The 57671-nt window shown below is 46.6% G+C and carries 54 protein-coding genes, 1 tRNA gene, 1 other RNA gene and 1 pseudogene (2 of these 57 running past the window's edge); 21 read left to right on the plus strand and 36 right to left on the minus strand.

Annotated elements, in window-relative coordinates; genetic code table 11:
• The 3 genes from BUB52_RS07010 to BUB52_RS07020 all read right to left on the minus strand — a co-directional run.
• On the minus strand, nt 1–20 hold the beginning of the coding sequence (locus BUB52_RS07010) for a TIGR03915 family putative DNA repair protein (RefSeq protein ID WP_009121305.1). 754 nt of this gene lie to the left of the window's left edge; the window shows 20 of its 774 coding nt (coding positions 1–20); its start codon is at nt 18–20; its stop codon lies beyond the left edge, outside the window.
• On the minus strand, nt 17–1288 hold the full coding sequence (locus BUB52_RS07015) for a putative DNA modification/repair radical SAM protein (RefSeq protein ID WP_039950468.1): 1272 nt from the start codon (nt 1286–1288) through the stop codon (nt 17–19). Before BUB52_RS07015 ends, BUB52_RS07010 begins: the two co-directional genes overlap by 4 nt.
• A 182-nt stretch (nt 1289–1470) precedes the next feature.
• Nucleotides 1471–1647 carry a histone H1 gene (locus BUB52_RS07020; protein WP_009121302.1) on the minus strand — a complete coding sequence of 59 codons (177 nt, stop codon included), beginning with the start codon at nt 1645–1647 and terminating at the stop codon, nt 1471–1473.
• Between the two features lie 149 nt (nt 1648–1796).
• On the opposite strand from BUB52_RS07020, the gene BUB52_RS07025 reads away from it, so the two are divergent.
• The 4 genes from BUB52_RS07025 to BUB52_RS07040 all read left to right on the plus strand — a co-directional run bounded on the left by BUB52_RS07025 (nt 1797) and on the right by BUB52_RS07040 (nt 3913).
• On the plus strand, nt 1797–2438 hold the full coding sequence (locus BUB52_RS07025) for an AlbA family DNA-binding domain-containing protein (RefSeq protein ID WP_009121300.1): 642 nt from the start codon (nt 1797–1799) through the stop codon (nt 2436–2438).
• An 80-nt stretch (nt 2439–2518) separates the two neighbouring features.
• Nucleotides 2519–3151: a hypothetical protein gene (locus tag BUB52_RS07030; RefSeq protein ID WP_009121299.1), complete on the plus strand. Its 633-nt coding sequence runs from the start codon at nt 2519–2521 to the stop codon at nt 3149–3151.
• 38 nt (nt 3152–3189) lie between these two features.
• Entirely contained in the window at nt 3190–3765 is a 576-nt protein-coding gene (locus BUB52_RS07035) for a uracil-DNA glycosylase family protein (RefSeq protein WP_009121298.1), read from the plus strand.
• A 75-nt stretch (nt 3766–3840) separates the two neighbouring features.
• Nucleotides 3841–3913 (plus strand) — tRNA-Trp (locus BUB52_RS07040).
• Nucleotides 3914–3941: 28 nt separating this feature from the next.
• On the opposite strand, the gene BUB52_RS07045 is transcribed toward BUB52_RS07040, so the two are convergent.
• From BUB52_RS07045 to BUB52_RS07055, 3 genes are all read right to left on the minus strand, one after another.
• Nucleotides 3942–4487 (minus strand): 7-carboxy-7-deazaguanine synthase QueE, encoded by a 546-nt coding sequence (locus BUB52_RS07045; RefSeq protein ID WP_009121297.1) that lies wholly within the window; start codon nt 4485–4487, stop codon nt 3942–3944.
• Nucleotides 4488–4498: 11 nt separating this feature from the next.
• Nucleotides 4499–4831, minus strand: a complete 333-nt coding sequence (gene queD, locus BUB52_RS07050) for a 6-carboxytetrahydropterin synthase QueD (protein ID WP_009121296.1) — start codon at nt 4829–4831, stop codon at nt 4499–4501.
• Between the two features lie 109 nt (nt 4832–4940).
• Nucleotides 4941–5774, minus strand: coding sequence for a phosphodiester glycosidase family protein (locus BUB52_RS07055; protein ID WP_009121295.1), 834 nt, complete (start codon nt 5772–5774; stop codon nt 4941–4943).
• 20 nt (nt 5775–5794) lie between these two features.
• Between BUB52_RS07055 and BUB52_RS07060 the strand changes: the two genes are divergently transcribed.
• Complete coding sequence (locus tag BUB52_RS07060; RefSeq protein ID WP_009121294.1) at nt 5795–6154, plus strand: YbaN family protein; 360 nt, start codon at nt 5795–5797, stop codon at nt 6152–6154.
• A gap of 27 nt (nt 6155–6181) precedes the next feature.
• On the opposite strand, the gene BUB52_RS07065 is transcribed toward BUB52_RS07060, so the two are convergent.
• Complete coding sequence (locus BUB52_RS07065; protein WP_039950537.1) at nt 6182–6763, minus strand: 5'-methylthioadenosine/S-adenosylhomocysteine nucleosidase family protein; 582 nt, start codon at nt 6761–6763, stop codon at nt 6182–6184.
• A 380-nt stretch (nt 6764–7143) separates the two neighbouring features.
• Between BUB52_RS07065 and BUB52_RS07070 the strand changes: the two genes are divergently transcribed.
• From BUB52_RS07070 to BUB52_RS07085, 4 genes are all read left to right on the plus strand, one after another.
• The gene (locus BUB52_RS07070) at nt 7144–7437 is read left to right on the plus strand and encodes a hypothetical protein (RefSeq protein ID WP_009121292.1); all 294 of its coding nucleotides are present in this window, start codon (nt 7144–7146) and stop codon (nt 7435–7437) included.
• A 12-nt stretch (nt 7438–7449) separates the two neighbouring features.
• Complete coding sequence (locus BUB52_RS07075) at nt 7450–7740, plus strand: cell division protein ZapA (protein ID WP_009121291.1); 291 nt, start codon at nt 7450–7452, stop codon at nt 7738–7740.
• Between the two features lie 127 nt (nt 7741–7867).
• Nucleotides 7868–9406 carry a ribonuclease Y gene (gene rny / locus BUB52_RS07080; protein WP_009121290.1) on the plus strand — a complete coding sequence of 513 codons (1539 nt, stop codon included), beginning with the start codon at nt 7868–7870 and terminating at the stop codon, nt 9404–9406.
• A gap of 123 nt (nt 9407–9529) precedes the next feature.
• Nucleotides 9530–10285 (plus strand): copper homeostasis protein CutC, encoded by a 756-nt coding sequence (locus BUB52_RS07085; RefSeq protein ID WP_009121288.1) that lies wholly within the window; start codon nt 9530–9532, stop codon nt 10283–10285.
• A gap of 13 nt (nt 10286–10298) precedes the next feature.
• Here BUB52_RS07085 and BUB52_RS07090 read toward each other — a convergent pair whose 3' ends face one another.
• Complete coding sequence (locus BUB52_RS07090; protein ID WP_039950536.1) at nt 10299–12980, minus strand: transglutaminase family protein; 2682 nt, start codon at nt 12978–12980, stop codon at nt 10299–10301.
• Between the two features lie 445 nt (nt 12981–13425).
• Between BUB52_RS07090 and BUB52_RS15750 the strand changes: the two genes are divergently transcribed.
• The gene (locus BUB52_RS15750; protein ID WP_009121286.1) at nt 13426–13566 is read left to right on the plus strand and encodes a hypothetical protein; all 141 of its coding nucleotides are present in this window, start codon (nt 13426–13428) and stop codon (nt 13564–13566) included.
• A gap of 94 nt (nt 13567–13660) precedes the next feature.
• On the opposite strand, the gene BUB52_RS07095 is transcribed toward BUB52_RS15750, so the two are convergent.
• From BUB52_RS07095 to BUB52_RS07130, 8 genes are all read right to left on the minus strand, one after another.
• Nucleotides 13661–14035: a YccF domain-containing protein gene (locus BUB52_RS07095; RefSeq protein ID WP_009121285.1), complete on the minus strand. Its 375-nt coding sequence runs from the start codon at nt 14033–14035 to the stop codon at nt 13661–13663.
• 49 nt (nt 14036–14084) lie between these two features.
• On the minus strand, nt 14085–15182 hold the full coding sequence (gene dinB, locus BUB52_RS07100) for a DNA polymerase IV (protein WP_039950467.1): 1098 nt from the start codon (nt 15180–15182) through the stop codon (nt 14085–14087).
• Nucleotides 15183–15212: 30 nt separating this feature from the next.
• The gene (locus BUB52_RS07105) at nt 15213–16559 is read right to left on the minus strand and encodes an MATE family efflux transporter (protein ID WP_009121283.1); all 1347 of its coding nucleotides are present in this window, start codon (nt 16557–16559) and stop codon (nt 15213–15215) included.
• A 128-nt stretch (nt 16560–16687) separates the two neighbouring features.
• Nucleotides 16688–17398, minus strand: coding sequence for a murein L,D-transpeptidase catalytic domain family protein (locus BUB52_RS07110; protein ID WP_039950465.1), 711 nt, complete (start codon nt 17396–17398; stop codon nt 16688–16690).
• Nucleotides 17399–17484: 86 nt separating this feature from the next.
• Nucleotides 17485–18513 (minus strand): L,D-transpeptidase, encoded by a 1029-nt coding sequence (locus tag BUB52_RS07115; protein WP_022217738.1) that lies wholly within the window; start codon nt 18511–18513, stop codon nt 17485–17487.
• 343 nt (nt 18514–18856) lie between these two features.
• Nucleotides 18857–19945, minus strand: a complete 1089-nt coding sequence (locus tag BUB52_RS07120; protein WP_009121279.1) for a 2-aminoethylphosphonate--pyruvate transaminase — start codon at nt 19943–19945, stop codon at nt 18857–18859.
• Nucleotides 19942–20739: a phosphonoacetaldehyde hydrolase gene (gene phnX / locus BUB52_RS07125; RefSeq protein WP_009121278.1), complete on the minus strand. Its 798-nt coding sequence runs from the start codon at nt 20737–20739 to the stop codon at nt 19942–19944. The genes BUB52_RS07120 and phnX overlap by 4 nt, the downstream gene beginning before the upstream one ends.
• Nucleotides 20740–20772: 33 nt before the next feature.
• The gene (locus tag BUB52_RS07130; protein ID WP_009121277.1) at nt 20773–22248 is read right to left on the minus strand and encodes a DUF5690 family protein; all 1476 of its coding nucleotides are present in this window, start codon (nt 22246–22248) and stop codon (nt 20773–20775) included.
• A 113-nt stretch (nt 22249–22361) separates the two neighbouring features.
• On the opposite strand from BUB52_RS07130, the gene BUB52_RS07135 reads away from it, so the two are divergent.
• The 3 genes from BUB52_RS07135 (at nt 22362) to BUB52_RS07145 (ending at nt 25726) form a co-directional block, all read left to right on the plus strand.
• The gene (locus BUB52_RS07135; RefSeq protein WP_022217740.1) at nt 22362–23243 is read left to right on the plus strand and encodes a hypothetical protein; all 882 of its coding nucleotides are present in this window, start codon (nt 22362–22364) and stop codon (nt 23241–23243) included.
• A gap of 78 nt (nt 23244–23321) precedes the next feature.
• Nucleotides 23322–25277 carry a heavy metal translocating P-type ATPase gene (locus tag BUB52_RS07140; RefSeq protein ID WP_009121275.1) on the plus strand — a complete coding sequence of 652 codons (1956 nt, stop codon included), beginning with the start codon at nt 23322–23324 and terminating at the stop codon, nt 25275–25277.
• A 14-nt stretch (nt 25278–25291) separates the two neighbouring features.
• Nucleotides 25292–25726, plus strand: a complete 435-nt coding sequence (locus tag BUB52_RS07145; protein WP_009121274.1) for a Fur family transcriptional regulator — start codon at nt 25292–25294, stop codon at nt 25724–25726.
• 73 nt (nt 25727–25799) lie between these two features.
• Here BUB52_RS07145 and ssrA read toward each other — a convergent pair.
• Together ssrA and BUB52_RS07155 are read right to left on the minus strand one after the other, a co-directional pair.
• Nucleotides 25800–26196, minus strand: a transfer-messenger RNA (tmRNA) gene (gene ssrA, locus BUB52_RS07150).
• Nucleotides 26197–26294: 98 nt separating this feature from the next.
• On the minus strand, nt 26295–27143 hold the full coding sequence (locus tag BUB52_RS07155) for a patatin-like phospholipase family protein (RefSeq protein WP_009121273.1): 849 nt from the start codon (nt 27141–27143) through the stop codon (nt 26295–26297).
• A gap of 95 nt (nt 27144–27238) precedes the next feature.
• Between BUB52_RS07155 and BUB52_RS07160 the strand changes: the two genes are divergently transcribed.
• Nucleotides 27239–28438: a C1 family peptidase gene (locus BUB52_RS07160; protein ID WP_039950535.1), complete on the plus strand. Its 1200-nt coding sequence runs from the start codon at nt 27239–27241 to the stop codon at nt 28436–28438.
• 160 nt (nt 28439–28598) lie between these two features.
• Here BUB52_RS07160 and BUB52_RS07165 read toward each other — a convergent pair whose 3' ends face one another.
• Entirely contained in the window at nt 28599–30359 is a 1761-nt protein-coding gene (locus BUB52_RS07165; RefSeq protein ID WP_009121271.1) for a 1-deoxy-D-xylulose-5-phosphate synthase, read from the minus strand.
• Between the two features lie 325 nt (nt 30360–30684).
• On the opposite strand from BUB52_RS07165, the gene BUB52_RS07175 reads away from it, so the two are divergent.
• Genes BUB52_RS07175 through BUB52_RS07185 form a run of 3 tightly spaced genes read left to right on the plus strand, consistent with a single transcriptional unit; the run spans nt 30685 to nt 34316 of the window.
• Nucleotides 30685–31578 (plus strand): electron transfer flavoprotein subunit beta/FixA family protein, encoded by an 894-nt coding sequence (locus BUB52_RS07175; RefSeq protein ID WP_009121269.1) that lies wholly within the window; start codon nt 30685–30687, stop codon nt 31576–31578.
• 4 nt (nt 31579–31582) lie between these two features.
• A complete protein-coding gene (locus BUB52_RS07180) occupies nt 31583–32602 on the plus strand; it encodes an electron transfer flavoprotein subunit alpha/FixB family protein (RefSeq protein WP_009121268.1) in 1020 nt (339 codons plus the stop codon).
• Nucleotides 32603–32609: 7 nt separating this feature from the next.
• A complete protein-coding gene (locus tag BUB52_RS07185) occupies nt 32610–34316 on the plus strand; it encodes an acyl-CoA dehydrogenase family protein (RefSeq protein ID WP_009121267.1) in 1707 nt (568 codons plus the stop codon).
• Nucleotides 34317–34395: 79 nt separating this feature from the next.
• On the opposite strand, the gene BUB52_RS07190 is transcribed toward BUB52_RS07185, so the two are convergent.
• Nucleotides 34396–34692 carry a chaperone modulator CbpM gene (locus BUB52_RS07190; RefSeq protein WP_009121266.1) on the minus strand — a complete coding sequence of 99 codons (297 nt, stop codon included), beginning with the start codon at nt 34690–34692 and terminating at the stop codon, nt 34396–34398.
• A 15-nt stretch (nt 34693–34707) separates the two neighbouring features.
• Entirely contained in the window at nt 34708–35676 is a 969-nt protein-coding gene (locus BUB52_RS07195) for a DnaJ C-terminal domain-containing protein (protein WP_009121265.1), read from the minus strand.
• Nucleotides 35677–35987: 311 nt separating this feature from the next.
• On the opposite strand from BUB52_RS07195, the gene BUB52_RS07200 reads away from it, so the two are divergent.
• Nucleotides 35988–38516 (plus strand): bifunctional glycoside hydrolase family 9 protein/polysaccharide deacetylase, encoded by a 2529-nt coding sequence (locus tag BUB52_RS07200; protein WP_009121264.1) that lies wholly within the window; start codon nt 35988–35990, stop codon nt 38514–38516.
• Nucleotides 38517–38682: 166 nt separating this feature from the next.
• Here the strand turns inward: BUB52_RS07200 and BUB52_RS07205 are convergent.
• The 4 genes and pseudogenes from BUB52_RS07205 to BUB52_RS07220 form a co-directional block, all read right to left on the minus strand.
• Nucleotides 38683–39704, minus strand: a pseudogene (locus BUB52_RS07205) (threonine aldolase family protein).
• Nucleotides 39705–39858: 154 nt separating this feature from the next.
• Nucleotides 39859–40077 carry a winged helix-turn-helix domain-containing protein gene (locus BUB52_RS07210; protein ID WP_009121261.1) on the minus strand — a complete coding sequence of 73 codons (219 nt, stop codon included), beginning with the start codon at nt 40075–40077 and terminating at the stop codon, nt 39859–39861.
• A gap of 255 nt (nt 40078–40332) precedes the next feature.
• Nucleotides 40333–41970 (minus strand): chaperonin GroEL, encoded by a 1638-nt coding sequence (groL, locus tag BUB52_RS07215; RefSeq protein WP_009121260.1) that lies wholly within the window; start codon nt 41968–41970, stop codon nt 40333–40335.
• Nucleotides 41971–42011: 41 nt separating this feature from the next.
• Complete coding sequence (locus BUB52_RS07220) at nt 42012–42284, minus strand: co-chaperone GroES (protein WP_004290132.1); 273 nt, start codon at nt 42282–42284, stop codon at nt 42012–42014.
• A 185-nt stretch (nt 42285–42469) separates the two neighbouring features.
• Between BUB52_RS07220 and BUB52_RS07225 the strand changes: the two genes are divergently transcribed.
• Nucleotides 42470–43321 carry a bile acid:sodium symporter family protein gene (locus tag BUB52_RS07225; RefSeq protein WP_009121259.1) on the plus strand — a complete coding sequence of 284 codons (852 nt, stop codon included), beginning with the start codon at nt 42470–42472 and terminating at the stop codon, nt 43319–43321.
• Nucleotides 43322–43379: 58 nt separating this feature from the next.
• Here BUB52_RS07225 and BUB52_RS07230 read toward each other — a convergent pair whose 3' ends face one another.
• The 8 genes from BUB52_RS07230 to BUB52_RS07265 form a co-directional block, all read right to left on the minus strand.
• Nucleotides 43380–44882, minus strand: a complete 1503-nt coding sequence (locus tag BUB52_RS07230; protein ID WP_009121258.1) for a glutamine synthetase family protein — start codon at nt 44880–44882, stop codon at nt 43380–43382.
• A gap of 590 nt (nt 44883–45472) precedes the next feature.
• Complete coding sequence (gene hisS, locus BUB52_RS07235) at nt 45473–46834, minus strand: histidine--tRNA ligase (protein WP_022217752.1); 1362 nt, start codon at nt 46832–46834, stop codon at nt 45473–45475.
• Between the two features lie 124 nt (nt 46835–46958).
• On the minus strand, nt 46959–47654 hold the full coding sequence (locus BUB52_RS07240) for a zinc metallopeptidase (protein ID WP_009121255.1): 696 nt from the start codon (nt 47652–47654) through the stop codon (nt 46959–46961).
• A gap of 135 nt (nt 47655–47789) precedes the next feature.
• Entirely contained in the window at nt 47790–49058 is a 1269-nt protein-coding gene (locus BUB52_RS07245; RefSeq protein WP_009121254.1) for an adenylosuccinate synthase, read from the minus strand.
• Entirely contained in the window at nt 49055–49543 is a 489-nt protein-coding gene (locus BUB52_RS07250) for a Fur family transcriptional regulator (protein ID WP_009121253.1), read from the minus strand. Before BUB52_RS07250 ends, BUB52_RS07245 begins: the two co-directional genes overlap by 4 nt.
• A 132-nt stretch (nt 49544–49675) precedes the next feature.
• Nucleotides 49676–50338 carry a DNA alkylation repair protein gene (locus BUB52_RS07255; RefSeq protein WP_009121252.1) on the minus strand — a complete coding sequence of 221 codons (663 nt, stop codon included), beginning with the start codon at nt 50336–50338 and terminating at the stop codon, nt 49676–49678.
• A 295-nt stretch (nt 50339–50633) separates the two neighbouring features.
• Nucleotides 50634–52682 (minus strand): dipeptidyl-peptidase 3 family protein, encoded by a 2049-nt coding sequence (locus BUB52_RS07260; RefSeq protein ID WP_009121251.1) that lies wholly within the window; start codon nt 52680–52682, stop codon nt 50634–50636.
• Between the two features lie 99 nt (nt 52683–52781).
• Complete coding sequence (locus BUB52_RS07265; protein WP_009121250.1) at nt 52782–53246, minus strand: helix-turn-helix domain-containing protein; 465 nt, start codon at nt 53244–53246, stop codon at nt 52782–52784.
• Nucleotides 53247–53526: 280 nt separating this feature from the next.
• Between BUB52_RS07265 and recQ the strand changes: the two genes are divergently transcribed.
• A complete protein-coding gene (gene recQ, locus BUB52_RS07270) occupies nt 53527–55341 on the plus strand; it encodes a DNA helicase RecQ (RefSeq protein WP_009121248.1) in 1815 nt (604 codons plus the stop codon).
• Between the two features lie 104 nt (nt 55342–55445).
• Here recQ and BUB52_RS07275 read toward each other — a convergent pair whose 3' ends face one another.
• Complete coding sequence (locus BUB52_RS07275) at nt 55446–56297, minus strand: tetratricopeptide repeat protein (RefSeq protein WP_039950460.1); 852 nt, start codon at nt 56295–56297, stop codon at nt 55446–55448.
• Nucleotides 56298–56336: 39 nt separating this feature from the next.
• Here BUB52_RS07275 and BUB52_RS07280 point away from each other — a divergent pair, with 39 nt between their 5' ends.
• On the plus strand, nt 56337–56537 hold the full coding sequence (locus tag BUB52_RS07280) for a hypothetical protein (protein WP_254302460.1): 201 nt from the start codon (nt 56337–56339) through the stop codon (nt 56535–56537).
• Here the strand turns inward: BUB52_RS07280 and cysK are convergent.
• Both cysK and leuB read right to left on the minus strand, forming a co-directional pair.
• A complete protein-coding gene (gene cysK, locus BUB52_RS07285) occupies nt 56522–57472 on the minus strand; it encodes a cysteine synthase A (protein ID WP_039950533.1) in 951 nt (316 codons plus the stop codon). The two genes, BUB52_RS07280 and cysK, sit on opposite strands and share 16 nt — an antisense overlap.
• 132 nt (nt 57473–57604) lie before the next feature.
• Nucleotides 57605–57671, minus strand: partial view of a 3-isopropylmalate dehydrogenase gene (gene leuB, locus BUB52_RS07290; protein ID WP_009121244.1) — the final stretch only. The gene runs 992 nt beyond the window's last position; the window shows 67 of its 1059 coding nt (coding positions 993–1059); its start codon lies off the right edge, out of view; it ends in the stop codon at nt 57605–57607.

Below are 57671 nucleotides of genomic sequence, written 5' to 3' on the forward strand. Positions count from 1 at the left end.
TCGAATATAAACAGGTTCATTCTCTTTCTTCTCCAAAATCAAGTGTCAACTGCCTGTCATCGTATTTCTTTTTAGGCTTTCGCACCAACAGATTGCGCACCCCTTGCGGAGTCATTTCATTGACCGTACGCATAGGCAGTTCACTGCACATAATAAAATACTGCGCTTTCTTCATTACCACGCCGATTTTTTTCAGCTGATAAAATCCCAATTTGGAAAAACGGCGGGAAGCGATTATCAGGCGCGCCGATTTCACGCCGATACCCGGTATGCGGAGTATCATCTCATAATCCGCTTTATTGATATCAACGGGAAACAGCTCGGGATGACGCAAGGCCCACGACAGTTTCGGATCTATCTCCAAATCCAAATCCGGATAAGCGTCATCTACGATTTCATCTACCTTGAACTGATAGAAACGCAGCAGCCAGTCAGCCTGATAGAGGCGGTTCTCGCGTACCAAGGGCGGCTGTTTCAAAGCCGGCAGGCGCTTGTCGTACGTATTCACCGAGACATATCCGGAATAATAGACGCGCCGCATCGTAGGACGCTGATAAAGAGCCGATGAAAGGAAAAGAATATCCTTGTCCGTTTCAGCGGTAGCCCCCACAATCATCTGTGTACTCTGTCCCGCCGGAGCAAAACGGGGCGCATAACGATACTTCTTACGTTCTTCCGCACTCTCCAAAACACCTTGCTGGATATATCGCATCGGAGCAAACACACTCTTATGGTCTTTCTCCGGAGCAAGCAGCTTGAGGTTTTCTTCTTTGGGGATTTCCACATTTACACTGAGACGGTCGGCATATAACCCGGCTTCATTCACCAACTCCCGACTGGCTCCGGGAATACTCTTCAAATGGATATAGCCGTTGAAGCGATGGATGGTACGAAGGTCTTTGGCCACACGCACCAACCGTTCCATTGTATAATCGGGGTTGCGCACCACACCGCTACTCAGAAAAAGCCCTTCGATGTAGTTGCGGCGATAAAATTCCATTGTCAAATCCACCAGTTCGCCGACGGAAAGGGTGGCACGAGGCAAGTCGTTGCTACGACGGTTGATACAATAGGCGCAATCGTATATGCAGTAATTCGTCAGCATCACTTTCAACAACGAAATACAGCGTCCGTCCTCTGCAAAGCTATGACAGATACCCCACCCGCCCACAGTATTACCCACCATGCCCGCTTTATTGGAACGCACAGTACCGCTGGATGAGCAAGATACATCGTACTTTGCCGACTCCGCCAATATCTTCAACTTATTTAATACATTCTCGTCCATAACCCGTGCCAAAAGTAGCAATAAAACTTCGATTTCAAGGACGAAGGCCAAGCAATTAATATATTAAAAATCGTTGAGGGATAGGATAGAAAAACGACTTATCCGTACAAAGGAACTACTATATATAAAATAAAAAAGACCGCCGGACGGCAGTCTTTCACAGCATTAAATCTGCTTTTTTCTTACTTCTTAGAAGCTTCCAAAGATGCTTTGCGGAATTCTTTCATTGTCTTTTCGATTTCCAAAGAAGCCTTACGTGCACGAGTACCGGCTGCCTTGTTACCGTTTTCCAACTGAGCTTTTGCATCTTTTTCGAATGCTGCATACAATTCTGCAACTTTTTCAACTAATTCTTTCATAATCCTTTTTTAATTACTTCGTTAATAATGTCCGACAAAAATACATTCTTTCTTGAAATAAATGCAGAAAAACGATATTTTTTTTGAAATAATACGCAAAATCGGCATAAAAAAGGGCTCATACGTGTTTTTTATCTACTTTTGCAGGCATGAAAACGCTTACTGATGCCCAATATATACATGCTCTCATAGCCGAAGGAGAGCACCAGCAGCAAGATTTCAAGTTCGAAATATCCGATGCGCGAAAAATTGCCAAGACGCTTTCGGCCTTTTCAAATACGGACGGCGGACGTCTCCTTATCGGCGTAAAAGACAATGGAAAAATAGCCGGAGTACGCTCCGACGAGGAACAATATATGATAGAAGCGGCAGCCCGATTATACTGTCGCCCGGAAGTGAGTTACAGCACGCAGACTTATCAGGTGGAAGGCCGTAGCGTGCTACTCGTACAAATTGATGAAAGCGACCGGAAACCGGTATATGCCAAAGACGAAACCGGCAGGTATCTCGCCTACCTGCGCATTAAAGACGAAAACATTCTTGCCACCCCGGTACACCTGCGTATCTGGCAGCAAAGCGAAAGTCCCAAAGGAGAACTGATGGAATACACCGAACGGGAACAACTGCTTCTTGATTTGCTGGAACAAAACGACCGATTGTCACTGAACCGTTATTGCCGTCTGGCACATCTGTCACGCCGTTCCGCGGAACATTTGCTGGCTAAACTCATTCGCTATGACATTGTGGAACCCATATTCGAAGGACATAAGTTTCACTTCAAGCTGAAATGAAGTAGAAAAAGAGTTGGAGTGCTGGTAAAAAGCAAGTTATTTACTACCTTTGCACCCGTAAATTTAGAAAAACTATCATCATGGGTATATTTGCCAAACTATTCAACAAGAATTCGGAAGAGGTTTCTTCCAAAAATGTGGAAGACTTTGTCTCACTGACACGTGTCTACTTCCAATCTGTGATAGCCGCAAACCTGGGTATCACCAACATCCGTTTTGTACCGGATGTAGCCAACTTCAAACGTTTATTCAAAATTCCTACACAGGGCGGTCGTCTGGGACAAGCGGAAAAAGCGGTTTCCCGCAAGATGCTGATGCAGGACTACGGAATAAGCGAGAACTTCTTTAAAGAGATCGACGCTTCCGTAAAAAAACACTGCCGTACGCAGAATGACGTACAAGGTTATCTTTTCATGTATCAGGGCTTCTCTAACGATCTGATGATGTTGATGGGTAACCTGATGCAATGGAAATTCCGTATGCCGTCTATTTTTAAAGGCGCATTACGCAGCATGACCGAAAAAACGGTACATGAGGTTTGTACCAAGGCCGTTTGGAAAAAGGATGACGTACACAAAACAGCCATGACAGTCCGTCAGTACAAAGAACGTTTGGGATACTCGGAACAATGGATGACCGAGTATGTGTACAATATCGTTATGCTGGCAAAGAAAGAACCGAAAAAGAAAGCCGACGAACAAGAGAAAGCATAAGCCGAAGTCTCGGCCAATAAGCGCAAACGCTTTTTTCTATGGAAATAGAACAGCATCCCTTAGAACCTTTTCTCCCCGGCAATGCACGTTTACTGATGCTGGGGAGCTTCCCGCCGCAAAAGAAGCGGTGGTCAATGGAGTTTTATTATCCGAATTGGAATAACGACATGTGGCGCATAGCAGGTCTCTTATTCTTTAATGATAAAGACCATTTCGTAGATAAATCCCGAAAGGCCTTTTGTAAAGAGTGTATTATCAGTTTCCTGAACAAAAAGGGAATAGCCCTGTTCGATACGGCCACCGCCGTACGGCGATTACAGGATAATGCATCCGATAAGTTTCTTGAGGTAGTCCAACCTACCGATATAGCCGCATTGCTGCAACAACTGCCGCAATGCGAAGCGATTGTCACCACGGGGCAAAAGGCGACGGACACACTTTGCGCGCTGTTCTCATTGAAAGAGCCCAAGGTCGGGGATTTTACAGAGTTCATTTTCGAGGATCGCCCCATACGTCTCTATCGCATGCCTTCTTCATCAAGAGCTTATCCGCTGGCTTTAGAAAAAAAAGCGGCAGCCTATCGCGTTATGTATCAGGACTTACAAATGCTATAAGCGATTTTCCCTTTAAAATAAAGGGACAAAGGGCTTGCAGATTTGAAAGTTTCCATTACCTTTGCAGCCGCAAACACGGGAGTAGCTCAGTTGGTAGAGCACCGGTCTCCAAAACCGGGTGTCGGGAGTTCGAGCCTCTCCTCCCGTGCAACCGCCTTATCAGGCAAAGTCACCGTTCAAGAAATATTAATCAACTTATGCGTCTGTAAACTCAGTCTCCATTTCGGATGCTGCATCACGCGCACCACAGTTTCTACCGTATTACTACAAGAACAAGGTTGCAGAAAAAAATGCTTGGCAGGCAGTTGTTCATACACGGTAATGTCCTGACTTTCATACACCACTTTCACCTCATCCATGCGGGAAATGCTCAGTTTTGCCCCTCGTTTGGGCGAGCAAGTCACCCAATCTATATTATCCGGTAGCTCGTGTGTCCCGTTAGTCTCGATACACACATACTTTCCCAGCTGGTGCAGACGGTCTACAAATTCCCGATCAATCCAAAGCGAAGGTTCTCCACCCGTCAGTATCACCATCATTGCAGGATATTTCCCCACCTCCGCCATGATTTCTTCATCTGTCATCAAAACACCCTCTTCATGCTGCGTATCACAAAACGGGCACTTCAGGTTACAACCGGAAAGACGGATAAAAACAGCAGGAGTACCCGTATGAAATCCCTCTCCCTGCAGACTGTAAAATATTTCGTTAATCTTTCTCATAAGCGGTCGTGTCAATCTTCTTCATATACGGCTATATTCGACTCGGATTCCTGCACCTCTACTTTAAAACAAGTAGGTATTTGGTCGCATATCCAACGCGCAATATTCTCGGCTGTAGGATTAAAAGGAAGAACTTCATTGATATTCCGGTGGTCCAACTGCTCTTTCACCACCTGTTTGATATGGCTGAAATCAACTACCATACCATCGGCATTCAACTCTTTGGAACGGCAATAAACTGTGATTATCCAATTGTGACCATGCAGATTTTCACATTTACTCTGATAGGAAAGCTTCAGACTGTGGGCAGCCGAAACTTCCATTCGTTTAATGACTGTATACATACTGTTAATACGCTAATTAAAATATCATTTATAGTACTGTGCATCTAATGTCACCTCGATGCGACAGCAAAAGTACAAAAAACTTGGAATTTACACATCAGATTACCACTTATTCATACACACAGATAGAATTGGCAACCCGGCGTTCCACTCCACCCGAAGGCGTATTAATGATACCCGTATCGGAATATTCCCCGCTCCATAAAGTAGAAGAACCGCCGCCGTCAAGATTCAACGCGTCTTTTCCACCCAATACGCGGATCATGTGTGTCAGTTCAGGTATATTGACACCATCCGCCTTTCCTTTCATACGTCCGTCCACAACAACAAACAAAATCTTTTTATCTTTCGTAAGCACTATGGCGCTACGCGGATGTTTGGTATTCACAAAACTTTGGTTACAAGCGGAAATATCACACTCTTTTCCATTCATCAGCATCAAAGGACCGGAAACAAGCACCGTCCCATGCTTCAAGCGACAAGCCTTTTCTTCTTGTTTGCTCCAGGGCAACAATTTCATCCGTCCTTTCTTTATGAATACAGCTCCATTGGAAACCGTACCCAATGCGCCGTTGGCAGTTGTATCCACCACCACTCCGTTTTTCCGCAAATAACAAACCGAATTACCTGCTTTCATATTAAAATAAGAACCATTAACGGCAGCTATTGCTCCCGAACGGTGTGCAGCCACACTGGTTTCCTCTTTAGGCTGATGAATCAGTACATCCAGATTGTAATACTTCGGAGTTATTTCGAGTACGGAAACTTCCTGTGGAACACCATATAAAGAATTGAAAAAAGCCTTTCGGCAAAGTACGCCTTTCTTTAAAGACGTCACCTGCCAATGCGCGGCAACCAAAGCCAAAGAATCCGCAACCGTCTGGGCCGTAGCGGTCCATGCGCAACAAACAATAAACAATAGCAAAACGACTTTATTCTTCATATTTTTTCTATTTTTGCGGCATGAAAGCCCTTTATATCCTATTCGGTACACTTTCTTTAATACTCGGCATCATCGGAGTTTTTCTTCCATTGCTGCCTACAACTCCATTTCTGTTACTTACAGCAGCTCTTTACGTCCGCAGTTCTCCCCGCCTCTACCATTGGCTGTTGCACCAAAAATATTTGGGAAACTATATCCGTAATTTCCGTGAGAATAAAGCTATTCCGTTAAGAGCTAAAATCATTTCCATATCACTTATATGGATAACAATTCTCAACTGCATCTTTTTCATAGCCCCCTATTGGTGGCTGAAAATATTATTGTTACTGATTGCAATAGGAACAAGTTACCATATCCTCTCTTTCAAAACACTGAAATAAAGTAAAGCCTTGCTTCTCAATTACGAATTACCCTGCTCCTCCAAGCGCCTCAAAGAATTCTCCCAATCCCTTACGGGCATCCGCAAGTTTATCCTCCCAATGCTTCACCGAATTCTGCCCGATGATATCGGTTACATACTTCACCGCGATGAACGGTGTATTTTTGGTACGGCACACCCATGCCTGGGCATAAGCTTCCATATCCACAACATCTCCTTTTACATCCGACAGTTCCGTCAGAAAAGTATCCCCCGTATTACATATTCCTTCGCCCTGCCAATGCAGGCAATAGCCTTTCCGAGCCAACAGTTCCGCCGAGTTTATCTCACATTCCATATCAAAATCAGTCAACTTCTGCATATCGCGGTCTATGAAATGACGGCATACGAAAATATCCCCCACCTGATGACGGACAGTACCTGCCGTACCCATATTGACAACTAAATCGGGCTGTGCGCGATTGATAGCTTCCGTAAGATAAAAAGCCGATTTCACCTTTCCTATTCCGGTGCGAAGATAGCCCACCTGCACTTCTTCTTCCCCTGTCAAACCGGGAAACTTCAATTCCGTAAATTCACCCTGAACGGCGTAAGTAACTAAAATTCTCATATTCTTTGATTCTTGTTTTATAATATACAAATTCAACACCTCCACGTACTCCGTCTTACCCGGTTTATCCAACTGCACAGATATGGTACACAAAGGTATACAATTAGTTCAGTATATAAATTAAATTATCCCACAAATTATTTTATGAAGATTTCAATACACACACAGAAAACCAATCTAAAGTTATTAAGGCAGTAATCTCCGATATTGCTACGGATTAATATCGGCCATACTATCACTTAAATAGTCCAAAGTTCCCTTTATCCCACATGACATAACCTCTTTTTCCCCTTATTTCAGTACATACGGAACATTTTTCTTTGAAAAGCTTTTGTAATCTCCAAGTTAATTGTATTTTTGTGTACAATTTTGGTGTAGTAATGACAGACGAAGAAAAGAAGCTATTAAGTACTTTTGAAGCCAGACTGCGGCATTTAATCTATCTGCATGATGAATTAAAACGCGAAAATGCTGAACTTAAGCAACTTCTCGAAGCTAAAGAGGAAGAATGCGAGAAAGTACGTGCCGATTACAAAGAGCTGGAAACAAACTACACAAACCTAAAAACAGCTACGACAATCAGCCTTAACGGCAGTGACGTAAAAGAGACGAAACTGCGATTGTCCAAATTAGTGCGTGAAGTCGATAAATGCATCGCTTTATTGAATGAATAAAAAAGAGGATGTATGAACGATAAGATAAAGATAAACCTGCAAATGGCAGGGGCCACCTATCCTCTCACCATCAATCGTGAGGACGAGGAAATAGTAAGGGAAGCTGCCAAACAGGTCAATATCCGGATCAATGCGTATCGGGAACACTATCAGAACATCTCTTCAGAGAGGATTATAGCCATGGTGGCTTATCAATTTGCTTTGGAGACCCTTCAGTTGAAAGACCGTAATGATACTGAGCCCTATACAGCCAAGATAAAAGAACTGACAGAAGTATTGGAATCCTATTTCAAGGAAGGATAAGGAAACAATTTTCTGTTCCGTTTTTACGAGAGAGATAATATCGCGCACTGTACAAAAGCCCCGTCCGGTAACGGACAGGCTTTTATGCAGTGCTTTTTATTTATATACTTAAAAACAAATTAATAAAATGACAGTAGTTACAATAGTAGTATCCATTGCCTGTTTCATCGTCGGCGGATTTGCTTCGTATATGTTCTTCAAGCATGGATTGAAGTCCAAATACGACAGCATCCTTAAAGAAGCCGAGGCTGAAGCGGAAGTGATTAAAAAGAATAAGTTGCTGGAAGTAAAGGAAAAATTCCTGAACAAGAAAGCGGATTTGGAGAAAGAGGTATCACTCCGTAACCAAAAGATACAGCAGGCAGAGAATAAGTTGAAACAACGCGAACTGGTACTGAACCAGCGTCAGGAAGAAATTCAGCGTAAGAAGATGGAAGCCGAGGCGGTGAAAGAGAATCTGGAAGCCCAATTGGTAATCGTTGACAAAAAGAAAGAGGAACTGGAACATATGCAACGCCAGGAAATCGAAAAGCTGGAAGCAATTTCAGGCCTTTCCGCCGAAGAAGCCAAAGAGCGTATGGTAGAATCCTTGAAGGAAGAAGCCAAGACGCAGGCGCAATCCTATATCAATGATATCATGGACGATGCCAAACTGACAGCAAGCAAAGAAGCCAAACGTATCGTTATACAGTCCATCCAACGTGTAGCGACAGAGACCGCTATCGAAAACTCCGTTACTGTATTCCACATCGAATCGGATGAAATCAAAGGACGCATCATCGGTCGTGAAGGACGTAACATCCGTGCGTTGGAAGCTGCCACCGGTGTGGAAATCGTTGTGGACGATACTCCGGAAGCCATCGTATTATCAGCCTTCGACCCGGTTCGCCGCGAAATTGCCCGTCTGGCATTGCACCAGCTGGTAACAGACGGACGTATCCATCCTGCACGTATCGAGGAAGTAGTAGCCAAAGTACGCAAGCAGGTGGAAGAGGAAATTATAGAAACCGGTAAACGTACTACCATAGACTTAGGTATTCATGGTCTGCATCCCGAGCTTATCCGTATCATCGGTAAGATGAAATACCGTTCGTCTTACGGTCAGAACCTGTTGCAACATGCCCGTGAAACAGCCAATTTATGTGCTGTAATGGCATCTGAGCTCGGTTTGAACCCCAAAAAGGCAAAACGTGCCGGATTGCTGCATGATATCGGTAAAGTGCCCGATGAAGAGCCGGAATTGCCGCACGCACTCTACGGTATGAAACTGGCAGAGAAATTCAAGGAAAAGCCGGATATTTGCAACGCTATCGGCGCTCACCACGATGAAGTGGAAATGACCAGTCTGCTGGCTCCTATCGTACAGGTATGCGACGCCATCTCAGGAGCGCGTCCGGGAGCCCGCCGCGAAATTGTAGAGGCCTATATCAAGCGTCTCAACGACCTTGAGCAACTGGCGATGTCTTATCCGGGCGTAACAAAGACCTACGCTATCCAGGCAGGCCGTGAATTGCGCGTCATCGTCGGTGCAGACAAGATTGACGATAAGGCGACAGAAAACCTTTCCGGTGAAATAGCCAAGAAGATACAGGATGAGATGACTTATCCGGGACAGGTGAAAATTACCGTTATCCGTGAGACACGTGCGGTAAGCTACGCTAAGTAAACAAAAGAATTAAAACCATGAGAGGAGCGTTGGCAACAGGCCATTCGCTCCTTTTTTATTTTATCCGCTTCCGGAGTTCACGGAGTTTTCTTATTTTTGTGACTATAAAAAGAGATAAAAGTCATGAAGGAATATTTATTTGAGGTTTGCGCAAACTCGGTAGAGAGCTGCATTGCCGCCCAAGCGGGTGGAACCGATCGGGTAGAGCTGTGCGCCGGAATACCCGAAGGGGGAACTACCCCTTCGTACGGTGATATTGTCATTGCAAGAGAAGTCCTGCAAAAAAACAAACTACATGTTATTATCCGTCCGCGCGGCGGTGATTTTCTATACTCTCCTATCGAACAACGCATCATGCTAAAGGACATAGACAATGCCCGCCGCTTAGGAGCAGACGGTGTTGTTTTAGGCTGTCTGACGGATGACGGAGAAATCGATATTCCGCTAATGAAGCAATTCATGGAAGCCGCTCAAGATATATCGGTCACTTTTCACCGGGCTTTCGATGTTTGCCGCAATCCGCAAAAAGCGCTGGAAGACATTATCAGTCTCGGATGCGACCGTATCCTGACCTCGGGACAGCAAGCCACAGCCGAACTGGGCATTCCCCTGTTGAAAGAACTGCAACAGCAGGCGGCAGGACGTATCACCTTGCTTGCCGGTTGTGGAGTAAATGAAACAAATATCGCACGTATAGCCCAAGAGACAGGTATCAACGAGTTTCATTTCTCGGCCAGAGAAACAGTAGCAAGCCGTATGCAATACCGCAAAGAACGGGTGCCGATGGGCGCAACCGTACAAATCAATGAATTTGAACGCAACGTGACAACTAAAGAACGGGTGAAAAAAACAATTGGAAAATTGAGAGCCGGGAGTTAAATCCCTCACCTACTTACAACTTACCAATCGTTTTCGTCAACTGCTCGCCCAATCCTATTGTATAACCTTGCGAGATAAAGACTACCCTGTTAAATGTATCCGCAATGATAAATACAGGTAAGGTTTCTTTATGTCTTAACTTCATCGTCTCCGCAATCTGAGATTGAATACCGTCCGTATCTATACCATAGATAACGGTAGAAGGTAAATCGGGAAAAGATTCTTGAACGAATTTCCCGGGCTGCGCCTCATTCGGGAAAAGCAATACCATCTTCCGTCCCCACTTTTCCAAATCTGTTTTGCAAGCGGCTATATCACGCAACGCATGGTTGGTAGGTTCCTGGTTAACTCCCAAGATTCCGACAACAAAGTACCCCCGTCCGCAGGCTTCCAACAGGCTTTGCTTGGAACTGGCCGCTTGCAGCGGAGTAAAGAGAGACTCCGAATTGAAATTACCTATCACCTGCACTTCATCCTTACTTTCACGTACCGCCAACTCGAGATGAGTCGTCTGCCCGGGTTTGATACTGAATTCCGTGATACGGGAAAGCACGCCGCCTTTTGCCAAACGGGTTCCGGTCACTAAAAGGTAATCTCCGCTATCCAATGATGTCCCTTTCCTCAACAGGCTGCTCCAAGTAGTGCCGCCGCCCATATCAAGGTCACCTTCATCGTAAGCCAACAACCGCAATTTCCCCTGCGGAGTTACTTTGGAAAGGGTGAAATGAGAATAATATTTGGGATCGTCCAAAGACTTGATAGGCGGATATTCAGCGACAAGCTTACCCTTCAGAGGAATAGTTTCCTCCATAGATACAAGGTCTTGCGGATTGCAGTCCAAATCGACATCTGTTGCGCCTTCCGCCCTTATCAGCTGTACCTTGCCCGTCACCTCGTCTATACGTGCAGGTATACCCATGCTACGCGCCATGGATACAAAGAAAATATCCCGGCTATGCGCATCCGCCAACCGCGCTCTCCACACGCCTTCGGGAGAAACAGGGTCGCCGCCTAAATTACAATTCTTATCCACACGGATGTTTTCCGCCACCCACTTCACCAATTTCATCGGCTGTGCCGCATAGGCTTCCATATCTGCTTTTGAAACGACTTTCTTGAAGAAACCTTTGTAGGGAGTCAGCATTTCGTTACTTACACGCGGGTTACGTACATAGTTACGGAAAGTCTCCGCATCGGTACGCACGCTGGAGAGCATATGGTCTATCAGTACTTCCAGACCGACATCCCGAAGGTCTTTAGCCGAAATCCGTTGCAAGAGGTCGATGCCGCCTTTCTTTGACTTATCAGAGCGCAAACGGGTCATAAAGTCACAAATTACCTTATGATTGCCGCGGGAAGCAACCAATATCTTCGCGACGGCCTCCTCATCCAGCTTATATTTACGGGCAAAGGCGCGCGCCGAATCCTCGGTCATAAATGTCGCCGTATAGGCATTACGGATAGAATCTTCCTGCGCCAGCCGCCAATCATTCCCAGCGCGTTGCTCCGGTGTCACTTCGGGCAGATTGGCTGTTTCCGGTGGCGGTACGATATCTATATCCATGGCAAAAGCATCGCCCTTCTTTTTATCAAGTTTCACCGTCAGTTCCGATTGCCTGCCGAAAGAGAGTTTGGCAAAACCGAAGCATCCGTCCTTCGATGCCCACACCAACATATCTCCCTTTCCTGCGGTCAATCCACAAGTGCCGCCGGCAGAGGTATATTTGGTAGCCACCGTATAGAATTCCGCATAATTGTAAAGTTTGAATTCCACACAGGCGCTATCCACGGGCGTACCGTCCGCATTCACTACGGTTACGGAAGCTTTTGCAGCAGGTGCATAATTGTCAATCACATTGATTTCGGTGTAAGTGGGAGTAACGGACATTATCTCTTCCTCCCCCTCATAGCGTCCAAAAACTTTTGTATGCATCAGCATCCCCCGACTGGCAGGCGCATTGAACCACCCGAGATTAAGAACCGGTTCGGGCTCGCAAGCTCCCAAGAAATGCCATTTACCGTCTGCCCATGCCTCCACCCACGCATGATTATCATCGGTATGAGCCCAACGGGGCGTATATACCTGACGTGCCGGAATACCTACCGAACGGAGTGCGGCAACCAAAAATGTTGATTCCTCCCCGCAACGGCCGTAAGCCGTACGTACCGTTGCCAGAGGCGAACTCGTACGCGCATCGGAAGGCATATAAATGGCTTTCTCATGGCACCAGTGGTTCACTTCCAAAATGGCATCCCGCAAAGAAAGAGATTTCACCCGGTCTTTCAGCTCCTTATAGAATACGACGCGGGCGCTGTCCAAATGCTCATTATTCACCCTCACCGGAAGAACAAAATGCCTGAATACATCTTCAGGGATAATCTTTCCCCAAGGCATTTCATCGGCAGCCCGCCGAGAAGCACGTACATTCATCAAGTGAAACTCTCCGGAGTAATCCGCAATATCCGCCAAGGGCATATAAGCATAAAGAAACTCCAAAGCCTCACGCTCGTAAGCAGTGAGAGAAGCATCGAATACGGCAAACAAGTCTCCTTGCGGCATCAAAGTCTTTTTCTTTTGAAAATCTTGCTCCACACGCGAGCGATAAGCGGCATCCGTCATGAAATGAGAATCGCCGCAAGCAGCCAGCAAACACAGCAAGCCGATTATGCCGGAAAGAAGAGTGGTACGTTTCATAAGGTACATATCATTAAGGTTGAGCTGCAAAAGTAACATAAATCACGTGCAAAAGAAAATTTATTTATCCCGAATGTATTATCGAGGCGGCATCTTCCCTAAACCATCCTTCGTATTGCCGGAGAAACCGAACGCTCCGGGAAGATATCGTTTCCCTCCTAAGAAATCCCCTTATCCTCCGAAGATATGTTCCCGTAAAGGGAGGGACTCATCCCTGCCACCTCTTTCCGATCACGTACCAACCGCACGTTCCGCCATATATTTGTAATACCCGGATAGCAAAACGATGTGTTTTTTAAGAAAATGAAAGGGTAGACGCAAATTTTTATGTTATAAAACATACTTCTCGCGAACATTTTGTATCTTTGCAGCGTTAATAAGAGAGAAAACAATAAAAGATGTTTAATCGCTTTCCGAAACGCGGAAGGCAAAAAAGAAGACGATTATGAAAAAGAATGCAAATGAAATTTTTATGTTACAGTACCGTATCAAACGCTATCAAGCAATGGGTAACGGAGCTATGTGCCAAACCTTAAACGGCAAACTACAAAAACTGCTGGCAAAGCAAGCCACCATGACCATGTAAATCACACCTTTAAATAAAATGAACGAGGGCGGGAAATTTTTCAGTTTCCCGCCCTCTTCTTTTATCGGTCTTCTGCCTATGCAAGGCAGCATGCTTACGCCTCCACAATATCTTTTCCAAAAGGAGCCAATGCCAAAGCGGCAAGTTTGAAATGCTGCATACCGAAAGGAATGCCTATGACAGTGATGCACAGCAATATGCCAAACCCCAAATGTGAAAGGCAAATCCATATTCCACCCAGAAAAATCCACAGCACATTCATCAGTATATACAGACACCCGCCGGAGCGTACTCCGCTACGCACATCCTTGCCGAAAGGCCACAAAGCAAGGCCTGCCATTTTCATTGTCTGCATGCCGAAAGGAATACCGACGATTGTAATCATCATTAACAAACTGGCTATCATATACTCCACCGCGGTAAAAATACCGCCGAATACCAGCCACAAAATATTCATCAGACATCCCATTGTATTACGTTTTTATGTTCGACATTGCAAAGATAATATTCTTTCTTCCTTATTCATTGGATTCCCAGTCACTAAATTCAAAACTCAGCTGCTCCCAGACACCTTTTTCATCACTTTCTTCACGAGGATTGGAAACGGAAAGCCCTATCAGGCGGATGGGATGATGTTCGTAATCGACTTCCTTCAAAAGTTGCTTTGCCAAAGGCAGAATCACATCAAGGGCAATCAACTCTTTGGACTGCGTGATGCTGCGGGTGATTTGGCTGAAGTCATGAAACTTGATTTTCAGCGTCAATGTATTTCCCCGGAAGTTCTTATGTTCCAAACGGCCTGCCAGTTCCACCGCGGTATGATACAATTCGATAATCACCGACGCCTGCCGGTTGATATCTTTTTCCAAAGTATGTTCGCACCCGATGGACTTGCGAACGCGTACCGCCTCTACCGGACGAAGGTCTATCCCACGGGCAAAATCATAATAGATACTTCCTACTTTCCCGAACTCGCGCAGCAGCATTGCTTGCGAACAGGCGCGCAGCTGTTCTCCATTGTGTATCCCCAAAGCATGCATTTTCCTTGCCGTCACCGGTCCTACTCCCCAGAAACTTTCTATCGGCAAACGTGCTATAAACCCCAAAGCCTGGTCGGGATGAATGGTGCACAAGCCATCCGGCTTACGGTAATCGGATGCTATTTTGGCAAGGAATTTATTATAGGAAATTCCCGCAGACGCCACCAAGCTCAGCCTTTCACGTACTTTCCGTTTTATTTCTTTGGCTATATCCACAGCCAGGGGCATACCCGGCTTGTTTTCCGTCACATCCAGAAAAGCCTCATCCAAAGAGATAGGCTCTATGATATCCGTATACTCATGGAAAATCTCATGTATCCGGCGGGATACCGATTTATACATATCCATGCGTCCCGGAATGAAAATAAGCTGCGGACACAACCGCTTCGCTTTCTGTGACGACATGGCCGAACGCACCCCGAACCGGCGGGCTTCATAGCTGGCGGCAGCCACCACGCCCCGTTCCTCGGCATGCCCCACTGCCACAGGCTTGCCACGCAGTTCCGGATTATCGCGCTGTTCCACAGATGCGTAAAAAGCGTCCATATCGATATGTATAATCTTCCGTTCGGCCATCATCGTACCAACTACCGGTACAAAGATACACTATTTTTTGTTCATCCGAAGTATACGTCGGTAGACATAAATAAAAGCGGGAATGAGGAACAAATCCGCGAAAATCCAAGCGGTCGGGTCACCGAAGCAAACGGCGATGTAGCCGAATGCCGGCACCGCCAGCAAGCTGACCAGAATACGGGCTATCATTTCGGAAACGCCCGAAAGCATAGCCAGATTGGTGTAGCCCGCTCCTTGAATCGTGTAGCGCAGGATACAAAGCAACCCCAGTATCGGGAAGAAAGAGACAGATATATGCAGAAAAAGTTCCGCATCTCTCAGTATTTCCACTTCCGAAGCCTCTACAAACAGCAGAGCGAACGTTCTGGCTCCGAGCATCAGCACCGCGAAAGTGAACGCCCAGTAGACAATCATCATCAGAGCGCTTGCCTTGACACCCTGCCATATACGTTCGGGCTTGCCCGCACCGTAGTTCTGTCCGCTATAAGTGGCCATCGCCATACCCAGGCTTTCGAAGGGACACATAAAGAACATCTTGATACGCATGGCAGCCGTAAAAGCCGCTACACACGCCGTACCCAACGCGTTGTTGGCGCTCTGCAGCATGATACTGCCGATAGCGGTGATGGAAAACTGCAACCCCATAGGCACTCCGATATACATCAGCGTACGCGCCAGCGCGCCGTCGAATTTACGTTCGGCAGGAGTAGTTCTCAGAATTTCAAAACGCTTCATCATATAGATGTAACACAGCGCCGCCGAAACTCCCTGGGAAAAGACCGTAGCGATCGCCGCTCCCGCCACGCCCCAGTCCAAAACAAGGATACAAAACAAGTCGAGCAGAATATTCAGGACGGTGGAAAAAAGCAGAAACCAAAACGGCGTCTTGCTATCCCCCAAAGCACGTATAATGCTGGACAACAAATTATAGAAGAAAGTACAGGGAACACCTATAAAAGTGACAAGCAGATAATAATAAGCTCCGGTAAAGATATTCTCCGGTGTACGCATCATGCGCAGAATATCCGCGCAATAAACGCTTGTGACCACGGCAAGCACCACCGACATTACCACGGCCAATTGCAGACTGACCGCCACATAACGGCGCATCGTAACATAATCCCTCGCCCCGAACTTCTGCGCCACCGGAATGCCGAACCCGCCGCAACATCCGTTGCAAAAACCGAGTATCAGGAATATGACCGATGTACTCGCCCCGACAGAAGCCAGCGCATTTATCCCCAAAAACTTACCGACAATCGCAGCATCCACCAAAGAATAGGTCTGTTGCAGCAAATTACCCAGCAATAAAGGCAAAGTGAAATTGAATATCAGCGGAAGAGCCCGTCCTTCCGTCATTTCTCTTGATGTCGCCATACAATCTAATCCCCCGAAAGTCGGTGCAAAATTAGTAAAAGAAATGCTGGCGGAAATTGATGCATATCAAAAGATGCGGAAAATCCCGAGAGTGATTCGACATGTTTATTCAGACAGAAAACAGTCGCTTACAAGCCGGTCGTTTTCTTCAGTACGGAGCTATGAGCCAGATAGTCGGGAGCCCCGGCGTAGATATACATCACGCTCCCTCCTTTAATGGCGTCGATGATAGGACGGCTGAGTTTTTGCGGGACAGCCGGACAGCCGAAACTCCGTCCCAAACGTCCTCCCCTGCTTGCCACCGAAGGATCGGCATAGGCAGCTCCGTGCATCACAATGGCGCGCTCACGGGCACGGTCGTTGATACCCTTTTCCAACCCGTTCAGGATAAGGGAATATCCGTTCCTCCCCTGATAGGTCGTCTCCGTCAGGTAGAAGCCCAAGGAGCTTTTGTAAGAACCGTATTCGTTGGAAAATGAGGTGGCATACTTGTCACCGCTGTTTTTGCCATGCGCAACGACCGAGGAAAAAAGCAGCTTCCGCCGCCCCATATCGAATACAAACAGACGTTGCTCGGTAGAAGGACGGGAGAAATCAATCAGAGTGAGCACATCCCGTTTACGGCCTGCTATTTTATGATACCCCGTTACCGCCTGACGGAAAGCGTTCCAACTCACCACTCCTTCCAGTTGCATGGAACGGTACAGCTCTGCGCATGCCGCCGATTCCACCGCCGGCGCAACATCAGGCTTATCCGGCACACCGGTGGCAGGCTTGCTTCCCAAAAACAGGAAACAAGGAAAAAACAGGAATAAAAAAGACAAGCAAACTCGCAACATAAATATCCGACCTGAGAAAATATCGGCGGCAAAGTTAGCACTTTCCGTCCATACACCTATCACACAGATAGTTAAAAAGAGAGGTATTATTCGATAACAACCACTAAAGATCGTTCCGCCGGCGCCCAGTCGAACACAAACTTTGCATGCGAAGTAGCATTGCGCACGCACATATGCGAACGCGGCGTAGTGCCCAACGACCAGCTATACTCAATCATCGCCGTACGCGGCACATTCACCGGCACTCCATGAATATAGGCACCGTTGGTAAAGCGGCTGGCATAGGGTGCATACCCGCCCGTTGCCGTAGAGCCGTCTTTCAGAAAAACCATACGCGACTTTTTTTGCTGAAGCAAATACATCCCCAGCGGCGTTTCCTGCGCATAGGGCGGCGCATGCCGTCCCGTGGTGGCAGGATTCATGCTGCGGATTTTCCATTCGCCTTTATCCATGCGCTCCAGCGTGGCGATATTCTGGTCAAGCCGGTCTACGAAAATGACATGATGAAAGACGGTACTGTCCGCCAGCTCTCTCAGATAACGATGAGGTACCAGCCATTCATCTTCCAGCGTAATAGGAAGAATACGGTCGAAACCGCCTTCCGTACCCAGCAGATAAGCCAATGTCCCATCCCTGCCATAGCGTTCGGGGACCAACGTATCTCCCGGCAGATACAAGGGAACGGACTGATAACGTTCCACTCCGAGTGTGTCCGCCACGCGGCGATAGGCATTACGCACAAACTTGCGGACTAAAGGGGCTTCCCGATTCAGATTCTTATAATTCTGCAATACCGCCCACTTCACGCCGTCCCGTTGCATGTTCTCTATATAAGCCAGACAATTACGGATTACATCCCATTTGAACGAACGCACGGTATCCTTGTACGGATAGGTATCTTCCAGCGTATACGTATCGTAAAGCAAGTCTTTGGTCAGCGCTATATCGGCTGCCGTCAGCAACTTCTCCCTGAAAGGCGTTTCCACCACAGGCACAACGGTATCAACAGGTTCCGATACCCGCGCGACAGGAGATGAAGCGTGGTCTTGACGCCCGTTACATCCTGCAAGCACCATGTATGCAGCCACAGCGGCAAAGAGGAAGAATCGTTTCATAAAGATGAATTTAAGTTCGTAATCGGGTTCAGAATCTTCATGAATACCTGACTCTACGAACAAAGATATAATTTTTTCTTACGTCTACAACGATTTTCCCCCGATAATTGTTGTGCCCCGCAGCGCATTTCAGGCAGGGGGATACCTAAGTATATGACCGAGGTACCCTGAAGGTACGGCTGAGACACCCTGAAGGTACGACTGAGATACCCCTAAGGGTACGACTGAGGTACCCTGAAGGTACAGTCGAGATACCCTGTGAATACGACCGAGATACCCCGAGGATATGCCCCGGAGTATCTCGGTATGCGACCGGGAAACCGCAGTTTACCCGAAACGCTCATTAATACTTACATTCTTTGATTACCTCAATCAGCTTGCCGAAGTCTTCCGGATACACATCGCCGATATTACCGATACGGAACGTGTCCGCCTGGGAAATCTTGCCCGGATAAATCACAAAGCCCCTTTCCTTGAGCTGCGCATAAAACGATGTGAAATCGAAGTCCGCATTCGGATAGAGGAAAGAGGTAATAACCGGAGACTGTATTTCATCAGGAAGCAAAGTCTTGAAGCCGAGTGAGCGCATTCCTTTTACCAGTACGTCATGATTCGCACAATATCTTTCGTGGCGTGCCTCTACCCCGCCCTCTTCCAGCAATTCATCCATGGCCTGTTTAAAAGCTCTCACCACATGGGTAGGCGATGTAAAGCGCCACTTTCCATGCCCTTTTTCCATTGTTTCCCACTGATCGTAAATATCGAGCGACAGAGATTTGGAAACGCCTTTACAGTGCGCCAACTCCGACTTGCGGGCAATAATAAAGCCGAAGCCCGGTACTCCCTGAATACACTTATTGGAACTGCTGATAAGGAAATCGATACCCAGCTCCTGCACATCCAAAGGTACACCGCCAAAGCTGCTCATGGCATCTACAATCAGTTTCTTGCCGTGCATCTTTACAATATGGGCAATCTCCTTCAACGGATTCAGCACCCCGGTAGTGGTTTCACAATGCACTACCGACACATGCGTAATCTCCGCATTATGCGCCAAATAATCATCCACATAGTCGACAGATACCTGCTCCGTCTCATCAAAGGCCAGCATATCGTAGTCGATGCCGTGATATTCGGCTATATTTCCCATACGGTCACCGTAGGCTCCGTTACTTAAAATAAGAAGCTTGTCACCCGGCTTAACAGTACTTCCGATAACGGCTTCCACACAATAGGTTCCGCTGCCTTGCAAAAGAATGGAAGTATATTCATCAGTCCGCTTTGTGGCAAGCGCAACGAGGGATTTGCGGATTTCTTCCACGATATGCACGTTATAATCCGCATCCCATGTACACCAATCGGTGAGCATGGCTTCTTTTACGGTTTCGGAAGTAGTGAGAGGCCCGGGGGTCAATAAAATGTAAGGTTTCATATTCTTGGTATTTTAAAGTTATTAATATCATCTATCACGGCGGGAAGTTCTTCAACGGAGTCTATTACATAATGGGCTCCGGCAGCCAGCATACGGCGGCGGACATCCTGCTTGCGGATTGTCAATTCGGCGGCGGGCAAAGCATTCACTTCTTCCAGGGTCAGCCCCAGTTCGTTGCTGCCAAGTATGACGCCTACCGTCCAGACTTTGGCATTCACTCCCTCTTTGATGTCGGCAATCGTATCGCCTACTTTCACTACACAGTCTGCCGAAGGCACGGCAAGCTCCGTCATGTTCTTATAAATCATATAAGGAGCGGGACGGCCGGCAGGCAGTCCGTCGGGAGTGACACAATTGTCAACCACATATCCGCGGGCTGCGGCGGCAGGCAATACGACATCCATCATTGCACGGTTATAACCGGTAGTAGAGCCTATCTTAATCCCTTGCGCACGCAATCCCGATATTGTTTCGACCACACCGGGAACGGGTGTCGTATAGTCTTCCAGGGATGCAAACAACACACGCTGAAAATCCGCATAGCGCGCCAATATATCTTCCTCGGTATACGGACGGCCGTATTTCTTTTCAAACTCGTTTCTTACACGGTCGATATGGAACAAAGCGCGTATTTCCTCTACTTTGGTCAGCCCCATGTGGGCACGTGTCTCAGCAGCCGTTACCGGAGTGCCTATCACATTAAAACTCTCAATGAAAGCGGCGACCGGAGCGAAACAGCCGTAATCGACTGCCGTGCCTGCCCAATCCATGATAATACATTCAATTTTCTTCATAATTTATATCTTACTGTTATTTTTCCTGTCTGCTTATTTTGCCATATCCGGAAGAAGTTCCAATGAAACACGCTTACCGGATAAACCACCCGCCGGATGAGGTGTATCGAATTCCTCGCCGGAAGTTTCCGCATATTTCTCACGGCGATAACGCTGTACCAGATAAATTGCCGAACCGATAAACGCAACGCCGCACGCTATACCTACATAACCGGACATCAGATTGTAAAAGTCCAGCCAATTGACGGCAGGATTAAAGAATTCCTTGAATACCAGTACCACCACCGTACCCGTATAACCAATGAAATCCAGTGTAATAATGAAAAAGCCCACATTCCCTTTTATCTTGAAGCAAGCGATGAAGCGCTCGAAAAAGAGTGTCTGGAAACTAAGGTAGACTGTGTAGAGCGACAAGCTTTGGAGAAACAGCCACATCATAGGCGGCAACCGCAAAGCCGAATAATTGAAAGCCATGAAACTTAACGCGGCCGTGCCGCAAGTAACCAGTCCCAATAGCAGGCACAGTACCTTTATGTTGCTCCTTACCATTGACATCAACCCGAACATGCACAGAATGATTAATGTAACCGTCGCGTCTACCCGGGCAAACGCCCACGAAGAAAGTCCCGCAGCATTGATATCGAGTATCTTCACCAGAAAATCCTCTTTGATGTCCTGCAATACCGTAATGAACAGGTTGGCGAAGAACAGCATTATCAGTACAGGCATAAAGCTCTTGAACAGATTCAGGCGGGCTTTGCTGTCCAACGTAACCCTTTCCGTGCGCAGTTCCTTGTCAGCCTGCGTAGGCTGGGGCATCCGCGTCATCAGCCACCCCAAAAAGGATAAAAGCGGAAAAGCGAACGCTCCGATAAAAGCAGGCATCCAGAATTCACTGATATGCAAGTTATCCATCACAAAAAGTCCGGTCGACTTTGCGGTGCCCGAGCTGATAGCGATGCTCAGTCCCATAAGGCTGGCCAGCAAATCCGTTACCCGCCTCCCTTCCAGAAAACTGAAAATCACTCCCCACATGCATCCCAAAGAAAGCCCGTTGAAGAACAGGGCGAATACATTGAAAGGCTGCGGAAGCGCTCCGAAAAGAACGAGGGACAGTTCGGCGACCGCGACCGAAAGGATAATAAACTTCAGCCGGTTTTCTTTCTTCAGCTCAGAAATCACTTTGATGCCTATCAGTTTGGAAATAAAATAACCGGATATCTGTATAATACTGGTCGCAGTCTTATAGTCCATCCCGAAAAAGTCGAGTCCGTCGAAAGTTGCGGCGGTAAACGGCTTGCGCAATGCATATACCAAAGAATAAGAAAGCAGTGCCGCCCCGCCCGCCCAAAGAATAAACAGGGCATCAGACAATTTCTTGTTGGAAGCAACGGCTTCTTTTTTACCGGTTATCGTATTCATAATATCTATCTTGTTTTTGATTCCGGCAGCAAAAGTAAGGCAGCTTTTCAACAGCAAAAATGAATTTCCATTATTAATAATATTCATGAAACCAGCATTTTATAATGTAACATTAATGCAATATTAATGTAATGAAAGCATAACACCACGTGATTTTCTTTGCAGACATTTTAAGTAAACAGCCAGTAACCCGCAACGATATGAACGAACTGCCGGAAATATACAAACGCATTGAGTACCTGCGCAACAAAGGTGTAAAGATGAAAGAGATAGCCGACCATACCAATATGGCGGCAAGCGTATTGTCCTCGCTCTACTCAAGCGTATTGCCCACCTATATCGGGTGCATTAAAAAAGGTAATAATGAAGAAGAAGCACTGGACTATGCGCTGTCGCAAGTGAACAATGTGTCGAAAAAACGCCTTCTCGGTAATCTGAAAGAATTAAAAGAGCGACTGTACGAACTGGAACCCGCCGCTGCCACCGGACAGAAAGAGAATCCCTTTCTGGACATGATATCGGAAGAAATGCTCCGCTCAGTGCAAGACGCGTACAATTATAGCGGCATATACATCAGTTACAGCCTTTCTTCCTCAACCAACGCCCTGAAAGTGGAGCCTTACCTTATCACGACATCCGAAAACAACGATTATGTCAAGGTCATACACATGAGCGCCTACAACACTACCCACTTCGGCACAGGTATCTTCAGCAATCATCAGAATTCCTACATTATGTTCAACGAACGGGAATCTCCGCAAATGGCCTTATTCACAATCTATCTGCAACTGCCCATGTACGATTTCCCGCACATGCTCAAAGGCCTCTACCTCTGTCTGGATTATAACCGCAACCCGATAGCCCGAAGAATCATCTTCATCAAATACTCGGACAGCACCAACATGGATGACTTTCTGGAGCTGAAGGGCGCTATCATCCCTAAAGAAGAACTGACGGAAGAGCAAATACCTTATTATAATTATACCTGCCAACCGGGCGATTATATCAAAACCTGCTCTGTCCCCTCTCCCCTTCTCAATGAAAAGGATTTGGAAAGAGAAAAGAAAATGCTTGAAATCTGAATATTATCCAGAGTAACGTAACTTTGCAACTTGGTTGCATTTCCCATTGCCTATCTTTGCATCAAAAATAAAGATAATATGGGACATCATAGTTGTACATGTTGCTGTGCGCATGACAATGCACAGCCAAAGAATACACCGGGAAATACCGGTTTCTTAAAGGAGTACCGGAGAATCCTGCTTTCAGCCCTTCTGCTCTTTGGCGGAATAGCCATGAAAGCGATGAATATAAGCTTCTTCTCGGACGATACCGTCGTACTTGTCTGGTATCTGCTGGCATATCTGCCCGTAGGGTTACCCGTACTGAAAGAGGCATGGGAAAGTATTCTGCGGAAAGATGTTTTCAGTGAATTTACACTGATGTCTATCGCTACGTTAGGGGCTTTCTATATTAAGGAATACCCGGAAGGCGTGGCAGTAATGCTGTTCTATTCATTGGGGGAATTATTTCAGGACAAAGCGGTAAGCAGAGCCAAGCGGAATATCAGCGCATTGCTTGATGTACGCCCGGAAAAGGCAACGGTTATCAGGGATAATGAGGCCGTTACCGAATCTCCCCGCAATGTACAGGTGGGTGACATTATCGAAGTGAAACCCGGGGAACGTGTTCCGCTGGACGGAACAATGCTGGGCGAATCGGCCGCATTCAACACCTCCGCCCTTACGGGCGAAAGCGTGCCCCGCACGATACGAAAAGGCGAAGAAGTACTCGCCGGAATGATTGCCACAGATAAGGTTATCAGGGTGGAAGTGACGAAGCCCTTTGAGAAGAGCGCTTTGTCGCGCATACTGGAGCTGGTGCAGAACGCGTCCGAACGCAAAGCGCCCGCCGAGCTGTTCATACGCAAGTTCGCCCGCATCTATACGCCGATTGTAACCGGGCTGGCGGTGTTGATAGTGCTGCTGCCTTTCCTCTATTCATTGGCAAACATGCAGTTCATATTCACCTTTGACGACTGGCTGTACCGGGCACTTGTATTTCTGGTCATTTCATGTCCTTGCGCTCTGGTAGTCAGCATTCCTTTGGGATACTTCGGCGGTATCGGCGCCACATCCCGCTTGGGTGTATTGTTCAAAGGCGGTAATTACCTGGATGCCATTACCAAAGTCAATACGGTAGTCTTCGACAAGACGGGCACGCTGACCAAAGGAACGTTTGAAGTACAGTCCTGCCGCACACAACACGGCGTATCCGAAGAAAAGCTGATACAAATCATCGCTTCCGCGGAGCGCAACAGCACACACCCCATAGCCAAGGCTATTACCGGCTACACGGAGCAAAGGCGGATATCCTTTGTTCCCACTGCGGAAGTCACGGAAATTGCAGGTCACGGTCTTGAAACAAAGATAGACGGACAGCGCATACTGGTAGGTAACGCCCGCCTATTATCCAAATATAACGTGGAATATCCGCAGGAATTATCCAAGATTGCCGATACGGTGGTAGTCTGCGCCATCGATTCTGCCTATGCGGGTTACCTGCTGTTATCCGATACGCTGAAAGAAGACGCCCGCAAAGCCATAGAGGATTTGAAAGCTTTAAATATCAATAATATTCAGATATTATCGGGAGATAAACAAGCGATTGTCACTAACTTTGCAGAAAAGCTGGGAGTAACACAGGCTTATGGCGACTTACTGCCCGACGGCAAAGTGGAGCACATAGAGGAACTTCGGCAGAATGACGGTAATCGGATAGCTTTTGTAGGCGACGGCATCAATGACGCTCCCGTCCTCGCCTTCAGCCATGTGGGAATCGCAATGGGCGGATTGGGCAGCGACGCCGCCATTGAAACGGCCGATGTCGTAATCCAGACCGACCAGCCCTCCAAAGTAGCTACTGCGATTCGTGCCGGTAAGCAGACGCGCCGGATTGTCTGGCAGAACATTTCGCTGGCTTTCGGGGTTAAACTGTTAGTACTGATTTTAGGTGCCGGCGGATTGGCTACACTGTGGGAAGCCGTTTTTGCAGATGTCGGCGTGGCTCTTATCGCCATAGTAAACGCTATCCGCATACAGAAACTGATAAAATAGAAAGGCAGAATCTTATGAAAGAAAAGGATTATTTAGACCTGTTGGAAAAGAGAGAGATACAACCTACCGCCATACGCATATTAGTGTTGCAGGCCATGCTAAAGGCAGGCCGCTCCGTCTCTTTACTCGATTTGGAAAATATGCTGGATACGGTTGATAAATCTTCTATCTTCCGCACCATCACTCTTTTCCTTTCTCATCACCTGATACACAGCATTGACGACGGGTCGGGGTCGTTTAAATATGCGGTATGCAGCGCCGGCTGTTCTTGCGAAGTCAATGATTTGCACACTCATTTTCATTGCGAAGAATGCAACAAAACATTCTGCTTCCAGAATATCCCTACGCCGGTAGTACAGGTGCCGAAAGGATTTACGCTGAGCAGTATCAACTATGTATTGAAAGGGCTTTGCCCGGAATGCGCGGCAAAGGCAACTCCCAAAGAATAAAGAACTCCCCCAATTAGTTTTATGAAACTAATTGGGGGAGTCGTTTTTCCAATCTCCTGTCTTTCAACATCAAGAGTGGAGCTGGAGGGAATCGAACCCTCGTCCAAACGAGGAAATCATAAGCTTTCTACATGCTTATCTTTGCCTAAGTTTTCGTGCAACGGCAGAACCAAAGCCATCAACCGTTGCCTTATCCTCTAAAGTTTCATCCATGCCGCGAGGCCGACACGAACTATCCCCGATTTGACTGCACCACTTGACCGGAATGCTTCGGAGCAACAGCTTCCGAGTGATGTCCCGTCCCGACACCTTGTATCGGGATTAAGCTAATCTACTATACTTCGATTAAGCAGCAAGAGCAAATTGTCTTTCGCCAGATAAAATTTTGAAGACTGAGATTTAAGTGCAAATCAACGACGCACTGCATGCTTACTTACCATTTCTGCCCGCTGTCAAATCCAGTCAACCCCGGATATTTATAACTTGCAGAAGTTATGTGGGCGCAAAGATACAAATTATTTTCCTTATTATGATTCTTATCCGGCAAATTTATACCTTAGTTAACAGCTTACTCAAACCGGAAAGCTGCCGCACACGCATATCCCTCTTCATAAAGAGCAGTCAGTTTGTTTATATCTCTTTCGATGCGGTCTACCACTATCGGCTTTTGCGGGCGTATAACGGTAATCTCCCCCGCATCTTCCAGCCGTTCCACCAATTCCAGCTGCTCATTGTAGACACTGCTGCGCCGATTGATTGCCTCACGCAAATGAGGATATTTCTTATAAATAAAAGGCGGAACTTTAGTCCCTTGAATATCCTTACGGTAGCCCCGGTTACGTGTCAGCACCACTACATTGCGGTCGTAACCGTCCCGGCGGGCGCGCATCAAAGGAATACTGTCCACAATGCCGCCATCCAGCATCGGGATATCATCCACATAGGTAATGGGGCAAACAAAAGGCAGACTGCTCGAAGCGCGGACAATATCAATGACCCGTTCCTTATTCCGTTTTTCCTCAAAGTAATTGGCTTCCCCCGTCAGGCAGTTGGTCGTTACCATGACAAAACGTTCCGGGCGACGGAAATACGCATCATAATCGTACGGCAGGATATGTTCGGGAAACTCCCTGAACAGCAAGTCGAAATCCATGATATTGCGCTTTTTCAGCAGATACTTCAGTCCGATATAATTATATTTCTCCAACAGGTCTATATTGCTATACTTGGCACGTCCCCGCTGCCCCGACATATACGACAGTCCATTACATGCGCCTGCACTGACGCCAATCGTATAAGGAAAGCGGATACCCCGGTCCATAAAATTATCCAACACGCCGCAAGTAAAGACGCCGCGCATGCCGCCACCCTCAAGAACCAGGCCGCTTTGATTGTCCATACGTACTATTTTCTCCATAAGTGTCAGAATTAACGTGCCAAAGATAGCTTTTGTTTACGATATTCTACCTATATTTGCGGCTACAACTATAAATTAATAACAATTTAATCATGATGAAAAAGTCTATACTGATCGCTGCCTTAGGACTGTTCAGTCTGAATACAATGGCACAGGACACCCCGAAAGAAGAGGGATTCGTCTTTACTACCGTAAAAGAAAACCCGATTACATCCATCAAGAACCAGAACCGTGCCGGCACATGCTGGTGCTATTCCGGACTGGCGTTCATCGAATCCGAGTTGCTCCGTATGGGCAAGGGCGAGTACGACCTGTCAGAAATGTTTATCGTGCACAACACTTACTTAGACCGTGCCGACAAAGCAGTACGCACACACGGCGATATATCTTTCTCGCAAGGCGGTTCGTTCTACGATGTGATATACGGTATGAAAACATTCGGCCTGGTGCCCGAAGAAGAAATGCGTCCGGGAGTGATGTACGGCGATACGCTGAGCAATCATAACGAGCTGACAGCCGTATCCGATGCCGTAGTGGCAGCCATCGCCAAAGGAAATCACCGCAAATTGCAGGCCGACAAAGACAACAACCTGCTTTGGAAGAAAGCCATCGCTTCCATACACGACATCTATTTGGGCGAACGTCCCGAAAAGTTCACCTACAAAGGCAAGGAGTATACCCCGAAGTCCTTTTACGAATCCACGGGCTTGAATGCTGATGATTACATCTCACTCACTTCCTATACTCACCACCCGTTCTACCAGCCGTTCGTTCTGGAAATCCAAGACAACTGGCGCTGGGCTTCTTCCTACAACTTGCCTATCGACGAGCTGATGCAAGTATTCGACAATGCCATCAACAAGGGTTACACCATCGCTTGGGGCAGCGACGTAAGCGAACAGGGTTTCACACGCGACGGTGTGGCCGTTATGCCTGATGCTGAAAAAGTTCAAGAGTTAAGCGGTTCCGACATGGCGCACTGGCTGAAGATGAAACCCGAGGAAAAGAAACTGAACAGCAAGCCGCAACCGCAAAAATGGTGCACGCAGGAAGAACGTCAGTTGGCATACGACAACTGGGAAACGACCGATGACCACGGTATGCTGATTTACGGTATCGCCAAAGACCAAGAGGGCAACGAATATTATATGGTAAAGAATTCTTGGGGACAAGCCGGCACATACAAAGGTTTGTGGTATGCTTCCAAAGCGTTCGTGCGCTACAAAACGATGAACATCATCGTTCATAAGGATGCACTGCCCAAAGACATTGCCAAGAAGCTGGGTATCAAGTAACCTGAAGACCGACAATCGAGACACGTATAGTTTACTATCGTTTACCCAAAACAAATTAAGAGTTTAATAGCAATAAACAGGCAGTTTATTGCTATTAAACTCTTAATTTATCCCCATTAAACCGGGAGTTTATTTCGCCAAAGCTTATCTCCGCTTTTTCTCATCTTACCCTCTTTATATCATCCGCTATCTGCGACGCTGTCAAACGGTTATCCCGCAACAACTCGCTTATGTCATAGCGGTCTGCAAACTCTTTCTTGATACCATAATTCAAGACTTTCATATCCGACGAAGCATAGTAACGGGCAATCTTCTCTCCAAAGCCGCCATCGAGCACACCGTCTTCCAGAGTAACCACCAATGTATGATCGCACTTCAAGTCCTCGAGCAGTTCTTCGTCCACACCCGTAATGAAACGAGGGTTGACAAGCGTTGCATCGATTCCGGTGTCCTCTTTCAGCTTCCTGACTACTTCCTCACCCAATTGATAGAAAGAACCAAGTCCGAGAACGGCAACCTTTTCGCCACGGCGCGACACTTCATAGCGGTTCAGCAGCTTGCCATAATCCTTTTCCGGCTCGATGCCGCGTGAAATAACCCCGTTGGCGGGAACACGGACGGCCACCGGATGCTTCGTCTGGTGAATGCCCCACTCCAACATAGCCAGATACTCCTCACGGCAGGTTGGAGCCAGATAGACCATATTCGGAATATTGCCGATGACCGGAATATCAAAAAGACAAAGGTGAGTGACATCGTTCATGCTCGACGCGCCGCCCCAAAAGACGAGAATCAATGCCGGATTGTTATTAATACACAGGTCTTGCGACAGCTGGTCGTAGGCACGCTGGATGAAAGTACTGTATACACCGAAGACAGGTTTTCCACCACCGGCAGCAATGGCGGAAGCCATGGCAACGGCATGTTCCTCGGCAATGCCCACATCAACAAACTGACGTCCCGCCTCTTCGCGACGCTCCGCCGTAAAGCCGAAAACAGTGGGTGTACCCGCTGTGATACCGACAATGGTACGGTCTCGCTTCATCTCTTGCAGCAGGTAACGTGCCGTAAGGTCGCCATAATCTTCTTCATTACCGAAGTCAACCGACGGGTTACCCGTTTCCAAACTAAACGGAATACTGTAATGGAAACGTTCTTGCTGCTGCTCGGCAAGACGGTAGCCTTTACCTTTAAGGGTATTGATGTGCACCACAACCGGATGGTCGATATCTTTCACTTTTTGGAAAGCGCTTATCAATGCCTGCACATCATTACCGTCTTTTACGTACAGATAGTCCAATCCCATAGCGGTAAAGAAATTGCAAGGCGCCTGCCCGTCGGTATCACGCAACAGTTGCAGGTTACGATACAGTCCGCCATGGTTTTCGGCAATGGACATTTGGTTATCGTTCACAATCACGATGAAGTTCGTACCTAATTCGGCGGCATTGTTCAATCCTTCGAAAGCCTCGCCGCCGCTTAAAGAGCCGTCACCGATTACGGCTATCACATTGCCCGTATCACCTTTCAAATCACGCGCTTTGGCCAGTCCGGTGGCAAGGCTGACGGAAGTCGACGTATGTCCGATGACGAAGAAGTCGTGTTCGCTTTCCGACGGTTCGGTGTAGCCCGACACTTCATCATACTCGGCAGCGTTCATAAATGCCGCCTTACGCCCCGTCAATATCTTGTGCGTATAGCTTTGGTGGGAAACGTCGTAAACAATCTTGTCTATCGGTGAATTGAATACGTAATGCAAGGCAATGGTAGCCTCTACCATACCCAGGTTCGGCCCTACATGACCGCCATGTTCGCTCAGCTTTTTCAGCAATACGCTGCGCACTTCTTCACTCAATGTTTCCAGTTCGCCCGCCGAAAGCCGTTTCACGTCGGCAGGCCCGTTAATCTTTTCTATATACATAGCTTTTATTAAAATATATTGATTTAAAATTATTCTTGATTATCAGGTATCAGAAATATTTCCTGATATATTCAACGCTGCAAAAATACAACGGAAGAAACATTCGGGAAGTAGACGAATTACGGTTTGAATTACCATTTTTACGTTTTGCGTTTTTGCTCAAAATCTTCTCGGATGTGCATTTTTTACTTTGTTTTCTTGTCAAACCCAACTCTTTGCGTAAATTTGCACGCTGATAGTTAACCGGATAATTTCAGTAGCAGGACTCTACTACTCCTATTCCCGGCACTGACATGTAGAAATACTAATACTAATTATTAATAGCATGAGTTTGAAAATTGTTGTATTGGCAAAACAAGTTCCCGACACGCGTAACGTTGGGAAAGATGCCATGAAAGCCGACGGAACCATTAACCGCGCGGCACTCCCTGCCATCTTCAACCCCGAAGACCTGAATGCCCTTGAGCAAGCTCTCCGTTTGAAAGATGAACATCCGGGCTCCACCGTAACCATCCTGACTATGGGACCGGGACGCGCAGCCGAAGTTATTCGTGAAGGACTTTACCGTGGCGCTGACAACGGTTATCTGCTGACCGACCGCGCTTTTGCCGGAGCTGATACACTGGCTACTTCCTATGCCCTTGCCACCGCCATCAAGAAGATTGGCGATTGCGACATCATCATCGGCGGCCGCCAAGCCATCGACGGTGATACGGCTCAAGTAGGTCCGCAGGTAGCGGAAAAATTGGGATTGACGCAGGTGACTTATGCAGAAGAGATTCTGAATGTAGACAAGGCCGCCAAGAAGATTACCGTAAAACGTCATATCGACGGTGGTGTGGAGACGGTAGAAGGTCCGTTGCCCATCGTTATCACCGTCAACGGAAGTGCCGCTCCCTGCCGTCCGCACAATGCCAAACTGGTACAGAAATACAAACGCGCTCTCGGCGCACAGGAGAAAGCCGCCATTGAAAAAGAAGGCGCAGAACTGCCGTACGCAGCCCTTTATGAGAAATATCCTTATCTGAACATCACCGAGTGGAGTGTAGCCGACGTAAACGGCGACCTCGTACAATGCGGTCTGAGCGGTTCTCCTACAAAGGTGAAAACCATTCAGAACATTTCATTCCAAGCCAAAGAAAGCAAGACACTGACAGGCAGCGACCAGGATGTAGAAGATTTGATTGTTGAACTGTTAGCTAACCACACGATAGGATAAGATTATGAATAATGTATTTGTATATTTAGAGATAGAAGGCACTACGGTTGCCGATGTCAGTCTCGAACTCCTGACCAAAGGTCGTAAACTGGCTAATCAGTTGGGCTGCCAGCTGGAAGCTGTTGCCGCCGGAAACAATTTGGCAGGCATTGAAAAGCAAGTATTGCCCTTCGGCGTTGACAAACTACACGTATTCGACGCTCCGGGCTTGTTCCCATACACTTCCCTTCCCCACTCTTCCGTCCTCATCAACCTGTTCAAAGAAGAACAACCGCAAATCTGCCTGATGGGAGCAACCGTTATCGGCCGTGACCTCGGTCCCCGCGTGTCTTCCGCACTGACCAGCGGACTGACCGCCGACTGTACTTCACTCGAAATCGGCAACCATGAAGACAAGAAAGAGGGTAAGACCTACGAAAATCTGTTGTACCAAATCCGTCCCGCATTCGGCGGTAACATCGTAGCAACGATTGTGAACCCCGAACACCGCCCGCAAATGGCGACCGTACGCGAGGGCGTGATGAAGAAAGAGATTCTGGATGCCAACTACAAGGGTGAAATTATCCGTCACGACGTTGCCAAGTATGTCCCCGAAACGGACTATGTAGTGAAGGTTATCGACCGCCACGTAGAAAAAGCCAAACACAATCTGAAAGGCGCCCCCATCGTTATAGCCGGCGGTTACGGCATGGGCAGCCGCGAGAACTTCGATATGCTGTTTGAACTGGCTAAGGAACTTCACGCCGAAGTAGGCGCCAGCCGCGCCGCCGTCGATGCAGGCTATGCCGACCATGACCGTCAGATTGGTCAGACCGGTGTTACCGTCCGTCCGAAACTCTACATCGCTTGCGGCATCAGCGGACAAATCCAGCACATCGCCGGAATGCAAGAGAGCGGTATCATCATCTCCGTCAACAACGACGAAAACGCTCCTATCAACACCATTGCCGATTATGTAATCAACGGTACGGTAGAAGAGGTTATCCCGAAGATGATTAAGTATTACAAACAGAATAGTAAGTAAGAAAACCATGGCTAATTTTTATACAGATATTCCGGAACTCAAGTATCACTTGAACAATCCGATGATGCAGCGTATCTGCGAACTGAAAGAACGCGGCTACGAAGATAAAGACAAGTTCGATTATGCCCCGCAGGACTATGCGGACGCCATCGACTCATACGACAAGGTACTCGAAATCACCGGTGAGATTACGGGTGAGATTATCGCTCCCAATGCCGAAGGCGTGGACGAAGAAGGTCCTCATTGCGCCAACGGCCGTGTGGAGTATGCCAGCGGTACCAAACAGAACCTCGACGCTATGGTGAAAGCCGGCCTCAACGGCATGACCATGCCGCGTCGTTTCGGCGGGCTGAACTTCCCGATTACCCCGTACACCATGTGCGCGGAAATCGTAGCTGCCGCCGATGCCGGTTTCGGCAACATCTGGTCTTTGCAAGACTGTATCGAAACTCTTTACGAGTTCGGTAACGAAGACCAGCACAGCCGTTTCATCCCCCGCATCTGCGCCGGCGAAACCATGTCAATGGACCTGACCGAACCGGATGCCGGTTCCGACCTCCAAAGCGTAATGCTGAAAGCTACTTATGACGAGGCAAACAACTGCTGGCGTCTGAACGGCGTGAAGCGTTTCATCACTAACGGTGATGCCGACCTGCACCTCGTGCTGGCACGTTCGGAAGAGGGAACAAAAGACGGCCGCGGCCTGTCCATGTTCATCTACGACAAGCGCGACGGCGGCGTAAACGTTCGCCGCATCGAAAACAAGTTGGGTATTCACGGTTCTCCTACCTGCGAACTGGTCTATAAGAATGCGAAGTGCGAACTCTGCGGCGACCGCAAACTCGGTTTGATTAAATACGTAATGGCATTGATGAACGGCGCCCGCCTGGGTATCGCCGCCCAGTCCGTAGGTTTGTCACAAGCCGCCTACAACGAAGGTCTGGCTTATGCCAAAGACCGTAAACAATTCGGTAAAGCTATCATCGAGTTCCCCGCCGTATACGATATGCTGGCTATCATGAAAGCCAAATTGGATGCAGGCCGCGCTTTGTTGTACCAAACTTCACGCTACGTAGACATCTACAAGGCATTGGACGATATCGCCCGCGAACGCAAACTGACCCCGGAAGAACGTCAGGAACAAAAGAAATATGCCAAATTGGCCGATTCTTTCACTCCGCTGGCCAAAGGTATGAACTCCGAATATGCCAACCAGAACGCTTACGACAGCATCCAAATTCACGGCGGTTCCGGTTTCATGCTGGAATATGCTTGTCAGCGCATTTATCGTGACGCACGTATCACCAGCATCTACGAAGGTACTACGCAGTTGCAGACGGTAGCCGCTATCCGCTACGTCACCAACGGTTCCTATGCCGCCACCCTGCGCGACTATGAACTGATTCCGTGTAGCGAAGACATGCAACCGCTGTTGGATCGCGTTAAAGAAATGACGAACAAACTCGAGGCTTGTACCAATGCCGTTAAGGAAAGCGGTGACCAGGAATTGCTTGATTTCGTGGCCCGTCGTCTTTACGAAATGGCTGCCGTATGCGTAATGTCCCACTTGCTGATTCAGGATGCTACAAAAGCTCCCGAATTGTTCGCCAAGTCGGCACTGGTATACGTAAACTATGCTGAGTCTGAAATAGAGAAGCATTTCAACTTTATCCGCAAGTTTAAGGCTGAAGAGTTGGAAAGCTATCGCAAGTAAGCGTTTTAACCCTTATATAAAGAACGTTCCACCCCGTTGATACAGGATGGAACGTTTTTTTGTACCGCTGCCGCAGGCGTCAGTCCAAACCTCCCAACAGCCTCAGCTTATTGTGCAATGAATAAATCTCCTGCTGCATACTTTCCATACGTTCCAATAAATGATGAATGGCATCAATACCTTCGATGTTGATAGACAAGTCGTAATACATACGGCTGTAACGCTCTACATCAGGCAGTTGGGAAAACTGCAGACAACGTTCCCCGCCTTCCGTCAAAATATCTATCAAACCGCCTTCCTGCAACATCTCAATGAACGAGGGTTCTATGTGACACTTGTCGCAATACTCACTGATTATAATTAATTCGTTCTGCATAACTCGTTCTCCTTTTTAGTTCATACTTTGAATTTTACGGAACATTTCTTTCTGCTGCTCCGTCAGATTCGTCGGTAACTTTACGGAATAAGTCACAATCAAGTCACCGAACTGACCTTCTTTCTTGTATACCGGAAAGCCCTTTCCTTTCAGACGGACTTTCGTTCCGTTCTGCGTTTCGGGCTTGACTTTCAGTTTCACCTGACCTTCCAATGTATCTACCAACTTTTCACCACCCAGGAGCGCCGTATAGAGGTCGATATCCACATCTACATACAAGTCATCACCCAAGCGTTTGAATGCAGAGTCGTCCGCTATCACGAAAGTAATGTACAGGTCGCCCGCCGGTCCACCGTTGATGCCCTCACCGCCATAGCCTTTCAGTTTAATGACTTGCCCGTTCGCCACACCGGCAGGAATGGTGATACGGACATTCTTGCCGTTCACCGTCAATATCTGCTTATGGGTTTGGGCGGCATCCCGAAGCGACAGATTTAAATCGGCATGGAAGTCCTGCCCGCGAAAGCCGGCATTTGCTCCGCCTCCACCACGTGTACGGTGTCCGAACATCTGTTCAAAGAAGTCTGAAAAGCCGTCTGCACTACTCCCGGAAAACTCCTGTCCATCGGAAGAGTACCAGTATGTACCGCCCCCGTCCGTACCGAAACCGGCACCGCCTTGACCACCGAAGCCCGTACCGCCGAAACCTCCTGCACCGGCCTGCTGCCGTGCCCGCTTCTGAGCTTCAAATTCATCGGCGTGCTTCCAATGTTCACCATATTCATCATATTTCTTTCTTTTCTCAGGATCACTAAGCACTTCATTGGCCTCGTTGATAGCCTGGAACTTGTCTTTGGCAGTAGCGTCATTCGGATTCAAGTCGGGATGATACTTGCGCGCCAACTTACGGAACGCTTTCTTGATGTCATCCTGAGATGCCGTTTTGTCTACTCCAAGGACTTGATAATAATCAATATAAGCCATAGTTTATAAGTTTTGTATTCTAAAATGGATAGAACAAATAACACACCAACATTGTTTTTTAGAAACTAAAATGCGTAAACGAAAATTAAAAATCATTTCATATACATATAAGTAAATGATAAACAATAATTTATTATTACTTACCTACTCCCTTCACACTTTATTTATTCTGAAATTTTGTAAATGACACATAATATCACCTAATTATTTATTCTAAATCTTCCTAAAATTGATAGAAACTGCTTTATTTGTATTGGGATAAAATCTGTTTTTACACAATTCCCCCAACCTTAAATAAAATAAAACCCCTTATGAAAACTTATTATTGGCTCTTAACACTAATTTTTGCAATTGCCGCACTTCCGTGCAAGGCAGACGAGTGGATCAGGATTAACCAACTTGGCTATCTGCCGCAATCTATTAAAGTAGCGGTATTTATGAGTGAAGCGGATACCGACGTAAAAGAATACGCATTGGTTGACGCTTTTACCGGAAAGACAGTACGTACTTTTACTTCACCCAAAGCTACCGGAAAATTAGGTGGCATGAACAGTACCTACCGATTGGATTTCAGCAATTTTCAAGAACCGGGTACCTACTATCTGAAAGCGGGAAAAGCCGTTTCTCCACGCTTTCCTATCAATGCGCAAGTATATAACGGTACGGCCGACTTCCTGCTGAACTACATGCGCCAACAACGCTGCGGTTACAATCCGTTCCTAAAAGACAGTTGCCACGTGCACGACGGTTATATAGTGTACCATCCCACAAAAACCGGACAACACATTGATGTCCGCGGCGGCTGGCATGACGCAACCGATTATCTGCAATATACTACAACCTCTGCCAACGCCATATATCAAATGATGTTTGCCTATCAGGAAAACCCCGAAGCATTTGGCGACGCTTACAATGCAGACGGACTGCCGGGTACAAATGGTATTCCCGATATAGTGGATGAGATAAAATGGGGGCTGGACTGGCTGAATCGCATGAATCCTGCTCCGGGTGAACTGTACAACCAAATAGCCGACGATCGCGACCATGCCGGTATGCGCCTACCCAATAAAGACGAGGTAGACTATGGATACGGACCGGGCAAAGGCCGTCCTGTTTATTTCTGCAGCGGCGAGCCTCAAGTGCGCGGACAATTTATAAATGCCACCACAGGCGTAGCCAGCACAGCCGGTAAATTTGCTTCTTGCTTTGCCCTGGGAGCCAAGATACTGAAAGACTTCTATCCTGAATTTGCCGCCGAAATCGGTGGAAAAGCCGACGCTGCTTATCAAGAAGGCGTAAAGAAGCCCGGAGCATGTCAGACCGCTTCCGTAAAATCACCCTACATCTACGAAGAAGACAACTGGGTAGACGACATGGAGCTCGGAGCCATGGAGCTATACAAAGCTACCGGTAATCCCAAATATCTGTCGCAAGCCCTCGAATACGGACGCCGCGAGCCTGTCACTCCGTGGATGGGCGCCGACAGCGCCCGCCATTATCAATGGTATCCGTTTATGAATATGGGACACTACCATCTGGCTACCGTGGATAATCAGCGTATCAGCAAAGAATTCACCCGCAATATACGTACCGGCATTGAGCGTACATACGAAAAAGCTGTTGAGAACCCTTTCCTGCACGGCATTCCCTACATTTGGTGTTCCAACAACCTGACTACCGCCATGTTGACACAATGCCGTCTGTATCGTGAGACAACCGGTGACGAGACTTATGCCGAAATGGAAGCCGCTCTCCGCGACTGGCTTTTCGGGTGTAATCCGTGGGGAACAAGTATGATTGTAGAATTACCGCTTTACGGTGATTATCCTTCACAGCCCCACTCTTCCCTGCTCAATGCAGGCGTAGGCAATACGACAGGCGGACTGGTAGACGGCCCTGTATACCGCAGTATATTCGAGAGCCTGCGTGGAGTTAACATGACCGGCATTCCCGGTACGCCCGGTCAAGATTACGAACGCTTTCAACCGGACTTGATGGTATATCACGATGCAATCCATGATTATTCCACCAACGAACCTACCATGGACGGAACCGCCTGCCTCACCTATTATCTCTCCGCCATGCAGAAAGAAGGAATGAAGCAAGCCAATATATCGGCAGACAAGAATGTATACGTCAATGGCGGTATCGTGCGTACCGACCCCTCTAAAAAACAAATCAGCCTCGTATTCACAGCAGCCGACAAGGCAGACGGCGCCGACGCCATTATCAGCACTTTGAAAAGACACGGCATCAAAGGCGGTTTCTTCTTTACCGGTGAATTTTACGAGCTTTACCCCGAAGTTGTAAAACGCCTGCTCAACGAAGGGCATCTGGTGGGCAGCCACAGTTACGGACATTTGCTCTATATGCCCTGGGAAAAGCGAGATTCCCTATTGGTGACCCGTGAGGAATTTGAAAAAGATATGATGCAAAGCTATGAAACCATGCGTAAGGCAGGTATCGAATATAAAGATGCCCCTATATATATCCCGCCTTATGAATATTATAACAAGGAAATAGCCGCTTGGGCAAAAAGCATGGGAATACAGGTTATTAACTATACTACCGGTACTATGAGTAATGCAGATTATACTACCCCGGACATGGGGCAGAAGTACCGGAGCAGCAAATTCATCTACAACAAAATAATGGAAGTAGAAAAGAAAGAAGGGCTGAACGGACATTTAATGCTGATACATTTCGGAACAGACGACCGTCGTACCGATAAATTCTACAATGGTTATTTGGATAAACTGATAAAAACGCTGAAACATAAAGGTTATACTTTTGCGCCTGTACTCGAGGCAATTGGCACTAAAACAGATTCAACATTATAAAAAAAGGTTAGTTAAAAGGTTATCAAACAAAGGTATTTAAGGTAAAGTCTAATCGCATTGTTTTCAGCAAACTTTCTCCTCGCCCCCAAGAGAGAGAAAGTTTCAAGTTAAGCCCCTTGCCTGAGAAGGCTCAGGGGCTTTTTACATGACAAAAGATGAATACCGGTTAATGGCAATAACTTCTAATGGCTCGCAACAATTCTTCTATATCCTGTTCCGTAGTATCAAAAGAAGTGACAAAACGTATCTCATTCTCTTCTTCATTCCAGAAATAAAAAAAGTAGTCCTTCAACAAGCTATCAATTACCGGACGAGGCATTGTCAAGAACAATTGGTTACTTTCCATTTTCTGCGTAAAACGCACTTCAGGCAACTCTTTCAATCCGGTATATAAAAGCTCCGCCATTCGATTGGCATGTGAAGCATTCTTCAGCCAAAGGTCATCGGTCAGGTAAGCAGTAAACTGGCAAGACAAATAACGGAGTTTCGATGCAAGCTGCGCCGACTGCTTACGTACAAAATAAGCTTCTTTCTTCAAAGCTGGATTAAAGATAATTACGCTTTCTCCAAGCATCAGCCCGTTCTTCGTTCCACCAAAGCTCAGAATATCGATACCACAATCCGCCGTCAGTTCCTTAAAGCTAAGATTAAGAGCCGCACACGCATTTGCCAGGCGGGCGCCATCCATATGAACGTACATACCGTACCGATGCGCCAACTCCGTTAACGCACGGATTTCATCGGGTTGATAGATAGTACCCAGTTCCGTACATTGTGAGATATAGAAAGCTCCCGGCTGCGAATGATGCTGCTCGCCAAAATGACAAAGATAAGGACGTACCAACTCCGGAGTCAGCTTTCCGTCGGGAGTGGCAACCGGACGTATCTGACAGCCTGTCATGCGGGCCGGAGAACCACACTCGTCTACATAAATATGCGCAGTTTCCGCACATATATCGAATTATAGGAACGTGTACACAACTGCAGGGCAACAGCATTACTACCGGTTCCATTGAATACAAACAGCGGTTCGCAATCGGGAGTAAAGGCCTCTCTGATTTTCCGAACAGCTTCTTCTGTCCAGGCATCATCACCATAACCTACTGCGTGGTCTTGATTAGCCTGGTTCAAGGCTTCCATCACCAAAGGATGCACACCCGAATTATTATCTGAAGCAAAACTTCTCATAGTCGTTTCTATTATCAGTATTAAAAGAATATGCAAAGGAAACAATATTTCCCCAACATGAAAAAACAAAGAGGTGCAGATTTCACAATCCACGGTAATCTTTCCGTTTTGCGAAACCGCACCTCAAAAAAGCTTGATTCAATCGGCTTTCTATTTATCCGATATACACGTTTACTCCCAATGAAATGTAGAGCTCATCTTCTTCTTGGGAAAGTACAATCTTGTCTTCACGGGCAAGCCAACCGATAGCCGCCCCCAATTCCTTGTCTTTCAATCCGGACTTTCTTTTCAGCGCGCCATAACTCCATTTAGCGTAATCACTTAACAACTGCCAAACTTTACCGGCATTCAGTCCAATTTCACTTTTGTTCATTTTACTTTTTCAATTAAAGAGGTTAATAGTTTGTTGTTGGGTTATCTTTATCGGGTATAAAGATATTATTTTCAATTAAAACAACACAGAAAACAAACAAAAGATATGGAAATTAATCACTTTTGTAACAGTTTCGTAATTTTACACGTTTTTGTCGATATAAGTAAAAACAAACGGGTAAAAAAAAGACCGCAATGTCTATCAAAAAGACATCACGGTCAATCTATATGATTAAGAAATCAAGGGAAAACGATATTACATCATTCCGCCCATACCGCCCATTCCGGGAGCGCCCATCGGCATTTCAGGCTTATCTTCTTTCTTTTCAACGATTACACATTCGGTAGTCAGGAACATACCTGCGATAGAAGCTGCGTTTTCAAGAGCTACACGAGTTACCTTAGCAGGGTCTACCACACCGGCAGCATGCAGATTTTCGTAAACATCTGTACGTGCATTGTAACCGAAGTCAGCTTTACCCTCACGAACTTTCTGTACCACAACGGCGCCTTCCTTACCAGCATTGGCAACAATCTGACGCAAAGGCTCTTCGATAGCACGCTTGATGATGTCGATACCTGTTGTTTCGTCAGCATTATCTCCTTGCAGACCTTCCAAAGCGTCCAAAGCACGGATATAAGCTACACCGCCACCGGCAACGATACCTTCTTCGATAGCGGCACGAGTAGCACGAAGAGCATCATCTACACGGTCTTTCTTCTCTTTCATTTCCACTTCGGAAGCAGCGCCTACGTAAAGAACAGCTACACCACCAGACAACTTAGCCAGACGTTCCTGCAACTTTTCTTTGTCATAGTCTGACTTAGTAGAGGCAATCTGAGCTTTGATCTGCTCACAACGTTCTTGGATGTTTTCTTTTGCACCGGCACCGTTTACGATAGTCGTATTATCTTTAGAAACAGTCACCTTGTCGGCAGTACCCAACATTTCGATAGTAGCCTGTTCCAGCTTCAAACCTTTTTCTTCACTGATTACAACACCACCCGTCAATACGGCAATGTCTTCCAACATTTCCTTGCGACGGTCACCGAAGCCCGGAGCCTTCACGGCGCATATCTTCAACTGAGAACGCAGACGGTTAACAACCAGTGTAGTCAACGCTTCGCTATCTACATCTTCTGCAATTACCAACAGCGGACGGCCAGTTTGTACAGCAGGTTCAAGGATAGGTAAGAAATCTTTCAGGTTAGAAATCTTCTTATCATAAATCAGGATGTACGGTTTTTCCATTTCGCATTCCATCTTTTCAGTATTGGTAACGAAATAAGCAGAAAGATAACCGCGATCGAACTGCATACCTTCTACTACACCGATAGTAGTATCCGTACCCTTAGCCTCTTCGATAGTGATAACACCATCTTTAGAAACCTTGCGCATAGCATCTGCGATCAATTTACCGATAACCGGGTCATTGTTGGCAGATACAGAAGCGACTTGTTCGATTTTATCATAGTTGTCACCGACTTTCTCTGACTGACTCTTGATAGATTCTACCACTTTGGCAACAGCCTTGTCAATACCGCGTTTAATATCCATCGGGCTTGCACCGGCAGTTACGTTCTTCAAGCCTTCGGCTACAATGGCCTGAGCCAACACAGTAGCAGTAGTCGTACCGTCACCTGCGTCATCACCTGTCTTAGAAGCGACTTCCTTAACCAATTGCGCACCGGTATTCTGATAAGCATCAGCCAATTCCACTTCTTTGGCAACCGTTACACCGTCTTTTGTGATGTGGGGAGCACCGAATTTCTTTTCGATGATTACATTACGACCTTTGGGGCCGAGAGTTACTTTTACTGCATTTGCCAGTGTATCGATACCTTTCTTTAATTGGTCACGGGCATCGATATTGAATAATATTTCTTTTGCCATAATGTCTTTACTTTTTTCAGGTTTACTATTTTATAAATTTATTATCCCAATACAGCGAGTACGTCACTTTGACGCATGATGAGGTATTTGGTTCCTTCAACTTCCAGTTCCGTACCGGCATACTTGCCATACAGCACTGTATCACCAACCTTCAACACCATTTCTTCGTCCTTTGTTCCGTTGCCTACTGCTATAACTTCACCTTTCAAAGGTTTTTCTTTTGCCGTATCAGGAATAATGATACCGCCAATTGTCTTTTCTTCTGCAGGTGCAGGGAGTATCAGCACTCTGTCTGCTAATGGTTTAATGTTCATAGTTCTTTTGTTTTATATGTTATACATTTATTATAATAGTAATATTGCTTTATATAAGCGATAAAGGACTTACGAAAACCGTGCCAAAAGGCAAAGCTGTTCGTTTGGCAGATTAAGGCTGACAAAATGGCAAAGAATAAAGCAGGAATTGCTATATTTGCAGCCTCAAAAAGAAATAATTCCTTATGAACGCAATATGGATTGTCCTGCCCATTCTGACACTATTAATGTTCGAACTGGGGCTTACATTACGCATAGAAGACTTTAAGCTGTTCCGCCAACGTCCCCGCCCCATCATCGCCGGACTGATAGGGCAAATACTGTTCTTGCCGGTACTGGCATTCATGTTAGGGTACGCATTCCGGTTGGAACCTTTATTCTTCATAGGAATTATGCTGATTGCCTGTTCTCCCGGCGGAAGCTCATCCAATATATTTTCAATGATAGCTAAAGGAGATGTAGCCTTATCCGTATCGCTGACTGCGCTCAGCAGCATTATTACGCTGTTTACAATTCCCGTCGTCATGGAATTTTCCACTCACCTCATCGGAAACCATCTGAATATCGATATAAACTTACCGGTCGGAAGCCTCATCGTGCAAAACCTTCTGTTGATGCTTCTCCCTATTATTACAGGTGTTTTGGTAAAAAGATATTGTCCGCAAAAAGCCGAAAGCATTCATAAAGTTCTTTCTAGAACCGCCTTTCCCGCATTAATCCTGCTGGCTACGATTTTCTTCATACAACATCACGCCACTATCATGACCCAATTCGGTAAATTGGGATTGTGCATCTCGGTGCTCATTTTGCTTGCAATGGGTGGCGGCGTTTTACTGTCTAAATCCATGCGCCTGAACCAAAAAGAACAACGCACCCTCATCATCGAAATAGGCATGCAGAATGCCGCCCAAGCTATTGCCGTAGCAAGCAGCCCCTTTGTTTTCAATAACGGCATAATAGCCATACCGGCCATTATTTACGCATTGATGATGAATGTTATTTTACTGGGATATGTAGGGATAGTAAAGCGGAAATAGCGATTGTTCCGAGTTACTATCCCTATAATTATAATCAATCATTCAGCCATTTTATCCATTATCCGCAATGGAAATATTTCTCCACCAGCTTCAGCATCTCTTCCGGACTATTCTGAACTTCACTACGCAAAGTCTTGTCCTCATAAGAGCGTAACTTAGTAATGATTCCGTCAATCATAGCGGGACTGAAAACATTGTATTTCTCGAAAGCCGCACGCTGTCTTTCCAGACAGTCGGCAGAAGCGGCGCAACTATCGGGTAGCTGAGCCAGTTGCTTCAGTTTATCTTCATTTTCTTTCTTGTGTATATTTACATTCACATAAGTCCTATCCGCAACTTCCAAAGCATCCGGCATTTCAAAACCGCGACGGCAAGCTACCGCCAAGCCTGCAATCAGTTGATACAAATCGGCTGAGCCGTCCGGTGAACGCATCTCCACCGTCTGTTTTTGGGTGGTATCATAATTACTCGGCGCTTCCAGCGGATTGGCAAGCATGCACATATCAGTCTTAGCCGACCAGCCCAATGGGACACGCACCAATACGGAACGGTTGCGGTCGCCCCAGCAAATATTGGTAGGCGCTTCCTGATGAGGTACAAGACGGAAATAGGAAGTAGGGTTCGTATTACCGAATGCAGTAATGGAAGGAGCCAATTCCATCATGCCTGCGATGGCCTTGCGAGCCGTTTCGGAAAGTACGCCGTCTTTCAACATCTGGTTCTTTCCGTCTTTCATGATACGCATGTGGATATGTAATCCGGAACCGGCCTTTCCGGCCGTTATTTTCGGAGCAAAAGTAAGGTCGAATCCATATTGATAAGCAAGGTTGCGGATAATCCATTTCGCAATCATCAGTTGATCGGCCGCCTGATCGGCACGTACCGGCAGAAATTCGATTTCGTTCTGCTCGTATATCTTACCGTCAAGGGTGAAATTACCCACTTCGGAATGTCCGTACTTAATCTGTCCGCCGGCTTGTGCGATATAAGCCATGCATTCGGTACGGAATTCGTTGAATTTGGCATAAGGAGCCGACTCGTGATAACCACGTTGGTCGGTAGCCGGGAACATCCCGCTGTCTTCCGAAATAACATAATATTCCAACTCGCCCATAGCCTGAAACTCCATGCCCGTTACTTCCGTAAATGCCCGGCAAGCCTTGCGCAAGGTATGTTCCGGTGAGCTCTCCAACGGCTCGCCGTCTTTATTGAAGAACGAACAAAGCATGGAAAGCGTAGGCTGCTCGGCAAAAGGATCCGCAAACGCCGTACAGAAACGGGGTACCACATATAAATCACTGCTGCCTGCTTCAATGAAAGGAAACAAACTGGAGCCGTCTACACGTTCCCCGCACGTAAGTATCGCATCGAGATAAGCGGCATCATTAATAACAAAATTCAGAGTTTTCAGCCGTCCGTCGGCAGCAGGATACATGAAGTTCACCATTGTGATTTCATTCTCCTTTATATAAGATACTATGTCGGCTTTTGTAAATTCGGAAGCCGGCTTTTGAAGTTTAGCCACCAACGGATTGGCATGCATTGAGAAATCTTGATTCATGATTTTGGTTGTTTTTTAATTTATGATATGGTTAACAAACTCCGTTCGTGCTGAAATTTTGAGACATTAATTTACAAATATACAAAAAGACAACCAACCGCAATGGGATTAGCTGCCTTTATTTATTCTCAATATGGGTAAATACCGCAAAAAGGTAATAACGTCTCAACAAAACTATAAGTTAATATCATAACCCATACGATATTAACATCATACATATCATGATGTTAACTTGTCACATCGCACTTGGTTAACATCATCGGTACAATCAAGTTAACTTCCTATAAGACTTATCGATGAAGTATCATTCCAATAAATTCTCAATGGAATAGTTTTCCCAAAAAGTCCTGGTAGAGTGCACCAGCGAACTTCCCATATAAAGCAAAAACAACACCGCTATGACAATCATCAAAAAACTGACGAGAGCATTGTGCTTTTCTTGTTTAAATTGAACGGAAACCATACAAACCTCCTATTTTATTGTCACTGCAAAGGTAAAAGCCCGATATTACATTTCTGCAACACCTTCTTTACAAATATACAAAAAAGGAGCGCATTTGTGCTCCTTTTTAATAGTATTTCAGTTTTTATTAACTCAGTTCGCTTACCAATTCTTCGGGAGTAACCGACTTCTGTTCGCCGGTTTCCATATTCTTCAGGGTTACTTTGCCTTCGTTCATTTCATTTTCTCCAACCAAAGCAACAAACGGTATCATCTTTGAATTGGCATAACTCATCTGTTTCTTCATCTTACTGGAATCGGGGAAGATTTCGGCACGGATACCTGCCGCACGTACTTGGGCAAGTACATTCATAGAGAAAGCCGCCTCTTTCTCGCCAAAGTTGATAAACAGAAGTTGCGTACCGTTCACCGCTTCTTTCGGATAGAGTTCAAGTTGATTCAACACATCGAATATACGGTCTGCACCGAACGAAATGCCTACTCCCGAAACACCTGCCATACCGAATACTCCGGTCAAGTTGTCATAGCGACCGCCACCGGTAATACTTCCGATTTGTACATCCAGCGCCTTTACTTCAAAAATAGCGCCCGTATAATAATTTAAGCCACGAGCCAAAGTCAGGTCAAGCTCGATTTCATTCTTCAGTCCGAGCGTTGACAACGTCTTCAAGATAAATTCGCTCTCTTCCACACCTCTCAATCCGGTTTCGCTGGCAGACAATACCTGTTTCAAAGTAGCAAGTTTTTCTTCATTGCTGCCGCTCAACAAGATAATGGGCTGCAATTTGGCAATAGCCTCATCACCGATGCCTTTCTCCTTCAATTCTGCATTGACATTGTCCAATCCTATTTTGTCCAGTTTATCAATAGCTACGGTAATATCCACTATCTTGTCGGCCTCACCGATAATCTCGGCAATGCCGCTCAAAATCTTGCGGTTGTTGATTTTAATACAAACACGAATACCGAAACGTGTAAATACGGTATCGACAATCTGCATCAGCTCTACCTCGTTCAACAAAGAGTCGCTACCCACTACATCGGCATCACACTGATAGAACTCGCGATAACGTCCCTTCTGCGGGCGGTCTGCACGCCACACCGGTTGAATCTGATAACGCTTGAAAGGAAAAGTTATTTCATCCCTGTGCATCACGACATAACGAGCGAAAGGTACGGTAAGGTCATAGCGCAAACCTTTTTCACAAAACTTGCAGGCCAGTCGCGGAGCGTTACGGCTCAACAGTTCTTCGTCCGTCAGACCGGAAAAATAATCACCGGAATTCTGTATCTTGAACAACAGCTTATCACCTTCTTCACCATACTTCCCCATCAAAGTGGAAAGCATTTCCATGGAAGGAGTTTCTATCTGCTGGAAACCATAAAGATGATAAACATCACGAATCGTATTGAATATATAGTTACGTTTCGCCATTTCCACAGGCGAAAAGTCGCGGGTTCCTTTTGGAATACTTGGTTTTGCTGCCATAATCGTATCAATCATTTATAAAATCAGACGACAAAGTTACGGTATTTTATTGATTAAGAAAAAAAATGCTTTCTCCATTTAGCATGAAGAAAGCATTTTTCTATTTCTGCGGAACGGAATGCTCTTATTCTCTACGTCCCAGGAATATCATAATATAGTAAACAAGAGTTGCCAATGAACCAAGCGCGGCTACCACATAAGTATAAGCAGCCGAACGAAGCGCATCTTCAGCCTGTGTATGATTGCGGGCATTCGTAATACCGGAACTGCTCAACCATACCAACGCACGCTTACTTGCATTGATTTCCACCGGAAGCGTAATAAAGCTGAACAGGGTAGTCATGGCAAAAAGGATGATACCGGCCAGCAACAATTGCGGGAAAGTATTCAACATCAGAATACCGCCCAGCAATACCCATGTCATGATATTGGAAGCAAATGACACCACAGGCACCAACTTGCTGCGCATTGTCAACGGGGCATAAGCACGTGCATGCTGCACGGCGTGTCCGCACTCATGGGCGGCAACGGCTGCCGCCATAATACTGCTGCCGCTATAAACATCCTCACTCAGGTTCACGGTCTTATTGGCGGGGTTGTAGTGATCTGTCAGATGTCCCGGAGTATGAGTAACGGTAACATCATAGATTCCATTATCGTGCAGCATCTTCAAAGCCACATCGGCTCCCGTCATTCCGTTACCGGTAGGGATTTTAGAATATTTCTTGAATTTACTTTGCAGATTCATCTGTACCAGCCAGCTGACCACGGCTATACCGATAAAGATAATCCATTGCATACCTATCATTCCAGTTGTCATAATCTTCTTCTTTTAAAAATAAGTGAATAATGTGTCGTTTCTATTTATATAACAAATTGTTTGCCAAAAATAAAGGGAAACCGTGAGCAATCTCACAGTTTCCCTTATCTTTTAGGAAGAATTAGCTAAAATCTATTATTCTTCCGTATAGCGTTCAATGGTTTGCCCGCGGTCAGGACCCACAGATACAATCTTCACAGGCACACCGAGTTGTTCTTCCAAGAAAGACAGATATGCATTGAACTCCTCGGGGAATTCATCTTCACTCTGCATCTTTGTCATATCCGTCTGCCAACCGGGCAATTCTACATATACCGGTTCAACACCTTCGATATCGAACGGGAAGTAATCGATTTCCTCACCGTTCACCTTATATGCCACACACGCCTTGATTGTTTCAAAAGTATCAAGCACATCGCTCTTCATCATGATAAGCTTAGTAACACCGTCCACCATGATGGCATATTTCAAGGCCACCAGGTCAATCCAGCCGCAACGACGCTTGCGTCCTGTTACCGAGCCGAACTCGTGTCCCAACGTACAAATCTGGTCACCCGTCTTATCGAACAGTTCCGTAGGGAACGGACCTGCACCCACACGCGTACAGTATGCTTTGAAGATACCGTATACTTCACCAATCTTATTAGGAGCTATACCCAGACCCGTACAAGCGCCTGCACAGATTGTATTGGAAGAAGTCACGAACGGATAAGAACCGAAATCGACATCCAGCATCGTACCTTGCGCACCTTCGCACAAAACAGACTTGCCGTCTGACAACAAACCGTTTATTTCGTGTTCGCTATCCACAAACTTAAACTGTTTCAGGTAGTCGATACCCTCAAGCCATGCCTTTTCCAATTCGGTCAAATCATATTCATAGTTCAGACTTTTCAGAATTTGTTCATGACGAGCTTTGGCGGCAGCATATTTCTTATCAAAATCATGCAGAATATCACCTACACGCACACCGTTGCGGCTTACTTTATCCGTATACGTCGGACCGATACCCTTACCGGTAGTACCCACTTTGGCATCTCCCTTCGCAGCCTCGTAGGCAGCGTCCAGAATGCGGTGCGTAGGCAGGATGAGATGCGCCTTTTTAGAAATATGCAAGCGTTCCTTCAAATTGTGGCCGGATGCCTCCAATGCTTCAGCTTCCGCTTTAAACAGCGCCGGGTCGAGCACCACGCCATTACCGATGATATTTACTTTATCACCTTGGAAAATTCCCGAAGGAATGGAACGGAGCACATATTTCTGACCTTCAAACTCCAATGTATGACCGGCGTTCGGGCCACCTTGAAAACGTGCCACCACATCGTATCTCGGAGTTAATACATCAACGACTTTGCCTTTGCCTTCGTCGCCCCATTGTAATCCTAATAGAATGTCTACTTTCATTTCTCTTTCTTATGGTTATTATTTTTCTTCTTTCTTTTGTTCGCACGGTCGCACTTGCTGCACAGTCCGTACATATACAACGAGTAATGCGTCAAGTTAAAACGACTCAGCTTTGTATTCTCGATAGCCTGCTGCAATTCCTCATTCTGGAACTCGACAACCTTACCGCACTGCGTACAGATTTGGTGGTGATGCGTATCACGGTTATAGCTTTTTTCGTATTGGGAAGAGTTCCCGAACTGATGTTTGATAACCAGACGGGCATTGATAAGTAATATAATCGTATTGTAAAGTGTCGCGCGGCTGACCCTGAAGTTTTCCTGATCCGCCATTAGCGAATAAAGCGTATCGATGTCGAAATGGCCGTCTATGGAATAAATAGTCTCGAGTATGGCATAGCGTTCGGGAGTCTTGCGATGCCCGTTCGTATTGAGATATTCGGTGAATATCTGCCTAACCGTATCTTTCACGTTCTGACTTTCCATTTAAAGGCGCAGTTTTTTAACAGCCAACAAAGTTAAGTCTTTTTTGCGGAAAGCAAACAAAAAAAGAAAAATTAATAACGAGAATAGTAAAGTAGGGAAAGAAAGTGACAAGGTGAATACCTTATCACCCTATCACATTTCCACCTCTTCCCTTACCAGGGTATAAAGAAGCTGTTCGGGTTGGGAAGAAGACTCTTTCATGCCCTCTACTCTCCGGCAAACTTGAAAAGCGTTTTCTTCGCTGTGTTGCATAAAGCGGCGGATGGCGGTCAGCGCGGCATTACGCACATGGTAAGAACCCGACAGGAATGCTGATATTGCCTGGTCAAGGAATTCATTCTCCACGCGCTCATTCATATCCCCTTTTTTCATCAACAGGCGGGCAATGGTAAGAAAACCGCAAACCTGCGTATATTCATCTTCAGCCGCAATCCAATGGAAAGACTTGGCAGGAGCATACGGAAGATACTGAAAAAGGTTCATACAGGTAAGTTCCGCAATCTCGATGTTCCGGATATTCTCCACCCATATATCCGCAATCTCAGGCAAGAAACTGTCGACCGGCTGGAGCAATCCCGCCAGTATTTTACATTCACGGATATCCTCTTTCCAAAGAGCCTGCGCCAAGGCATGGTCTTTTTCGTAAGCGGCGGCAATACTTTTGATACGGGGCAGTTCCACGCCGAAGTTGAGTTTGTAAACCAACCCCTTCTCCCGCATACTTTGAGATACAGCTCCGTTCATGGAGAGACGGAGCTGCGTTTTTATTTCTTTGAGTTGTTCTTTTAGTTCCATAAAATGAGAGTTCTGTAAAATGAAAGTCCTGCTCATCACGTAAGGCTGAAAGCCCTTTTATCTTCAAGCCTGGGGTAGCCACCCCGAGAATATGATATGATTAGCATTACACCCTGCAAGGGCAAAAGATTCACGTGCAAGGCTCTTGCCCTTACAGGGCGTAAAAAGACAGAGGTTTTTTTTACACCCGGGGAGTTACCCCGGGATATATGTCCCAAGCCTTTCAGGCTTTAGACCGAAAAATGCTGTGCCTCTGTATCTTTGTACCTCTTAGCCTCTGCGTCTCTGTATCCATTTAATTGTTTACCGAAGGCAATACCGAATAATCCTTGCCATAACGCAGCATCTGTTCGGCATAACCCTCATCATAAGTCACTGTCACATCGGTTATATTGCCGTCAGCATCCGTCACAGCCTCATACTTCGGATTGATAAAGCCTTTATACGGAGCCAGGTTCAGCTTCTTATAGCGTTCCAATACTTCCGCATGCAGTTCAGGGTCTACCTTTACGGCATAAGCCTCTACCAGCTTATGGGCTGCTTCATAGTCACCCGTAGACTTGATACGCTGTATTTCGGCAAGTAACTCGCCAAACAGTTCGCGTACTTTTCCGTAATCGTTAATTACGACATAAGTCTTTCCGTCTTTCTTCACCAACTCCACCACTTTATCGGCAGCGCCCTTTTCATATACCCAACGGGCGATGAGCTGACGGTTACGCATGTGAGCCTCTTCCACATTATTACCCGGTTCGATACGCACGAGCTGCGTCATCAATCCGTTCATCAGGTAAGTATAATACTGAGCCTTATAAGCATCCGCATTCGGAGTCAATCCCAGTTCAACCAATTTCGGATCGGCCACATAATAAAGTCCGAACAAGTCGGCACGCGCCTCCTCAATAGTCGAGCCGTAAGCTTTCAACGCGTCGGGGTCTACACCCGGAAGCAGCTTACCTGAGCCATGTCCCAAACATTCGTGCAGGTCGGTATGCAGTTCATCGGTGGTATCGGCATATTTATCTATCAGCTGCAACTCGGCATCACTATACACAAACTCTTCATTGAAGCCGTTGCCATGAGCCGCCTTATTGTAGGCATCCGTAATATTACCAATCGTGACGGATTTGGAACCATGATGGCTACGAATCCAGTTGGCATTGGGCAGGTTGATGCCGATAGCCGTTGCCGGATAAAGGTCGCCCGCCAGAATAGCGGCGGTGATAACCTTGGCGGAAACACCTTTCACTTTTTCTTTCTTGAACTGCTTTTCCACCGGAGAATGGTCTTCGAACCATTGCGCATTACTACTGATAATCTCCGTACGACGGGTAGCTTCCAAATCCTTGAAATTCACCAAAGACTCCCAACTTGCCTTCATCCCCAACGGGTCTCCGTAGCTTTCGGTAAATCCGTTTACGAAATCGATGCGGGAATCCAAGTCTTTCACCCAAAGGATGGCATAATCGTCAAAGGTCTTCAGGTCTCCCGTTTCATAGAACTCTATCAGTTTGGCTATAACCGCTTTCTGTTCAGGATTCTCGGCAACGCCTTCCGCTTTCTTCAACCAATATACTATCTTTTCGATGGCCTGACCGTACAAGCCCCCCACTTTCCACACTTTCTCCTGAATCTTGCCGTTCTCTTTCACCAGGCGGCTGTTCAATCCGTAAGAAACCGGTGTTTCATCTTTAGGATCTTTCATCGCGTTGTAAAAAGCCTCGGCTTCCTTCTGCGTCACTCCGTCATAATAATTACATGCCGAAGTCAGCACCAAATCCTCACCGGCAGCCTGGTTCACACGCTTCGGCATTACCTGAGGGTCGAAGATAACGGGAGCGATTTCTTCATAAAGTTGTTCCACCGTCTGTCCTTCCGCCAGCGGAAGCGTGGATGCATCTACGCTCAAAAGGGCTTGTTTGAAGAATTCGGGAGTAAAGCCCGGCACAAACTTCTCGCTGCCATAATGATGATGAATACCGTTGGAGAACCATACCCGTTTCAGATACACTTCCATGGCCTTGAAATCTGCCGCAGTCTTGTCACCGGTATAGCCCGTATAGACAGCTTCCAGCATCCGGCGGATCCTGAGGTTATACTTCCCGTTCTGGTCAAACAAGATGTCACGTCCCTGCAAAGCGGCTTCCGTGAGGTAATAAACTAATTCTTTCTGTTTGAGAGACAAGCTCTCAAATTCCGGTACGCGGTAGCGTAAAATCTGTAAGTCTGCAAACTGTTCCACTGTGTAATCAAATTTTTCTGCCTCGGCAGTCGTTTTCGGTGCTCCGCCGCAAGCTGCCAGCAAAGACATGGCGGCCACCGCGGTAATTAGTTGTTTTTTCATGTGTGTCGGGAAGAAATAGTTAGTATTAAAATGACAAAAGGAAGTATTCCGGAGCAAACGTCTCAGAATATTTCCTTTTATAAATTCAGCTTCACTGCATTATTTGCTTTTCACTGCATTTTTCTTACGATAACCGTTAGGAGTTTCTCCTACATTCTTGTAAAACGCAGCATAAAAAGACTGACGATTAGCGAAACCAACCATCGTGCTGATTTCTTCTACATTTTTGTCAGCATATCTCTTATCTGTCAATAAATGCAAAGCATCTTTCACTCTGTATTCATTCAACAAACATGAGTAGTTCATGCCAAAGCGAGAGTTTACAACCGCCGACAAATAGCGGGTATTGGTTTGTAACTCTTTTGCCAAATCTTTTGCAGAATAATTGGGGTCTCTGTACTTCTTCTGCACGACAATGATATTCAGTATCCTGTCATACAGCTCGTCTGCCAGTTCCGGGCGTATCAAGGAACGGTAGGCGGCCTTCTTTTCTTTTTTTTCGCGCAGGTTGTAGGGACGCTTCTTTGTAGCCTCCTCCTGTGCTTTTTTTTCTAAATCACTCATTGAATTAACTGGTTAGGGTTGTTTAAAAATGGAAATCCAAAGGAGTTTCCCTTAGATTACACAAAAGTCTAACATTTTTTTTTAATACGCAACTTTTCCCGCACATATTTTTGATATATAAACAACGAAAAAGGTTGAAAAGAAGCGGAGTACGCTCAATAATAAGATTATTTAACTTTACTGTCAATTTCACAAGTTATTTAATTGAGTTACACTTCCTTTTGCGTTTTATGCAAGAATTAATGTAACTTTGCCCCCGAAAAAGATACCGGCACCGCTTATGCTACAAACGCTTAAAACATACTTCGGATACGACAGTTTCCGCCCCTTGCAAGAAGAGATTATCCGTCACATTCTGGATGGAAACGACGCACTTGTGTTAATGCCCACCGGCGGTGGAAAATCAATATGCTACCAGCTTCCCGCCCTACTGCGCGAAGGAACCGCCGTAGTGGTCTCACCGCTCATCTCACTGATGAAAGACCAGGTAGAAGCGTTGTGCGCCAACGGCATCAGTGCCGGTGCGCTGAACAGCAGCAATGACGAAACGGAGAATGCCGCCCTTCGCCGTGCCTGCACGGAGGGTAAACTGAAACTGCTATACATCTCTCCCGAAAAGCTGCTTGCAGAGGCCAACTATCTCCTGCGGGATATGCACATCTCACTTTTCGCCATCGACGAGGCGCATTGCATTTCGCAATGGGGGCATGATTTCCGTCCGGAATATACACAAATGGGGATTCTGCACCGGCAGTTTCCGCAGGTGCCCATCATCGCCCTGACCGCCACCGCCGACAAAATCACGCGCGAAGATATCATCAGGCAACTCCATCTGAACCACCCCCGGATATTCATTTCCTCTTTCGACCGCCCCAACCTGAGCCTCACCGTAAAGCGGGGCTACCGGCAGAAGGAAAAATCCAAGACAATTCTTGACTTCATAGCCCGTCATCCCGGAGAAAGCGGCATCATCTATTGCATGAGTCGAAGCAAGACGGAGTCCGTGGCGCAAATGCTCCAAAAGCAAGGCATCCGCACCGCCGTCTACCACGCCGGCCTCTCCCCCGCCCGCAGGGACGAAGCGCAAGATGATTTCATCAATGACCGTGTGCAAGTGGTATGCGCCACCATTGCTTTCGGTATGGGTATAGACAAGAGCAACGTACGATGGGTTATTCATTATAATTTACCAAAGAGCATCGAGAGTTTCTATCAGGAAATCGGACGTGCCGGAAGAGACGGGCTGCCAAGCGACACATTACTGTTTTACTCGCTGGCTGACTTGATTTTACTGACCAAATTCGCCACCGACAGCGGGCAAGAAGGCATTAACTTAGAGAAACTGCAACGCATGCAGCAATACGCCGAATCCGACATCTGCCGGCGCCGCATATTGTTAAGCTATTTCGGAGAGACGGCAGACCATGATTGCGGTAATTGCGATGTCTGCAAGAACCCGCCGGAACGCTTCGACGGAACTATTATCGTACAGAAAGCCTTAAGCGCCATTGCCCGTACGGAACAGCAAATAAGCACGGGCGTTTTAGTGGATATTCTAAGAGGAACCATGTCTCCCGAAGTCGTGAGCAAAGGCTATCAGCAACTGAAAACATTTGCCGCCGGACGTGAAGTTCCGGCCCGCGACTGGCATGATTATTTATTACAAATGCTGCAGCTCGGCTACTTTGAAATCGCCTACAACGAAAACAATCATCTGAAAATAACTTCCACAGGAAGCGATGTTCTTTTCGGTAGAGCCACCGCCCGATTAGTAGTAATACGCCGGGAAGAAACGAACGAAACCAAGCAGGGAAGAAAACGCAAGGTGCCCGCTCCCGGCAAAGAGCTGCCTTTGGGACTTCCCGATACAGAGAGCGAGGCTCTCTTTGAAGCGTTGCGCAAGTTGAGAAAACATCTTGCGGACGAAGAAGCCTTGCCCGCATACATCGTCCTGTCCGACAAAGTGCTTCACCTGCTCAGTACCTCACGCCCCGCCACCATTGAGGAATTCGGCAACATCAGCGGCATCGGAGAATACAAAAAGAAGAAATACGGAAAAGAATTCGTTGCCCTAATACGTAAGTTTAGTGATTAGTGATTAGCGTTTAGTGATTAGTGATTAAGTTGTGATGCTATAAACTGTTAACAGCTAACCGCTAATCACTAATCGTTAATCACTAATCACTAAACGCTCCCTCCCTATTTCCTCGTCTGTTGCAGCAGGTCACGCAAATCGGCTTGCGGCACTCCTAATGATACAGCCTTCTCAAAATCGCGTTTGGCTAAGTCTTTTTTCTTTTGGGCGAGGTAGATTTCACCGCGCATCAGGTATATTTCCGGTTGCGAGCTATCCAGTCTTATTGCCTCTTCCAGGTCTACCAAGGCCATATCCATGTGGTTCAAGTCTTTCTCTACTCCGGCACGAGCTACATACAGCATGGCATATTGGGAAGAAGACAACTGAGAAGTTTCTCCCGTGGTTGCAATCATATTGTTCAAGACGCTCAGCGCTTCTTCGTATTTCCCCTCTTTCTGTTCCAAAGTGGCCAAACCGAGGCGACCGTTATAGCTGGCTGGATTCACTTTCAACAAGCGTTCATAATCAGCCTTTGCCATTTTATACTCACGCTGCTGCATATAAATATAAGCGCGCATCAGCAAAGCTTCCTCATTGTTCTTCTCTAAATCCAACACCAGCGAATAATCGGCCTGCGCCAGATTATTACGCCCCAGTTCCATATAAACAGCCGCACGGTTCAGCAAGATAGGAACTGCGCGCGGAGCGATATTCAAGGCAAAGTTATAAGACTCCAAAGCCTGCTCGTACTGCCTTTGACGACGCTGTATCGTACCGAGATTGGAAAACAGAAGGGCATTGTGAGGATTTGCCGGTTCCAGCTTTAAGGCTTGGCGGATATACTCTTCCGCTTGCGGCAAACTATCCTGTTCCGTGTAAGTTATGGCACGGTCACAAAGTTCCTGATAAGTCTGCGAAAATACAGGCATACCGCCTGCCAATAAACACACAACGAGAAAAATCAGCTTCTTCATACTTATGATTCTATATTTATAAGATAAGTAAACAAGCAAGTGTTGATACAAACCGAATTTCAACATTTACTTAAACCGGTTCCAACCGCCGGTATCGGAGATACCAAGCATTGGTACGAAGAATACCAACCGTTGGCACAGACAATACCAAGCCTTGGTACAAGCAATACCGGCCGGTGGTACGAAAGGTACCAAGCGTTGGAACGGGAGTTTTTCCCCGGCATTTATTCCAAAGGATAAGTGTCAAAAGCGAACAACTCCGTCGAGAGATACCTCTCCCCCGTATCAGGCAACAAGGTAACTATCATCTTGTTTGCAAATTCGGGACGTTTTGCCAATAAACGGGCTGCATAAACAGCCGCGCCGGAAGATATTCCCGCCAACAGTCCCTCGGTAGACGCCAGCTCGCGTCCGGCACGAATGGCTTCATCGTCCGGCACAGGAATCACCTCATCCACTACCGAAGCGTCATAAAGAGCCGGAATAAAGTTTGCCCCGATGCCCTGTATACGGTGTGGAGCATCCTCTCCCCCCTCAAGTACGGGAGACGACGCAGGCTCGACAGCCACGATATAAACATTCGGATTATGCTTCTTCAACGTGCGGGCTACACCACAAATCGTACCGCCCGTACCTACTCCAGCCACAAATACGTCCACCTGTCCGTCCGTGTCCGTCCAGATTTCCTCTCCCGTAGTAAGCTCGTGTATCCGGGCGTTGGAAGGATTCTCAAACTGTTGCAGAATTACGGCGCCGGGAATCTTATCCCTCAGTTCCTGCGCCTTGGCGATAGAGCCCGCCATACCCGCCAACCCATCCGTCAGCACGATTTCCGCTCCGAGGGCTTTCAACAGGTTACGGCGTTCAATGCTCATTGTTTCGGGCATGGTCAGTATCAGATGATAACCTTTGATGGTAGCTACCATTGCCAGTCCCACCCCCGTATTGCCGCTGGTAGGTTCTATAATAGTGGCGCCGGGCTTCAACGCTCCGCGCGCTTCGGCATCCTCAATCATTGCCAGCCCTACGCGGTCTTTTACACTGCCTGCCGGATTAAACGACTCCAGTTTGGCAACTATATCCCGTTGCAATCCGTACTTCCCGCTATATCCGGCCAACTTCATCAACGGTGTGCCGCCGATAAGTTCCGTCAAGTTCTTTGCTATTTTTGCCATAATCATTACTTATAAAACGAGGAGATACATCAAAAGTAAAATCATTATCACAGATAAATGTATCATACTTTTGAGGCATCTCCTCGCAAAGGTAGGAAAAAAACGTTTGTCCCTTTCTTTCCTTAATAAAGATTAGTGTTTGATGTAGTCTGCAATCCACGCGCCTACTTCTTTCGTGCCGTATTTGTCGCCGCCTTCC

The organism is Bacteroides clarus YIT 12056, assembly GCF_900129655.1.
GTDB lineage: Bacteria > Bacteroidota > Bacteroidia > Bacteroidales > Bacteroidaceae > Bacteroides > Bacteroides clarus.

What these genes read in the sequence shown, in the direction of transcription:
- BUB52_RS07020 (WP_009121302.1), bottom strand. Translation starts at nt 1,647, where the DNA reads ATGAAAGAATTAGTTGAAAAAGTTGCAGAATTGTATGCAGCATTCGAA.
- BUB52_RS07260 (WP_009121251.1), bottom strand. Translation starts at nt 52,682, where the DNA reads ATGAAAAAACAACTAATTACCGCGGTGGCCGCCATGTCTTTGCTGGCA.
- BUB52_RS07200 (WP_009121264.1), top strand. Translation starts at nt 35,988, where the DNA reads ATGAAAACTTATTATTGGCTCTTAACACTAATTTTTGCAATTGCCGCA.
- BUB52_RS07055 (WP_009121295.1), bottom strand. Translation starts at nt 5,774, where the DNA reads ATGAAGAATAAAGTCGTTTTGCTATTGTTTATTGTTTGTTGCGCATGG.
- BUB52_RS07075 (WP_009121291.1), top strand. Translation starts at nt 7,450, where the DNA reads ATGAACGATAAGATAAAGATAAACCTGCAAATGGCAGGGGCCACCTAT.
- BUB52_RS07160 (WP_039950535.1), top strand. Translation starts at nt 27,239, where the DNA reads ATGAAAAAGTCTATACTGATCGCTGCCTTAGGACTGTTCAGTCTGAAT.
- queD (WP_009121296.1), bottom strand. Translation starts at nt 4,831, where the DNA reads ATGTATACAGTCATTAAACGAATGGAAGTTTCGGCTGCCCACAGTCTG.
- BUB52_RS07115 (WP_022217738.1), bottom strand. Translation starts at nt 18,513, where the DNA reads ATGAAACGATTCTTCCTCTTTGCCGCTGTGGCTGCATACATGGTGCTT.
- BUB52_RS07130 (WP_009121277.1), bottom strand. Translation starts at nt 22,248, where the DNA reads ATGAATATTATTAATAATGGAAATTCATTTTTGCTGTTGAAAAGCTGC.
- BUB52_RS07065 (WP_039950537.1), bottom strand. Translation starts at nt 6,763, where the DNA reads ATGAGAATTTTAGTTACTTACGCCGTTCAGGGTGAATTTACGGAATTG.
- recQ (WP_009121248.1), top strand. Translation starts at nt 53,527, where the DNA reads ATGCTACAAACGCTTAAAACATACTTCGGATACGACAGTTTCCGCCCC.
- BUB52_RS07135 (WP_022217740.1), top strand. Translation starts at nt 22,362, where the DNA reads ATGAACGAACTGCCGGAAATATACAAACGCATTGAGTACCTGCGCAAC.
- cysK (WP_039950533.1), bottom strand. Translation starts at nt 57,472, where the DNA reads ATGGCAAAAATAGCAAAGAACTTGACGGAACTTATCGGCGGCACACCG.
- BUB52_RS07110 (WP_039950465.1), bottom strand. Translation starts at nt 17,398, where the DNA reads ATGTTGCGAGTTTGCTTGTCTTTTTTATTCCTGTTTTTTCCTTGTTTC.
- BUB52_RS07245 (WP_009121254.1), bottom strand. Translation starts at nt 49,058, where the DNA reads ATGAAAGTAGACATTCTATTAGGATTACAATGGGGCGACGAAGGCAAA.
- BUB52_RS07175 (WP_009121269.1), top strand. Translation starts at nt 30,685, where the DNA reads ATGAGTTTGAAAATTGTTGTATTGGCAAAACAAGTTCCCGACACGCGT.
- BUB52_RS07225 (WP_009121259.1), top strand. Translation starts at nt 42,470, where the DNA reads ATGAACGCAATATGGATTGTCCTGCCCATTCTGACACTATTAATGTTC.
- BUB52_RS07155 (WP_009121273.1), bottom strand. Translation starts at nt 27,143, where the DNA reads ATGGAGAAAATAGTACGTATGGACAATCAAAGCGGCCTGGTTCTTGAG.
- BUB52_RS07255 (WP_009121252.1), bottom strand. Translation starts at nt 50,338, where the DNA reads ATGGAACTAAAAGAACAACTCAAAGAAATAAAAACGCAGCTCCGTCTC.
- hisS (WP_022217752.1), bottom strand. Translation starts at nt 46,834, where the DNA reads ATGGCAGCAAAACCAAGTATTCCAAAAGGAACCCGCGACTTTTCGCCT.
- BUB52_RS07090 (WP_039950536.1), bottom strand. Translation starts at nt 12,980, where the DNA reads ATGAAACGTACCACTCTTCTTTCCGGCATAATCGGCTTGCTGTGTTTG.
- BUB52_RS07085 (WP_009121288.1), top strand. Translation starts at nt 9,530, where the DNA reads ATGAAGGAATATTTATTTGAGGTTTGCGCAAACTCGGTAGAGAGCTGC.
- BUB52_RS07145 (WP_009121274.1), top strand. Translation starts at nt 25,292, where the DNA reads ATGAAAGAAAAGGATTATTTAGACCTGTTGGAAAAGAGAGAGATACAA.
- BUB52_RS07220 (WP_004290132.1), bottom strand. Translation starts at nt 42,284, where the DNA reads ATGAACATTAAACCATTAGCAGACAGAGTGCTGATACTCCCTGCACCT.
- groL (WP_009121260.1), bottom strand. Translation starts at nt 41,970, where the DNA reads ATGGCAAAAGAAATATTATTCAATATCGATGCCCGTGACCAATTAAAG.
- BUB52_RS07240 (WP_009121255.1), bottom strand. Translation starts at nt 47,654, where the DNA reads ATGACAACTGGAATGATAGGTATGCAATGGATTATCTTTATCGGTATA.
- BUB52_RS07025 (WP_009121300.1), top strand. Translation starts at nt 1,797, where the DNA reads ATGAAAACGCTTACTGATGCCCAATATATACATGCTCTCATAGCCGAA.
- BUB52_RS15750 (WP_009121286.1), top strand. Translation starts at nt 13,426, where the DNA reads ATGAAAAAGAATGCAAATGAAATTTTTATGTTACAGTACCGTATCAAA.
- BUB52_RS07275 (WP_039950460.1), bottom strand. Translation starts at nt 56,297, where the DNA reads ATGAAGAAGCTGATTTTTCTCGTTGTGTGTTTATTGGCAGGCGGTATG.
- BUB52_RS07070 (WP_009121292.1), top strand. Translation starts at nt 7,144, where the DNA reads ATGACAGACGAAGAAAAGAAGCTATTAAGTACTTTTGAAGCCAGACTG.
- BUB52_RS07230 (WP_009121258.1), bottom strand. Translation starts at nt 44,882, where the DNA reads ATGAATCAAGATTTCTCAATGCATGCCAATCCGTTGGTGGCTAAACTT.
- rny (WP_009121290.1), top strand. Translation starts at nt 7,868, where the DNA reads ATGACAGTAGTTACAATAGTAGTATCCATTGCCTGTTTCATCGTCGGC.
- BUB52_RS07165 (WP_009121271.1), bottom strand. Translation starts at nt 30,359, where the DNA reads ATGTATATAGAAAAGATTAACGGGCCTGCCGACGTGAAACGGCTTTCG.
- BUB52_RS07030 (WP_009121299.1), top strand. Translation starts at nt 2,519, where the DNA reads ATGGGTATATTTGCCAAACTATTCAACAAGAATTCGGAAGAGGTTTCT.
- BUB52_RS07035 (WP_009121298.1), top strand. Translation starts at nt 3,190, where the DNA reads ATGGAAATAGAACAGCATCCCTTAGAACCTTTTCTCCCCGGCAATGCA.
- BUB52_RS07120 (WP_009121279.1), bottom strand. Translation starts at nt 19,945, where the DNA reads ATGAAACCTTACATTTTATTGACCCCCGGGCCTCTCACTACTTCCGAA.
- BUB52_RS07210 (WP_009121261.1), bottom strand. Translation starts at nt 40,077, where the DNA reads ATGAACAAAAGTGAAATTGGACTGAATGCCGGTAAAGTTTGGCAGTTG.
- BUB52_RS07180 (WP_009121268.1), top strand. Translation starts at nt 31,583, where the DNA reads ATGAATAATGTATTTGTATATTTAGAGATAGAAGGCACTACGGTTGCC.
- dinB (WP_039950467.1), bottom strand. Translation starts at nt 15,182, where the DNA reads ATGGCCGAACGGAAGATTATACATATCGATATGGACGCTTTTTACGCA.
- BUB52_RS07060 (WP_009121294.1), top strand. Translation starts at nt 5,795, where the DNA reads ATGAAAGCCCTTTATATCCTATTCGGTACACTTTCTTTAATACTCGGC.
- BUB52_RS07195 (WP_009121265.1), bottom strand. Translation starts at nt 35,676, where the DNA reads ATGGCTTATATTGATTATTATCAAGTCCTTGGAGTAGACAAAACGGCA.
- BUB52_RS07045 (WP_009121297.1), bottom strand. Translation starts at nt 4,487, where the DNA reads ATGAGAAAGATTAACGAAATATTTTACAGTCTGCAGGGAGAGGGATTT.
- BUB52_RS07250 (WP_009121253.1), bottom strand. Translation starts at nt 49,543, where the DNA reads ATGGAAAGTCAGAACGTGAAAGATACGGTTAGGCAGATATTCACCGAA.
- phnX (WP_009121278.1), bottom strand. Translation starts at nt 20,739, where the DNA reads ATGAAGAAAATTGAATGTATTATCATGGATTGGGCAGGCACGGCAGTC.
- BUB52_RS07190 (WP_009121266.1), bottom strand. Translation starts at nt 34,692, where the DNA reads ATGCAGAACGAATTAATTATAATCAGTGAGTATTGCGACAAGTGTCAC.
- BUB52_RS07140 (WP_009121275.1), top strand. Translation starts at nt 23,322, where the DNA reads ATGGGACATCATAGTTGTACATGTTGCTGTGCGCATGACAATGCACAG.
- BUB52_RS07015 (WP_039950468.1), bottom strand. Translation starts at nt 1,288, where the DNA reads ATGGACGAGAATGTATTAAATAAGTTGAAGATATTGGCGGAGTCGGCA.
- BUB52_RS07185 (WP_009121267.1), top strand. Translation starts at nt 32,610, where the DNA reads ATGGCTAATTTTTATACAGATATTCCGGAACTCAAGTATCACTTGAAC.
- BUB52_RS07105 (WP_009121283.1), bottom strand. Translation starts at nt 16,559, where the DNA reads ATGGCGACATCAAGAGAAATGACGGAAGGACGGGCTCTTCCGCTGATA.
- BUB52_RS07265 (WP_009121250.1), bottom strand. Translation starts at nt 53,246, where the DNA reads ATGAGTGATTTAGAAAAAAAAGCACAGGAGGAGGCTACAAAGAAGCGT.
- BUB52_RS07095 (WP_009121285.1), bottom strand. Translation starts at nt 14,035, where the DNA reads ATGGGATGTCTGATGAATATTTTGTGGCTGGTATTCGGCGGTATTTTT.